This window comes from Amycolatopsis camponoti, from assembly GCF_902497555.1.
Classification (GTDB): domain Bacteria; phylum Actinomycetota; class Actinomycetes; order Mycobacteriales; family Pseudonocardiaceae; genus Amycolatopsis; species Amycolatopsis camponoti.
This window is the reverse complement of sequence record NZ_CABVGP010000003.1, coordinates 1236374-1289412: the sequence shown is the minus strand read 5'-3', so window position 1 is coordinate 1289412 and position 53039 is coordinate 1236374. Positions and strand designations below refer to the sequence as shown.

The window sequence follows — 53039 nt, the reverse complement described above, 5'->3', positions numbered from 1 at the left end:
CGCGCGTCGTCAGCTCGTCAGCACTGCACGAACAGCCCGGTGTAGGCCGTGCACTTCTTCGACGCCGTGTCGTTCGCCGCGACTGGGTCGGCCGGGGCGCTCGCCGCTCGCTGGGCCGTCGCCGTGAACGCGCCCCATGCGAAGACGCCGCCCTCCGAGGTGAACTTCGCCGTGGCCGACGCGCCCGGGGCCAGGGTGCCGATCGCGCAGTTCACGTTCGCGCCCGAGCGGGTGCAGCCGGTCGCCGATGTCACCGAGCGACCCGAGCCGGCGGTGGCCGTCACACGGACGCCCGTCGCGGTGGCGGGGCCGCTGTTCGACACCGTGATCACGTAGTCGACGCGGGCGACCAGGCCGACTCGCGGGGTAGCGGTCAGCGCGACCTTCACGTCGGCCTTGGGGGCGGCCGTGATCGTGATGGCGGGGCCGTCTTCGACGCCGAACGCGTAGTTGTCGCCGGCGAACTGGTGCTGCAGCGTGAACTGGCCGCCGGTGACGTCTTCCTTCACGCGGAGGGTGAACGTCACGGTGCGGCTCTCGCCCGCGCCGAGGTCGCCGACGCCGCCGCGGTAGCTGCTGAGGTACTGGTCGCAGCCGATCGTGCCGGCGCAGGAAACCAGGTCCACCAGGTCGGTGATCGACTTTTCCTTGGTGTAGACCGCCGCTTTCGCGCCGGTGACGGTGAAGTCCGTCGGGTTGTACAGCTGCTCGGTGACCGTGAACGTGTCGCCGGCGCGGACCGACGTGTCGCTGACGTCGATCGAACTGGGGGCGGGCGCCGCGGACGCGACGGCGGGGGCCGCGAAGAGGGCCGCTGCTGTCAGCGCGGCCAGCACGGCGGTTCTTCGACCGGTTCGCTCCATGGTCGTGATCTCCTGATTCCGGACGAGAGGGTGCCGCTCCAACCAGGTGGGGACGGTGATCGCAGCAGCTGACGAAGATCAGATCGCCGCACCCCGCCATTCGTTACCGGGTTCGCGGAACCGTGGCTGAACTGGGGTTTCCCACCGTTGCCCGGCCACCCGCGCGAACCGAAATTGTCAGACCCCTGTGGCACGCTCCGCACATGACCGAACACACGGCCCCAGTGGCCGCCCCGAGCCGGCTGACCGGCGACCGGATCGACCCGACGCCGATCGCCGACGAGCGCCAGGCGCTGACCGAAAGCCTCGACTACTACCGGCGCACCTTCGAGCTGAAGTGCGAAGGTCTGGACCCCGGCCGATTATCCGAACGCTCGGTACCACCGTCGACGTTGACGCTGCACGGCCTGCTGCGGCACCTCACCGGTGTCGAACGCTGGTGGTTCCGGATCCAGTTCGCGGGTGAGGACGTCCCGAACCTGTACTACTCCGACGACGACCCGGAGCAGGACTTCACGGCGCTGGACGGTGATGTCGGCGAGGCTTTTTCCTTGTGGCACGCCGAATGTGCGCGTTCCCGGGAGATCGTCGCGGCGAGTTCGCTGGAGCAGACGGGGACGCGGATCAGCACCGGCGAACCGTTCACGTTGCGGTGGCTGATGCTGCGGATGATCGGCGAGTACGCGCGCCACATCGGGCAGGCCGACCTGGTCCGCGAGCGGATCGACGGCGCCACCGGCGAATGACGGCTCAGGCTCGCGCCGCCGGGCGGCGAAGCCGGAAGAGGAGGTTGCCCGCGAACGGAATAACGACCCAGCACGCGTAGGCCCAGTGCGTGAAGAAAGCGACCGGGATCGAGACGGCGAAGGCGGCGATCATCGCGCCGAGGCCGCGGCAGACCTCGCCGAAGAGCTCCGGCGGGGTGTCCGCGCGGTGGAGGTGGTGCCGCTGGATCTGTGAGTTGCAGGAGCCCCGCCGCGCACGGTGGTGACGAAGGGGAACAGACGGTGGTGGGCGCGCCAGTGCACGGCGATGACGATGAAGCTGATCAGAAAGGAGACGTATTCGGATTGATGATGCCCGAGTGAACGCAGCAGTTCGGCGTTGGTGGCGCCCTCCGGCAGCGGCAGCTCGAGCGCGAGCAGGGTGATCGCGATGGCGACGACGGCATCCGAGAAGAAGGTGAGGCGCTCGGCGGCGATGCCCCGGGCTTCGGAGCCAACGGTGTCCTCATCGGACGTGGCGCTACTCATGGCGGGTGAGCCTGCCAGATCGCGGCTGCGGGAAGGCAGCCGACGTCGGAGGCGTGCGATGCTGGCGCGATGACCGTCGACCCCGATTCCGGACTCCTGTCCCCGGTCCGGGCCGGTACGCCGGCCGAAGCTTCGACCGGCGACGAGGCCTGGTTGCGCGCGATGCTCGACGCCGAGGCTGCGCTCGCGAGAGCGCAGGCGCGGCTCGGGACGGTGCCGGCCGGAGCCGCGGACGCGATCACGGAGGCCGCAGACACGGCGCGGATCGACGTCGTCGAGCTGGCGCGCGGGTCACGGGCGACGGCGAACCCGGTCGTCGGGCTGGTCAAGGCGCTGACGTCGGCCGTCGGCGCGATCGCGCCCGAGGCTGCCGAGTACGTGCACCGCGGGTCGACCAGCCAGGACATCCTCGACACGGCGATGATGCTGGTCGCGGAGCGGACGCTGCGACCGTTGGCCGCCGACCTGGACGCCACGGCCGAGGCGCTGGCCGAGCTGGCGCGCGAGCACCGGGACACGACGATGCCCGGCCGCACGCTGACGGCGCACGCGGTGCCGACGACGTTCGGGCTCAAGGCCGCGGGCTGGCGGCAGCTGGTGCTGGACGCGGCCGTCCGGGTCCGGCGCGTGCTGGACGGCGGGCTGCCGGTGTCACTGGGTGGCGCGGCCGGGACGCTGGCGGCGTACCTCGAATACGCCCGTCTGGCGGACGCGGCTTCGCTGGAGCAGACGGGGCACCCCGGGCAAGAGGGCGCGCGGGAGCGGGAGAGGGCCGGAGAGCGGGAGGGCGGGGGCGGGGGCGGGGGCGGGGGCGGGGGCGGGGGCCAGGATCTCGCCGACGCTGCCGCCGAGGCCGGGGACCTCAGCACTGCCGCTGAGCCCGGACATCCCGACGCTGCCGTCTTGGCCGGACGGCCCGGCACAAGCCCCGACGGCGACCGCAGTGAGGTGTCCAGCCACGGCACCGACTACGCGGAACGCCTGACCGCCGCGTTCGCCGAGGAGACGGGGCTGGCCGCTCCCTTGCTTCCGTGGCACTCGCTGCGGACACCCGTCGTCGACCTCGCGGGCGCGCTCGCGTTCACCGCGGGCGCGCTGGGGAAGCTGGCCGTCGATGTCGCGACGCTCAGCCGGACCGAGCTCGGTGAGGTCGTCGAGCCGGCCGCCGAGGGGCGGGGCGGCTCCACCGCGATGCCGCACAAGCGGAACCCGGTGCTCGCGACGCTGATCCGTTCGGCCGCGCTGCAGGTGCCGGTGCTGGCCGCGGGCGTCACGCAGTCGATGCTGACCGAGGACGAGCGGTCGGCCGGGGTGTGGCATGCCGAGTGGCAGCTGATCCGTGAATGCCTCCGGCTGACCGGCGGTGCCGCGCACACGGCTGTCGAGCTGGCGCGTGGGCTCACCGCGCGGCCTGGGCGGATGCGGGCGAACGTCGCGTCGACGCACGGGCTGATCGTGTCCGAGCGGCTCTCCGCCGTGCTCGCGCCGCTGCTCGGCAAAGCCAAGGCCAAGGAACTGCTCGGCGAGGCGTCTCAGCGGGCGGTGCGCGATGACCGGCCGTTGCGGGAGGTGCTGGACGAGCTGCCCGCGATCACCGACGTCCTCACCCCGGCGGCGCTGGACGCTCTTCTCGACCCGTCCGCGTACACCGGCGCCGCGGCGACGCTGGTCGACCGCGCCCTCGGCGAGCCACGACCGGGCGGTGCTTCGGAGTAACGCCTGGCCGGGCCACCCTCCGACCAGGTGTGGGACTCCGGCGAAAATTCTTTGAACCGCCTTCGCCGAGTGTCCGTGTAGTGGGTATCAAGCAGCCGCACCGAGCGGCGGGAAACCCAACGGACACAAGGAGAACTTCCATGCTTCGCACGCGCATCGCCGTCTCCGTCGCCGCGGCGGCAGCCGGGCTGGCAGTGCTCACCGCTTGCTCGGGTGCCGAAACTGCTCAGCCGGTCATCGCCCCCGCTGCAGCGGGGGGCACCGGCGGCGGTCAGATCGCCAACGGGCAGGTCGGCAACGCCGCCCCCGCGTCGAACGAGTCGAAACTGGTCGTCGCGGACGTCGCCAGTGTCGGCCAGGTGATCACCGACCAGAACGGCATGACCCTCTACCGCTTCGACAAGGACACGGCCAAGCCGCCGAAGTCCAATTGCGACGGTGATTGCGCCAAGGCCTGGCCGCCGGTGCTGTCCACCGGCGACGTGCAGGTGCAGGGCATCGACAAGAGCCTCGTCGGGAAGGTGACGCGCTCCGACGGCACCGAGCAGATCACCGTCGGCGGGTGGGCGCTCTACCGCTACGCCAAGGACACCAAGGCCGGCGACGCGACCGGCCAGGGCGTCGGCGGCGCCTGGTACGCCGCCAACGCCAAGGGTGGGAAGGCCGGACAGGCCGCCAGTGAGGCCGGCGTCGTCAAGTTGAGCGCCAGCAACATCGACGGCCTCGGTGAGGCGATCGTCGACCAGAACGGAATGACCCTCTACCTGTTCCAGAAGGACACCAAGAAGGCCAAGACCTCCGCCTGCAACGGCGACTGCGCCAAGACCTGGCCGCCGGTTCTCTCGAACGGCAAGGTCGAACTGCAGGGCATCGACTCGAAGCTCCTCGGCAGCATCAAGCGCTCCGACGGCACCGAGCAGGTCACCATCGGCGGCTGGCCGGTCTACACCTTCGCGAAGGACCTGAAGCCGGGCGACGCGAACGGCATGGGCGTCAACGGCACCTGGTTCGTCATCGAGCCCAACGGGTGCAAGGTCGGCACCACCCCCAGCTCCACCGCCAACCAGGCTCCGGCTGACAGTGGAACCGGGAGCAGCAGCAACTCCGGCTCGGGTGGCACCACCTACTGAGTCATCACGAACTTCTAGTGGGCGAGGCCCGGCGGACGCTCTTCACGAGCGACCTCCGGGCCTCGCTCGTCGTGGTGGCGGCGCAGGAACGAACGGCGCCGCGGCTGCTCGGCGTCCGAAGCCGAAGCCGGGATAGTGTCCGTGCGGTCGGTGTCCGTGACGCGGTCGGTGCGCTGCTCGACGACGGTCGGCTCGTCGGCCACCTCCTCCTCGGGGACGAGGATGGTGCGGCGGGCGGGCAGGACGGCGATCAGCAGACCGAGCGCGGCGACGCCGAGGTGCAGCCAGGTGTCGGCGCGGCCCATGTCCATCGGGTTGCCGGCGTTGGCGAACGGGTTGGTCGAGATGAGGCCGTCGATCATCAGGCCCCACACGAAGAGGGCGCCGTAGAAGATGAAGAGCAGCCAGCCGAACGTCCGGGCGCGGCCCGAGCCGAACGCCAGCAGCAGCCCGACGACGCCGGTTACGACGCGGACCAGGCTCATGAGCGGGTTCCCGGAGAACCTCCAGAATCCGGCGTCGTGGTGGCCGGCGAAGTTCCCGACGCCCGTCCTCGTGAACCCGATGATGCCGACGATGAGGAACGCGATCCCGGCCAGTCCGGCCAGCACCTGCGCCGGCTGCAGGCCGCGAACCCGGATGCGTGCGCCTTTCGCGTGATTCATGACTCCAGTCCTTCCCAGAGTGTGGTGACGATCGTCACCGCACACAGGTACCCCGCGAACACAGTGCGCGAAACGACGGCGCTTGCCCGCAGCGCCCCGGAGCGTTCCCGGATCCGAGTCGATCCGAGAGCTATCCCACAAACTCACCCGATCCGGGGAACGCCGGGGTGCGTTCCCGGCAATCCGGATCATGCGCAAGCTGAGCGGCATCTTCCTGGTGGGACTGTGCGTGGGGGCGATCGGCGCGGTGGCTGTCACGATCAGTCATGGTGCGGTTCAGCCGCCTAGGGCGATCGCCGTCACAGAAGTGGTGACAACGATGTCGGAATCGCCGTCCGTGCCCGGTTCGACGCCCACGCCGACGCCGTCACCCAAGCTGACGCCGAAGCCCGCGACCAAGCCCGAGTCCAAGGTGGACGCCGGCGAGCTGGACCGGATGGTGGCCGGGGGCGAAGTCAGCGCCGTCGTGGTCGACCGGCAGGCCGGGAAGACGCTCGTTTCGGTGCACGCGGACCGCGCTTACACGTCGGCGTCACTCGTGAAGCTGCTGATCGCCTTGGCCGTGCTCGATCGGGGCGGTCCCGCTCCGCAGGTGCAGAAGATGCTGTCGCGCAGCGACGACGACCTCGCGAGCCAGTTCTGGTCGGCCTACGGCGGGCCGTCGATCGTGACGGGGTGGGCCAAGAAGATCGGCCTCACCGGCACCCGCGCGCCCGCGGACCCGGGGCGGTGGGGCGACACGCTGATCACGGCGAAGGACGTCGCGCGGATCTACCAGTACGTCGCGGCGCACGCGCCCGGCACGATCCTCGCCGCGCTGCGGGCCGCGACCGAGCGGGGTTCGGACGGCTTCCGCCAGTACTTCGGCATCCCGGACGCCGCGGGCGACCGGCCGTGGGCGGTGAAGCAGGGCTGGTCCTGCTGCCGGCCGACGCGGATGCTGCACACCTCGGGCCTGGTCGGCGAGGACGGCCGCTACATCGTGGTGGTGCTGAGCGAGCACCCGGCTTCGGTCGACTACGCGACCGCCTCGAAGCGGGTGACGCAGGTGGTCTCGGCCCTGCTGGGGTGAGCAACCCCGCGGCGGACGGTGGGACGGGGTAGCGGGCGGGCTCGGCCTCCGGCACCGCAGACGGACCGCGGCGGGCTCAGCCCGGGGACCGGGGACCGGGGACCGGGGACCGGGGACCGGGGACGGACCGCAGCAGGCTCAGCCCGCGGCACCGAGGGCAGGGTCGCGGCGGGCTCGGCCCGCGGCAGGCTAAGCCCGGGGCACCGAGGACGGACCGCGGCGGGCAAGCCCGCGGCACCGAGGACAGGGTCGCGTCGGCTACGCCCGGGACACCGAGGACAGGGTCGAGGCGGCTACGCCCGGGACACCAAGAAGAGAGTCGCGGCGGCTAAGCCCGACTCACCGCAAGCGAGATCGCGACAGGTCCAACCCGGCCACGGCGGGTCGGGAATCCTTGGGGCGCTACTGATCCGTGTCCGCCAGCGCGCCGTGTGCGCCGGAGTGCGGCAGGGGCCACGGGAGCACCCCTCCGGTGGTCTCGACCTGTCGCCCCGCTGGGGCCGGGGCCAGGGTGTGCGCGCCGATCCAATTCAGGATGTCCGGGATCTGGGACTTGAACGTGTTCATGTTGTGGCCCGCGTCCGGGATGCGCCACGACGAAAACTGCAGCGGGGGCCGGGCTGCCGCGCGGATCTGGTCGATTGCGAAGCTCTCGTACTTCTCCTTGTCGCCCGAGATCGCCAGGATTTCGACCGGGGACGGGTGGAGCCGGACGTTCACGCGGACGTTGTTCGCGTCGTTGATGTCCTGGCGGCCGTGGAACAGGTCCTCGGTCTCCGCGTCGACCTGGGCCTTGTCGTAGCCGCTGACGCTGACCGCCTGGCCGTACCACTGCGGGTGGCGCGTCACCAGGTTCATCGCGCAGTAGCCGCCGGACGACCAGCCCGCCATCGTCCACGCGCGGCGGTCCGGCGAGACGCCGAGCTTCTGCTGGGCCCAGTCGCGCAGGTCGGCCGTGAGGTACGTGTCGTTCGCCGTTCCGTTGACCTCGTCGACGCATTCCGTGTCGTGGCCGACCTTCGGGACGCCCGTCGGGTCGGGGACGATCACCACCGTCGGCGGGAGCGCTTTCCGCGCGATCGCCGCGTCGAGCTGCTGGGGCATGCCGTAGACGGGGAAGACCTCGGGGCCGGACGGGTAGTTCGGGATCCACTCGATCGCCGGGAACCGCAGTTCCTTGTACGCCGCGTCGAAGTACTGCGGGGGCAGGTAGACCGTGACGTCGCGGGTCAGCTTGGTGCGCCGGCCCGTCACCTTCATGTGGACGACCGTTCCCTTGCCCTCGTGGGCGTGCGCCACGCCGGTGTCGCGCAGCTTCTCGAGGTCCTCGCCGTTCTGCGACGCTTCCGCGTCGGTGCCCTGGCCGGCGTACACACCGGTGCCGAGCAGCGATCCGACGGTCGGGAAGAACCCGCCGATCATGTTGCCCGCCATGCCGGTCGTGAGCACGAGCAGCACGACCGCGAGCAGTACCGTGGCGCTGCGCCACAGCCGCTTGCGCTTCCAGCGGTCCCAGAACCACGGGACCGCGATGATCGCGAGCAGCGTCAGCACGACCACCACGATCATGTTGACCGGCGAATCCAGCCGGATGCTGCTCAGGTTCATGGGATCGGTCCTTCCGGGCGGGCAGTGAATGCGCACCCGGAACCCCCCGGACTCGCGTATATATCACGTTTGAGCAGGCATGCACGTTGCGACCTTGTGAGTTGCGTCATAAGGCCGCAACGTGCGGCGTACTCAGCGTTTTCTCAGTTATTTCTCCAAAGCGCGGGTCAGGACGGTGATGGCCTGCGTGATCGCGGCCTCAGCCGCGTGCGTCTCGCGGAGCGCGTTGACCATCACGAAGTCGTGGATGATCCCCTGGTACCGCACGGCCGTGACGGGCACGCCGGCCTGACGCAGCTTCGCCGCGTACGCCTCGCCTTCGTCGCGGAGCACGTCCGCCTCGCCGGTGATCACGAGTGCCGGCGGGAGCCCGGCCAGCTCGTCGAGCGACGCGCGCAGCGGGGACGCGGTGATCTCCGCTCGCTGCGCGGGATCCGTCGTGTACTGGTCCCAGAACCACTTCATGCCTTCGCGGCCGAGGAAGTAGCCCTCGGCGAACTTCGTGTACGACTCGGTGTCGAAGTTCGCGTCGGTGACCGGGTAGAAGAGCACCTGCTGGCGGAAGGTGACGTCGCCGCGCTGCTTCGCGAGCAGCGTCAGGGCCGCCGTCATGTTCCCGCCGACGGAGTCGCCCGCGATCGCGATGCGCGAGGTGTCCAGCCCCTGCGAAGCGCCGTGCGAAGCGACCCACTTCGCCACGGCGTAGCTCTGCTCGATGGCGACCGGGTAGCGCGCCTCCGGTGAGCGGTCGTACTCGGGGAACACGACGGCCGCGCCGACGCCGGCGGCCAGCTCGCGCACCAGGCGCTGGTGGGTGTGGAAGTCGCCGAAGACCCAGCCGGCGCCGTGGATGTAGAGGATCACCGGAAGAGGGCCGGAAACGCCGGCCGGGCGCACGATCCGGGTCTCGACCTCGCCGGTCGGGCCGCCGGGGACCTTGAGCACCTCGACCGACGCGTCGGCCATGGCGACCTCGCCGTCCTGGACGCCGTCGACGGCCTTGCGTCCTTCCTCCGGCGGCAGCTGGAACAGGTACGGCGGCTGGTCGGTGGCCTCGGCGAAGGCCTGCGCGGCCGGCTCCAGGGCGAGGTTGTGCGGGTTGGCGGTCATGTCGTCCTCCTCGGTTCGAGCTGATGTCATCAAAGTAGCTCCCAACTGAGTTGTGCACAACTTAATGACGCTCAATGAGATACAGGGCACTTAAGTTGCCGCGCAGCGCACTCTCGGGGACCATGGAGAGTTACGAGAGAGGAGGACGCCATGGCGTCTCTGCGGCTGGACGACCAGCTCTGCTTCGGGCTGTACTCGGCGTCGCGCGCGGTGACGTCGCTGTATCGGGTCGTCCTGGAAGACCTCGACCTGACCTATCCCCAGTACCTCGTCATGCTGGCGCTCTGGGAGAAGGACCACCGCCTGGTGAAGGAGCTCGGCGCCGAACTGAACCTCGATTCGGGCACGCTTTCGCCGCTCCTCAAGCGGTTGCAGACCGCGGGCCTGGTGATCCGGAACCGGCAGGCCGACGACGAACGGTCGGTCCGCGTCAGCCTGAGCGAGACCGGACAGGCGCTGCGCGAGAAGGCGGCGGGCATCCCCGACGTGATCGGCGCGGCGATGAGCCTGGACGAAGCCGGGGTGGCCCGGATGCGGGCCGAGCTGGACCGGCTGACAGAGTCGGTGAACGCCTACCGGGAGGCCATGGCACCGGCATGATCAACCACGACGACGCGCTCAAGGCCGTCGAGAGCAGTCTCGACCGGCCGTCCGCCGCGCGGATCTACGACTACTTCATCGGCGGGAACACGAACTACGCGATCGACCGCGCGTTCGCCGAGAAGGTGCGTGCCCGGCTGCCACTCATGGGCGAGTACTGCCTGACGAGCCGCCAGTTCCTCGGCCGCGCGGTCCGCGAATGCGTGCGCGCCGGCATCCGGCAGTTCGTCGACATCGGCTCGGGCCTGCCGACCGCGGGCAACGTCCACGAGGTAGCCGACGAAGAGTGCGAAGAGCTCGACACGCGCGTGCTCTACATCGACAACGAACCGATCGCCCTCGCGCATTCGACGCTGCTGCTCGCCGACACCGCCGACCCGGAGCGCCACCACGCCATCGCCGCGGACTTCCTTCAGCCCGAGGACCTCTGGGACCGGGTGACGGCTTCGGACGTCATCGACGTGCGCGAGCCGGTCGCCCTGGTGATCAATGCCGTCATGCACTTCATCAAGGACGAGCAGCGCCCCGACGAGCTGCTCGCGTACTACCGCGACCGGCTGCCCGCCGGCTCCCTGCTGGTGCTCTCGCAGATGACCAACGAGAACCCGGTCAACGACGACGAGCGGCAGGCGCTGGTCGACCTGCTCGAGTACTACGAAACCACGACGAACCCGGGTTTCCTGCGCCCCATGGCGGAGTTCGAACGCTTCTTCGGCGGCTGGCCGATGCTCGAGCCGGGCCTGGTCTACGCGCCGGCGTGGCACCCGGACGAGCAGACGGTGTTCGCCGGCTCGCCGTCGGAGTCGCGGGTGATCGGCGGCGTCGCGCGCAAGCCTTGACCCACCTGGCTTGACGCACTCGCGCCGACACCCTGGTGAAGGAGCCGGCGACCGGGCAGCGCGCCGCTCCTGCTCTACCTGGCCGTGTCGCTCGGCGCGCAGCGGCTCGTCGTCCAGTCCCGGGCCACCCGGCTACGAGGCCTCGCGTAGGCCTTCGAGCACGTCGAGGACCGCGTCCTTGCCGAGCTCCACGGCCTTGCGCAGCACCTCCGGGTCGCGCTCCAGCACCGCCACGTCGGGCGATCCCACCGGCGGCCGGATGCTCAGGATCCGCGGGTCGGAGGCCAGGACGTCCTCGTCCTCGACGTCGCGCCGGAAGGTGTCGCGCCACGCGGGAATCGCGCCCGGGGCCTGGCGGCGCAGGAAGCGCGGCACCACGACGTCGTACGCCCGCGGCGGGGGCAGCGGCAGCTCGTCCGCGCGGCGCGTCCGCAGCACCAGGACGTCCGTGGCGCCCTGGTCCAACGCCGTCCGGTACGGGATCGGCTCGGCGACGCCGGCGTCGACGAACCGGCGGCCGGCCATCGGGATCGGCGGGCCGGCCAGCACCGGCATGCAGGACGACGCCGCGAGGGCGACCTTGACCGCGTCGACGTCGTCGAGAAAGGGGTGCAGGTCGGTCGACTCCCCCGTGTCCGCGTCGGTGGCCAGCGGGTGGAACGTCACCGGGTTGGCCAGGATCGCCGGGAAGTCCATCGGCTCCAGCACCGAATAGACCTGGTGGACGAGGTATTCGAGGTCGATCACCGCACGGCCGCGCAGGGTGTGCAGCGGGTTGATGATCCGGCGCATGACGACCGGGTTCCACCAGGTCCGCACGCCCGTCGACGAGCACCCGCTGAGCAGCCAGGCGCCGTTCAGCGCGCCGGCCGACGAGCCGTAGACGGCGTCGAACACGGGGACGGCGCCCAGTTCGTCCAGCGCCAGGGCCATGCCGCTCGAGTAGGTGCCGCGGCTGCTGCCGCCTTCGATGGCGAGCGCGAGGCGCCTGCCGTCGGTGCGTTCGCCCGGGACACTGCCCGTCGCCAGTCGTTCGGAGATCAGTTCGAGTACCGGGTGCACTCTCTCCATCCTCGTCGTTTCGCGCGAGTAGTCGACCCGATTTATCCCCCTCAAGGGGTGAAGTGATGCGCGCCTCGTTGCACTGCAACTCGTTGCATAGGACCCTCGGACGATGGCACTGGAGCACGCGATCCTCGTCTCGCTGTCCGAGCGCGCCGGCTCGGGCTACGAGCTCACGCGCCGGTTCGAGAAGTCGATCGGGCTGTTCTGGAGCGCCACCCACCAGCAGATCTACCGTGTGCTGAAGCGGATGGAAGAGGCCGGCTGGGTCGCGGTCGACGTCGTCGCGCAGTCGGGACGGCCGGACAAAAAGGTCTACACGGTCAGCGACAGCGGACGGGCCGAACTGGCCCGCTGGCTGGCCGAGCCCGATCCGGGCGCAGGGCCGGTCGAACTCGCCGTGAAGATCCGCGGCGCGACCTTCGGCGACCCCGGAGCCGTCGCCGAGGAGATCGTCCGGCACCGCTCGGCCCACGCCGGACGGCTCGACGTCTACCGCCAGATCGAGAAGCGCGACTTCCCCGCGCCGGCCGCGCTGACCGGCCGGCACCTGCACCAGTACCTGGTCCTGCGCGGCGGCATCCGCGTCGAAGAGGGCCAGGTCGAGTGGTTCGACGAAGTGCTCGCCGCCCTCCACCACGAGAAGGACTCCTGATGAGCCCGTACCCGAACCTGCTCTCACCCCTGGATCTCGGCTTCACGACGCTGCGCAACCGCGTCCTGATGGGGTCGATGCACACCGGTCTCGAGGACAAGGCCGCGCACTTCCCCGAGCTGGCCGAGTACTACGCCGAACGCGCCCGCGGCGGGGTCGGCCTGATCGTCACCGGCGGTTTCGCGCCGAACAAGACCGGCTGGCTGCTGCCGCTCGCCTCCAAGCTGACGACGTCCGCCGAAGCGCGGCAACACCGGCAGCTCACCGCGCCGGTGCACGAGGCCGGCGGGAAGATCGCGCTGCAGGTCCTGCACGCGGGCCGGTACGCCTACCACCCGCTGAGCGTGTCCGCGTCGAGCATCAAGGCGCCGATCAACCCGTTCCGGCCGCGCGCCCTCACCAATCACGGCGTCAAGCAGCAGATCAACGCCTTCGCGAACTGCGCCGCTCTCGCGCGCGAAGCGGGCTACGACGGCGTCGAGATCATGGGCTCCGAGGGCTACCTGATCAACCAGTTCCTGGCCGAGCGCACCAACAAGCGCACGGACGCCTGGGGCGGCACGCCGGAGAAACGCCGCCGGTTCGCCGTCGAGATCGTCAAGCGCATCAGGGAAAAGGCCGGCGACGACTTCATCATCATCTACCGGCTCTCCATGCTCGACCTCGTTCCGGGCGGCCAGCGCTGGGAAGACGTCGTCGCGCTCGCTCAAGAAGTCGAGTCGGCCGGCGCGACGATCATCAACACCGGCATCGGCTGGCACGAGGCCCGGGTGCCGACGATCGTGACGTCGGTGCCGCGCGCCGCGTTCACCTGGGTCACCGGGAAGCTCAAGCCACACGTCGGGATCCCGGTGGTCACGTCGAACCGGATCAACATGCCGCAGGTCGCCGAGGAGGCGCTGAGCAACGGCGACGCCGATCTCGTGTCGATGGCGCGGCCGTTCCTCGCCGACCCGGAGTGGATCCGCAAGGCCGAGACGGGCCGCGAGGACGAGATCAACACCTGCATCGCCTGCAACCAGGCGTGCCTCGACCACGCTTTCAAGCGCAAGCTCGTGTCCTGCATGGTCAACCCGCGCGCCGGTCACGAAACCACGCTGACCCTCGCCCCGACGCGGCGGTCGAAGCACGTCGCCGTCGTCGGCGCCGGTCCCGCCGGCCTGTCGACGGCGACCGCGCTGGCCGAACGCGGGCACAGCGTCGAGCTGTTCGAAGCCGACGACGAGATCGGCGGCCAGTTCGGCATCGCGCGGAAGATCCCCGGCAAGGAGGAGTTCGCCGAGACGATCCGCTACTACCGGCGGCGCGTCGCGGTGACCGGCGTGAAGCTGCACCTCGGCACCCGCGTGACCGCCGGCGACCTCACCGGCTTCGACGAGGTCGTGCTGGCCACCGGCGTCGCGCCGCGCGTGCCGTCGCTGCCCGGGATCGATCACCCGAAGGTGCTCTCCTACGTCGACGTCGTCCGCCACGGGAAGCCGGTCGGCGAGCGGGTCGCCGTGATCGGGGCCGGCGGGATCGGCGTCGACGTCAGCGAGTTCCTCACGCACACCGGTTCGCCGGCGCTCGACCTTGACGCGTGGATGGCCGAGTGGGGTGTCACCGATCCGGAACAGGCGGCGGGCGGGCTCACCGAACGCAGGCCCGAGCCGTCGCCGCGGCAGGTGTTCCTGCTGCAGCGCAAGAAGTCCGGGATCGGTTCCGGGCTCGGCAAGACGTCGGGCTGGGTGCACCGGGCGGCACTCAAGGCGAAGCGCGTCGAGCAGATCACCGGCGTGACGTACGAGCGGATCGACGACGACGGGCTGCACATCACCGTCGACGGCAAGCCGCGGCTGCTGGAAGTCGACACCGTCGTCGTCTGCGCCGGTCAGGAACCCGTGCGGGATCTCGCGGACGCACTGCGTGCCGCCGGGCTTCCCGTGCACCTCATCGGGGGTGCCGACGTCGCCGCGGAACTCGACGCGAAACGCGCGATCGACCAGGGAACGAGGCTCGCCGCGACGCTGTAGCCCCGGATGCGTCCGGCACACTCTCTTTTCGGGGGTCCGGGTGGCGGAGCCCCCGGCTCGGGGCGGAGCCCCGGTTGTTACTGGCAGGATGGGCCCCGTGCGAGACGTATGCGTGATCGGGCTCGGGCTGATCGGCGGTTCGCTGCTGCGCGCGGTGGCCGCCAGCGGCCGCACGGCGTTCGGCGCCGCGGTTTCCGAAGTGGACGCCGACGCGGCCAGCAGAGCGGGTTACGACGTCACGACGGACGTCGAAGCCGCCCTGCACCGCGCCGACTCCGAAGACGCGATGGTGGTGCTGGCCGCGCCGCTCACCGCGGTCGAGGACCTGCTGCGCCTGGTTTCCCAGCACGCGTCGCACTGCCTGCTCACCGACGTGACCAGCGTGAAAGCGCCGGTGCTGGACGCCGTCCGCCGTCGCGTGCCGTACACGCGGTTCGTCGGCGGGCACCCGATGGCGGGGACGTCGAACTCGGGCTGGCTGGCCGGCGACGCCGCGCTGTTCCAGGGGGCGGCGTGGGTGGTCGGCGTCGAGGACGACACCGACCTCGACGCCTGGTCCGAGGTCACCCGGCTCGTGCTGGACATCGGCGCGCACGTCGTCCCGCTGCCCGCCGAATCGCACGACGAAGCCGTCGCCCGGATCTCGCACCTGCCGCACCTGCTGGCGGCCATCCTCGCCACGATCGGCGCCGAGGGCGGGCCGCTGGCCATGTCGCTGGCGGCCGGGTCGTACCGCGACGGGACGCGTGTCGCGGGGTCGAACCCGCAGCTCGTGCGCGCGATGACCGAAGGCAACCGGGACGCGCTGCTGCCGATCGTCGACGAAGCCCTCGGCCGGCTCGGCGCCGCGCGCGGTTCGCTCGCGTCGACCGGCGGCCTGGCGGCGACGATCAACGCCGGGTACGAAGGCGCGCAAGCGCTTGCGGCCAGCCTGGACGCCGAGCGCGCGGGCGTCCGGATCAGCCTTTCGGCGCCGGACGCCCGGCAGGGTCTCATCGCGCTCGGCGAACGCGGCGGCCGGATCACCGGCCTCGCGGACGGGATCGCGACCGGCGAAGTCCAGTAACTACTGGGCCGGCGGGGCGTCCGGCTTGTCGTCGAACTTGTCGAGGAAGCTCTTCGCCTTCTCGATGCCGCTGTCGATCTGCTCGTCGTGCCCGGAGAACTTCGACTTCGCGAAGTCACCCGCCTTGTCGAGGCCGTCCTCGATCTTGTCGCCGTGCTCCCGCAGGGCCTCTTCGGCCTTGCCCTTCAACGCATCGAAGTCGATTCCCATGACGGTATTGAACAGCACTCCCGTCACGTACGCCTGTGGTAGGGCAGGAACCGCCGGACGAGCCGCAACGGCGTGCGTTCCACCAGGTCAGGACCGCGGACGGCGTCGAACGCCGACTCCAGCTGGTCGACCACCCCGCCCAGCTGCGGACGGTCGGGCAGCGGCATCGACCGCGGTTCGCGCTGCTCGCGGATCGCCGACGCCAGCTCACCCAGCGCGGCGGTGATCAGCTCGATGTCGCCGGGTTCCGGCGGCGCCACTCCGCGCCCGATCGTCACGCCGACCTCGGTGACGGCGTCCGCGACGCGTTCCTGCGCGGCGATGACCGGCCACCACGCCACCGCCTGGCGGCCGTTCGCGGACGGCTCGACGACGACCTGCTGGAACGCCGTCCGCAGGTCGGCGAGCGCCCGGTAGGCCCCGCGCCGAGCCCGGGACCGCGCCAGCCGCGCCTCCCCTTCCGACGCCTCGACCAAGGCATGGGACACGTACTTCGCGACGGCGTCCAGCCCGTCGGCCAGCCGGCCGCCGACCTGCGGACGACGGCTGCCCGGCCAGAGCAGGTAGCCGAAGACGAGCACGATCACGCAGCCCAGGACGGTGTCGACCAGCCGGGCCACCACGACGTCCCAGCTGCCGGTGTTCGCCAGGTCCATCTGCAGGATGATCAACGGCGTCACGAACGCGCTGAGGATGCCGTAGTTGCGCACCTTCCCGACCGCGACGCCGCCGGCGAAGATCGCGATCAGCGCGACCAGGAGCCAGCCTTGCCCGCCGACGCCGAGGACGATGGCGCCGACCCCGACGCCGACGACCGTGCCGATCCCGCGCAGCACCGCGCGGCCGAAGACCGACCCGAAGTCGGGCTTGAGCACGATCCCGACGGTCAGGGTGATCCAGTAGGACCGCTCGAACGGCACCAGCAGCCCGACGACCTCGGCGATCGCGACGCACAAAGTCAGCCGCAGCGCGGCGATCCACGTCAGCGGGCCGGACGCGAGCGAACCCGCCCACGTCCGCAACCGCCGGTACCAGGGTGTCGGCTCACGGCGCTTGCGGTCGTCACCCTTGCCGATCCGGACCAGGCCGGCGTACAGCGCGGCGAGCACCGGGTCGGTCTCGTCGTCCGGCATCGGGGGCGGTTCCGGCAGCGGCTGGCTGGCCAGGACCGTCGCCGACAGCGCGACGAAGTGGTCGATGACCTCCCGCGGCGTGCGGCGGCCGGCGTTGACCATCGCCACCGACGCCTCGACCGCGGGCGTCGTCGCCGAGAGCAGGTTGAGCAGGTGCCGGTAGGCGGCGTCGCGGCCGGACAGCCACGAGCGCGCGGTGAGCAGCTGGTCGTACGCGGTGTTCATGGCCGTGGTCAGCCGGTGGCGGGCCACGCGCGAGACGGCTTCGTCGGTCGCGGAGAGCATCGCGGCCAGCTCTACGTAGACGTGCGCGACGGCGGAGCGTTCGGGGCTGGTCGCCCGGAACGTCCAGCTGGCGAGCGCCACCGAGAGGCTCCACACCGCGCCGAGGCAGAAGAAGCCGAAGAGGACCTCGACGCGCACGCCGGTCGCGTGCTGGCCGGTGCCGAGCACGCAGAACACGAACATCTGCAGCCCGGCGACCGAGGCGTTGCTCCCGGCCGCGCTGATCAGCGCGGACACCGCCGCGACCAGGATCACCGCGGGCACCGACAGCGCGGGCGTGCCGCCGGTCAGCAGCCCGACGGCGTAGCCGGCCGTCGCCGCCAGCGTCGCGCCGCCGAGCCGGCGGGCGCGGTAGCGGTACGGGCCGGCCGACTCGGACAGCACGGCGGGCAGCGCGCCGGTCGAAATCAGCGCGCCGACGGCGATGTCCCCGGCCGCGTAGGCGACCGCGAGCGGCACGGCCAGCGCGATGACGGCGCGGGCGACCATGTTCCACGGCACCGGGACCGGCTTGCTGCGCAGGAGCTGGGTCAGCCAGTGCGGCGCGGCGATGTCGGGACGCGGCGTGCTCACGTCCCCATCTTGACCTACGCTGCGCGGAACGCTTAATTATCAATCTGTCAACAACGTGGGAGGTTCCGGTGGGCCGCAAGTTCTCTTTCGAGGTCAACCGCACGAGCACCGCGCCACCGGAGGCGTTGTTCGAGCGCGAAGCCGACGGACCGCGCTGGGCGGAGTGGGGAAAGCCACTCATCGTGCAGGCCCGCTGGAAGCGTCCGGGCCCCGGCGTCGGCGCCGTCCGCGAGGTCGGCCTCTGGCCGGTGCTGATCCGCGAAGAGACGGTCGAGTACGAGCCCGGCCGCAAGCACGTCTACACGTTCTTCGGCGCGAACCCGATCAAGGACTACCGCGCCGAGGTGGTCTGCACGCCCACCACCGACGGCGGGACGCACCTGCGCTGGACGGGCTCGTTCACCGAGCCGGTCAAGGGCAGCGGCCCGATCGTGGCGGCCGGACTCGAACGGGTGATCCGGCTGTTCTCCGGCAAGCTGGTCAAGGCGGCCGAAAAAGGACGCTGAGCTGGGTGGCTCCGGCCACACAAGATCAGTCGACGCAACTTAATGCCCCACCCCAACGTCACCCGTTCGTGTAGTTCTTCGCTACGCGGAAGGGGGATGCGGGATGAAGCGCGTCGCAGCCGTGGCCGTCGCCGCGGCACTGGCATGGACGACACTGACGGCCTGCTCGGCGCACGAGCCGGCCGAACCGGAGGCCGGCGCGAGCCAGCCGAACCCGGCACCCGGCGGCGGGCCGGGGGCGACGACGTCGGCGCCGTACCCGTTCGGCACGGTCCAGCAGAAGGCGCCGGCGATCGCGGACGGCCAGGTCCCGGTCGTCCGCCGGATCACCACCGACAAGCCGTACGTCTTCCTCACGATGGACGACGGCGCGGTCAAGGACCCCGACGCGCTGAAGCTGATGCAGCAGAACGGCACCCACCCGGTGCTGTTCCTGAACGAGAAGTACGTGAAGGGCCACGAGGCCTACTTCAAGCAGATCCTCGACGCCACCGGCGCGACGCTCGGCGACCACACGGTCGACCACCCGAACCTCAAGGGCAAGCCGTTCGAGTTCCAGCGCAAGGAGATCTGCGACGACGCGGACGACTTCCAGAAGAGCCTCGGCGTGCGGCCATCGCTGTTCCGGCCGCCGTTCGGCAACTACGACCAGACCACGCTGCGCGCGGCGGCCGCGTGCGGCATGCGCGTCGCGGTGCTGTGGACGGCCGCGGTCAACGACGGGCACGTCCAGTTCCAGGCCGGCGACAAGCTCAAACCCGGCGACATCGTGCTCATGCACTTCCGGAAGACCTTCAAAGAGGACTACACGGCGTTCGTCGAGCAGGCGAAGAAGGACGGACTGACGCCCGTCCCCCTCGCCGACTTCCTGGGTTAGAGCACCACGGTCGGCGTCACGACCGTCCGGCGGCACGTGACGTCACCGAGGTGCACGAGGATCTGCGTGGTCCCGCGCGGCACGTTGTCGAGCACGAACCGGCCGCCTTCGTCGGCGGTCGTGGACGACGTCCCGTGCTCGGCGACCCGCACCTCGACGCCGTACTGACCGGCCGGCACCAGCCAGCCGTCGATGCGGTGCAGCTTGCCCATCTTGGTCAGGTTGATCATCACCGTCAGGTCGCTGACGGTGAAGGTGATCGTCCCGGTGCCGCCGCCGCGGACACCGGCCAGGTCGTCCATCCGCTCCCACCTCGCGACCTCGACGTCGAGGTCTTCGAGCGCGAGCGCGAACTGGACCCGCTGCACCAGGTCACCCGGTGGCGGGTCCAGCTCGTCGAGGAAGCGGCCGATGCCGGCCAGGATCAGGTCATCGGAAAAGGCCTCGCCCGGCGTTCCGAGGTCGTTCATCGGCTTCCCCCTTCACTGGCGAGGAGATCGCGCATCTGGTCGAGGCAGCGCCCTCTGGTCGGTCCGACACTGCCGCGTGGCATCCGCAGTGCCTCGGCGACGAGCTGGTACTCCGCGCGACCCGCGAGCACGGTCAACCGGAGCAGGTCCTGACAGCGGTGGGGCAGCCGGACGAAGGCGCGCCAGACCCGGCGGTCGCGGTCGGCGCGGACGGCTTCGTCTTCGGGTGCCGGTTGGGTGCTCGGCATGGCTTCGGCGACTTCGTCGCTCAGCGGCACGGGCTGCATGCGGCGGCCGAAGGGGTGCGTGGCCTCGCGCCGGGTGGTCGTGATCAGCCACGCGGCGAGGGCTTTGGGGTCTCTGAGCTTCCCGAGCTGGCTGAAGAGGGCGAGCCACACGGTCTGGACGACGTCCTCGGCGATCGAGCGGTCGAGGCCGTTGGCCCGGGCGACGTGCCAGACGAGCGGCGTCAGCTCGGCGACGAGGCGGTCCATCGCGCGGCGGTCACCGTCCCGGGCGGCCTGCATGCACGCAGCGTGCAACTCGGCGCCGGTCAAGCCCTCCCAAGGCGGGTCTACCTCTGTGGTTTGCACGTCGGTCACGGTATCTGCCCCTCTTCGGAAAAGTCTTCGAGTCGGCTTCGGCAGTATCGCGGGTCCTTCGGGGGGAAGGAGCGTGCAGGTGGATCTCGGATACATCAAGGTCACTTACTTCGTCGGTCGCGCTTCCGGTCAATGACGACTGGGGGAGGCACCGGCCGGCGCGAGTGGACCCGCGCCGGCCGATACTCCCCTCCCTCAAGGGCCCGCTCCCCAACGGGCCCCGCCGGATGTCCCCTCCCCCGAAGGGCACCCGGCCGACGGTGTCCGGAAGCCCCCTCGGCTCCCGGCCACCGCGCATTTCCGAACTCGGCACCCCCTGCCGCGTTCCCCATTTCGTGCTCGGCTGCCCCACAGGACGCGGTGGCGGAACCGCCAGATACACGAACCGAGAACTTTTTTTGAAGATCGACGCAGTGCGGCTAGGTGATCACGGAGAGTGCGAGGGTCCGGGCCCAGCGGGCGTAGCCGGCCGGCCCCGGGTGGAAGTTGTCGGAGGCGAAAGCCGCGGGATCGAGCAGCGCGGGGTCCATCGGCAGGTGCCGGACGCCCGGGATCCGGGTGAGGGTCGCCGCGGCCGCGTCGAGAGCGGTCGAGCGCGCCGCGAGGACGTCCCGCAGCGGCCTCGGCAGCGCCGGGAAGCGGGACATCGGCGGCACGCCGGCCAGGAGGACGTCGACCGGGCCGAGGCGCCGCCGCAGCGTGACGACCAGTTCCAGCAGGTCACGGCGGTAGCCCGCGGCCGACCGGAGCTCGATGGTGTCGTTGACCCCCAGTGCGATCACGACCAGGTCGGCCGGGCGGACCAGCGGGACCAGCTCGGCGCGGACGGTCCGGGCGTTGGCCCCGGTCCGGCCGACGGCCTGCCAGCGGACCGCCCGGCCGTCGTGCGCCAGCTCGCGGGCCAGGCAGCCGGTGAGCGCTTCCTCGTGGTCCCGCGCGCCGACGCCGTCCACTGTGGACTCGCCGAGGACGGCCAACCGAAAGGGGGTCCCGGTCCCCGCCACGAGCCCTTCGGTGGGTCCGGCCGCGCCGGGGAGGCGCGGGGTCTTCCGCTTGACGTAGAGGGCCTGCGCGAGGATCACCATGCTTCGACGTTAGCCGTGGGCGATCGAGACCTTCGCCCTGATCAGCGTGGGGTCCGCCACGGCGTCGAGCAGGAACGCGGCGACGTCGGCGCGGCGGATGGTGAACGTGCGGACGTTCCCGTCGAGCCGGCTCACGACCTTGCCCGTGCGCGGGCCGTCGAGCAGCATCGGCGGGCGGACCACCGTCCAGTCCAGATCGGCCGCCGTGACCACGGCCTCCATCGCGAGCATGTCCGCCCAGCCGTGCTTGAGGAAGGTGTTGAGCAGCGGCTTCACGAGCGTGCGGGTGAAGAAGCCGTCTCCCTCGGTGTGCATGCCGCTGGCGCTGACGACCAGCAGGCGCTTCGCCCCGGCCCCGATCGCCGCGCGGGCGCCGTCGACGCAGACCGTCGTCGGCCCGCGGTCGCGGGAGCCCAGCGCGGACACCACGGCGTCGCGTCCCTCGATCGCGGCGGCGAGTTGGTCGTGGTCACCGAGTCCGGCGACCACGACGCGGGCCGGCAGCGTCAGCTTCGCGGGGTCGCGGACGACGGCCGTGACGTCCCAGCCGCGATCCAGCGCTTGCTTGACGACCTCGGTGCCGACTCCGCCGGTCGCACCCAGCACGGTGATCTTCATGGTGGTTCCTCCTCGGTTAGTGAACACTCACCAGGTAGGGTGAGTGTTCACTAACCACACTGAGAACGCACTCAGGAGCCGCCATGGGAAGCCGTGAGGAGATCGTCGCCGCGGCCGCGAAGGTGATGCGCGAGCAGGGCTACGCCCAGGCGACCACGAAGGTCATCGCGCGGACCGCGGGCTACTCGGAGGCCATGCTCTACAAGCACTTCCGCGACAAGACCGACCTGTTCCTCAGCGTGCTGGCCGACGAGCTGCCGGCGCTGGGCGCCACCCTGGCCGAGCTGACCGCCGACCCCGGGCGGGCGCCGCTGCGGGACAACCTCGCCCGCGTCGCCCGGCTCGCCCTGGCGTTCTACGCCGACAGCTTCCCGATCGCCATCTCGATGTTCTCGTCACGGGACCTGCTGCGTTCGCACCGGGAACGCGTGGGTGGCGCCGGACCGCGCATCCCGCTGAAGGGCGTCGAAGACTACCTGCGCGCCGAGGTCTCGCTGGGGCGCCTCGAAGCGGACACCGATGTCGAGGCGGCCGCTTCCCTGCTCCTCGGCGCGTGCTTCCAGCAGGCGTTCCTGGCCTCGTACGAAGAAACCGAGCCGGCCGACCTCGCCGGCCGGCTCGCGGACACCTTGCTCGCCGGGCTCTAGGCGTTCTTCTCCTCGCGGAGCTTGTGCCAGCGCTCGTACATGCCGTTGAGCTCTTCCAGCATGAACGACAGGAAGTCCCGCATCTCGGCGAGCCGCTTGCCGGACGGCGAGTCTTCGCCGAGGGCTTCGAGACCGTTCTCGGCCGCGTCGCGCCACATGATGATCATGCGGTCGCGCTTGAGGAACGTGGCGTACCAGAGGTCGTCGAAGAGGCGGTAGTGATCACGGCGCTCGCCGGGCTCGCGCTCCTTGGCGACCAGGCCGATCTGCTCGAGGTAGCGCACGGCGCCGGAGACGGCGGCCGGGCTGACCGACAGCTGCGCGGCCAGGTCGGCGGCAGTCAGGCGGCCTTCGTCGGTGGTCATCAACGCGGCGAAGACCCGCGCGGACATGCGCGGCATCCCGATCTGCGAAAGCACGAGACCCAGGCTCTCGACGTACCGGCGGACGGCGTCTTCATCTCGCTTCGTGTCAGGCGTCGTCATCGGCCCATCCTCCCGTATCGCCCCCAGCATGATCACTCGATCTAGACATTTTCTTAACTTCACAACTTAGTGAAATCAGTGTAGCTTCCGAATCATGGGAAACGCCATCGCGATCTCCGGCCTCCACAAGTCGTTCGGCCGGACGAAGGCCCTCGACGGCCTCGATCTGCAGGTACCTACTGGGGAAGTGCACGGTTTTCTCGGCCCGAACGGCGCCGGGAAGTCGACCACCGTCCGGGTCCTGCTCGGCTTGCTCCACGCGGACTCGGGGGACGTCCGGCTGCTCGGCGGCGACCCCTGGAAGGACGCCGCGAGCCTGCACCGCCGCCTGGCCTACGTGCCCGGCGACGTCAACCTCTGGCCCAACCTCTCCGGCGGCGAGGTGATCGACCTGCTCGGCCGCCTGCGCGGCGGGCTCGACGAGAAACGCCGCGCCGACCTCATCGAGCGGTTCGACCTGGACCCGAAGAAGAAAGGGCGGACGTACTCGAAGGGCAACCGGCAGAAGGTCGCCATCGTCGCGGCGCTCGCGTCGCGGGTCGACCTGCTGATCCTCGACGAGCCGACGTCCGGCCTCGACCCGCTGATGGAGGCGACGTTCCAGTACGCCATCCAGGAGGAGCGCGAGCAGGGCCGGACCGTGCTGCTCTCCAGCCACATCCTCGCCGAGGTCGAGGCCCTGTGCGACAAGGTCAGCATCATCCGCAACGGCGCCACGGTCGAATCCGGCACCCTGGCCGAGCTGCGCCACCTGACCCGGACGTCGATCACCGCCGAGCTCGCCGGGCCGCCGAACGGGCTCGCGAAGCTGGACAACATCCACGACCTCAAGGTCGACGGCAACCGCGTCCGGTTCGACGTCGAAACGCGCTCGCTCGACGAGGCCCTGCGCCGGCTGACCGAGGTCGGCGTCCGCAGCCTGGTCAGCCAGCCGCCGACCCTGGAAGAGCTGTTCCTGCGGCACTACACCACCGAAGCGAGCGCGAAATGACCGCGACGCTCTCCCGTGCCGGGGCCGAGGTCGCGCCCGCCCACGAACTGGCCGGCACCTGGCACCTCACCCGGCTCGCGCTGCGCCGCGACCGCGTCGTCCTGCCGATCTGGATCGTGCTGCTCAGCATCGTCCCGGCCAGCACGGTCAAGACGTTCGAGCAGTTCTACCCGACGGTGGCCGACCGGCAGGCGCTGCAGGCCGGCGCGAACACCAACCCGTCGTACGCGCTGCTCTACGGGCCGCCGTTCGACCTGACCACCGCCGGCGGCTTCATCTCCTGGCGCATGTGCGGGTTCCTGGCCCTGCTCACCGGGCTGATGGTGGTCTTCACGGTCACCCGCCACACCCGCGCCGAGGAGGACACGGGCCGCGCGGAGCTGCTCGCGTCCGCGGTCGTCGGCCGGTACGCGGCGCTGACGTCGGCCGTCCTGGTGGCCGGCGGGGCGAGCGTGCTGATCGGCCTGATCCAGTCCGGCAGCATGGTCGGCGCCGGCCTGCCCGCGGCGGGCTCACTCGCCTTCGGCGCGGCGGAAGCGTTGTCGGGCTTGGTGTTCACGGCCGTCGCGGCGGTCGCCGTCCAGCTCGCCGAGTACTCCCGCACAGCCAACGGGATCGGCACGGCCGTCGTCGGGGCCGCGTTCCTGCTGCGCGGCGCCGGGGACTCCACTGTGGACGCTCGCTGGCTCTCGTGGCTGTCGCCGATCGGCTGGGTGCAGCAGGTCCGCGCGTTCGCCGGGGAACGCTGGTGGGTGCTCCTGCTGCCGGTGGCCTTCGCGCTGGTCGTCGGCGCGGCCGGGTACTGGCTGCTCCCCCGCCGCGACGTCGGCGTCGGCATCCTGCCGCCGCGGCCGGGCCCGGCGCGGGCGGCGGCGAGCCTGCGGACGCCGTTCGCGCTGGCCTGGCGGCTGCACCGCGGCCCGCTGCTCGGCTGGACCGTGGGGATGGCCGTGGTGGGTGCGGTGTTCGGCTCGATCGCCAGCGGCATCGGCGGTCTGGTCGGTTCGAGCCCGCAGGCGCAGGAGATCATGGCGCGCCTCGGTGGCAGCGCCGCGCTCACGCAGGCGTTCCTCGCCGCGATGGCCGGGATGTTCGCGATGGTCGCGTCGTTGTACGGGATCCAGGCGGTGCTGCGCATGCGCGGCGAGGAGACGGCGATCCGGCTCGAGCCGGTGCTGGCCACGAGCGTCGGCAGGCTGCGCTGGGCGGCGGGACACCTGGTGTTCGCGTTCTTCGGCACGGCGTTGCTGCTGCTGGCGGGCGGGGTGTTCATGGGACTGGCCAACGGGTTGCGCACCGGCGACGTCGGCGGCTCGGTCGGCGACTCCCTCGCCGGGATGCTCGTCCAGCTGCCGGCCGCGTGGGTCGTGGTCGCGCTGGCGGTGACGATCTTCGGGCTGCTGCCGGGCTTTTCGGCGGCGGCGTGGGCGGTCGGCTCGCTGGCGCTGCTGCTGAGCCTGTTCGGCCCGGTCGTCAATCTGCCGCAGGCGGTGCTGGACGTGTCGCCGTTCCAGCACCCGCCGAAGATCCCCGGCCAGGAGCTCGTGGCGACCCCGCTCGTCTGGCTCACGGCGATCGCGGCTGCGGCCTTGGTCGCCGGCCTGGTGGGCTGGCGGCGCCGCGACGTCGGCTAGCGCGGCCTGATCTCCCGGTCGGCCCCGGCCACGAGCTGGGCCTGCGGTCCGCCTTGCCCGCAGGCGGGGCCGCCCGGGTGGCTGAAGACGGGCGTGACGGTGACGGTGTGCGGCTTGCCGTCGTCGAAGCGGACGGTGACCCGGACCGGCTCGGCCGGCAGGCCCGGGATGTCGGCGAAGCCCCGCAGGCCGCCGGTCGGGACCATCGAGGCCCCGCAGGAGCCGTCCGGGCCAGTCCCGGTGCAGGTGGTGGCGCCCGCGGCCGTCTCGGGGAAGAGGTCGGCCGGGCGCGTGACGCACTGGTCGCCCCAGCACGCTTCGAGCGTCGCGCGGGTGATGCCCGCGGGGTCCGGAACGGTCAGGCCGATGCCGACCGGGGTGCCGATGGCCGGGCACGCGGCCTCCGGTGTGGTGGTGCACCCGGCGGTGAGGAGCAGGAGAGCCGCGGTCCACGGAATCCTTCGCATGCCGTCTGGACGGAGTTCCGCGCGTGCGGGTTGCACGGGTCAGTCTCGCGACCCGCTGGTCAGCGGAAGAGCGGGCGAGGTGGAGGTCGGCGCGGTCGAGGCCGGCGTGGAGGTCACGGTCACTTCGACGACGCTGGTGGTGGTGCTCGGCGGCGAGGTCTCGACCGAGGTGACGGTGGCGGGCGGCGGCACGGAAGCGGTCACGGTGACCGGCACGGCGGGAACGGTGCTGGTCGGCGGAGTGACGACATCGACGGGCTTGGCGGCGGGCCGCCCCGCGACGAGCAGCGCGGCCACCAGCAACCCGGTGGCGAATCCCGCCAGCCCGGTCACCGCGGCGGAGCCCCAGGTAGGTCGGCCGTGCATCCGGGCACCCCCCTCGCCACGCGCAGCGCAGGTACGAGGACTAACTCGTGTTGATCTTAGCTGTTGTTACAGACCGTGCACCTTGAGTCTACTTGACTCAAGTTTGTTGAGTGTGCCATGTTGAGGTCATGGGGGCACTTCAGAACCGCGACTTCCGCCGCCTGTGGCTGGCCGACCTCGTGAGCCAGCTCGGCAGCCGGATCGACGTGCTGGCGGTTCCGCTGCTCGCGGCCACCGCGCTGGGCGCGTCCGTCTTCGAGGTCTCCCTGCTGCGGACGGCCGAGTCCCTCCCCTACCTGGCCTTGGGCCTCCAGGTCGGCGCGTGGTGCGACCGGATGCGCCACCGTCCGGTACTGATCGCCGCCGACGCCGGGCGCGCGGTGCTGCTCGGGTCGATCCCGGTGGCCGCGCTGTTCGGCGTGCTGGGCCTGGCGCACCTGCTGGCCGTCGTCCTCGGGGTCGGGCTGCTCGGCGTGTTCTTCGACATCGCGCACCAGACCTACGTCCCCCGCCTGGTGACGCGCGAGCAGCTGCCGGCGCACCGGTGTGTGGGCGCTGTTCTTAGCGGCGTTGCAGACCCGGGCCGACGCCGGCGGGCTGATCACTTGGGAGGTGAGCGTGGTTCCACGATCAACCGGGCGCACCAGCATGCCGCAGGCGCCCGCATCGAGGGCGACCTGCAGAAAGAACCGCCAGGCGGTATCGGCGAGCCCGAACCGGCCGACCACGCGCTGGGCCGGTCGCGGGGAGGCTGGACGACCAAGCTGCACCTGGCCACCGAGCAAGGCCAGAAACCATTGTCGTTGCTGGTGACCGCCGGTCAACCTGGTGATTCACCGCAGTTCGAGGCGGTGCTGGCCAGGGGCCGGGTCGCCCGGATCGGTGGTGGGCGAGCCCGGACCCGGCCGGATCGTGTCCTGGCGGACAAGGCCTGCAGTTCCCGCGCCAGCCGGGCCTGTCTGCGGCGGCGCGGGATCGCGTGCACGATTCCCCAGCCTTCTGCTCAAGTCCGGCATCGCCGCAACGGCGGCCGGGCCGTGGGCGGCCACCAGCATTCGACCCGGAGAGCTACAAGCAGCGGCACGCGGCCGAGTGCGGCATCAATCGGCTCGAACGCAACCGAGGCGTCGCCACGCGGTTCGACAAACTCACGGTTCGCTACGAAGCGACTGTGCACATCGCTGCGATCAACGAGTGGCTACGCCATTGAAAGAGGCTCTAGTTCCCGGCTGACGCGCGAAGCCCGTCGACGACCACGCGGACCAGGTGCTCACTGCCCGGCGCGTACCGCTCGACGGCCAAGCAGCCGACGATGAGCGCGCGCAGGTCGTCGCCGTCTATGTCCGTTCGGACGGCGCCCGCCGCCTGGGCGCGGCGAAGGAGTTCTCCATACGCGGTGCGGAAGTCGTCGCCCGCTCCGGCCTTGAAGGCGTGCCCGCTGGTCTCCGCCAGCGCGTCGCAGATGGCGCGGTTGAGCGATGCCTGCTTGATGACGCGGACGAAGTAGTCGAAGAAGGCTTCGCCGGGGTTGTCGGCCGTCGCGAGTGCGCGGGCCTCCTCCGCGAACTGCTCGATGCGTTCGAGCACGACAGCCTGGAAGAGCGCTTCCTTGCTGGGGAAGTGCCGGTAGACGGTGCCGGCCCCGACGCCCGCCAGCCGCGCGATGTCGTCGAGTGGCACCGCGAGCCCGTCGGCGGCGAACGCCTCTTCGGCGGCAGCCAGGACCTTGGCCCGGTTGCGCCGCGCGTCCGCGCGCATCTTCTCCATGTCTTCTCCTCGTTGACAACCGGAACGCACGCTCCGTATCGTCGTAAGCGGGTGCACCGTTCCGAATCAACGTCCAGTCTTCCAGGAGAATTCCGATGCCCAGCACCGTGTCCCCCGCGCGCTCCGTCTTCGACCGCTTCCTGGCCGCCTCCGTCGAGAACCGCTGGGACGACCTCGCCGACTGCTACGCCGAGGACGTGGTCCTCGAAATGCCGTTCACCTTGCCCGGGGTGCCGCGGCTGACCCGCGGCCGCGAGGAACTGCGCCGACGCTTCCGCCGCGCGGGCGGGGTCCGCCGCGTCACCAAGGCCGATCGCGTCGTCGTGCACGAGACGGCCGATCCCGCGGTGCTGGTCGCGGAGTTCGACCTGCACCAGGAAATGGCCGGGGAAAGCTTCGTGGCCACGTACGTGATGGTGCTGACGATCGAGAACGGCCTGATCACGCACACCCGCGACTACACCGACACCGCCGCCGCGGCCGAGCGCTTCAAGGCGTTGTCGCCTGCTGACTAGCCGGTGGGACGAACAGCCGCTCGAACGTGCTCACCGAGCGGTCCCACACCCCCGGCACCAGCAGGACCGCGAGCACCGCGAACACCGGGAAGATCAGCCGCTTCTCGACCTTCTTGCCCGTCTTGAAGCGCAGCACCTTGGGCGGGCGGATCTCGTACCAGGTCTCGCCGGCGATCGGAACCGGGAACAGGAAAGGACATCCGGCTTCGGTGAGCGCGTCACCGAGGCAGTGGGTCAGGCAGCCGGCCGCCACCGCGACGCCCAGCCAGCCCGTGATGGACTCCAGCTCACCCGCCCGGTCGGGCGGCGCCGTGAAGAACCACCAGGCCACCGCGGCGCCGCTCACCGGCAGCAGCCAGTCGCCCAGTGCGCCTTCCGCCAGCATCAACCCGAAGACCACCACGCCGACGACCGCCCACGGCCCGCCGGTCTCGGTGCCCCAGGACGTCAGCGCGCCGAGGCCCGCCGCGAACAGCACCGTGTGGGACATGTGCCGGTGCTTGCCCGTCACGTTCTCGTCGCGGGGCCCCTTGGTCAACGCGTAGAGCCCCGCGGAAACCCTTCGCAGCAGCCATGACAAAGCACCCGTCAGCCAACCGAGCAGACGGGACGCGCTCGCTCCGGGGTGGTCGAGGTCGGGAAGAAGGGCGAACCCCGCTGTCGTGGCCGCGAAAACCACCGCTTGGTGCACCGAACCAGCCCCGACCGCGGGCGCCAGGGCCAAGCCCGCGCACCAGCCGGTCAGGGCGTGCGTCCGCCCCATCATCGTGCCGCCCCCAGGTCCGCGAACGAAATCAGTCCGCGGAACCGTAGCGGGCGGTCAGGCTTGGGGGTCCTCCGACACGCTCAGGTGTTCGGCCACGCCGGTGAGCTCGATCACCCGGCTCACCGCGGGACTCGGGACGACCTCGAGTTCGACATCCTGCTCGCCGGCCTGGCGTTGTGCGCGCAGCACGACGTTCAGCGCGGAGGAATCGAAGAAGGTCACCCCGGTCAGATCGGCCACGACCCGCTGCGCGCTGTTGTCCGCGATCAGCCCGGCCAGGGCTTCCTGCAGCTGCGGACTGGTCAGCAGGTCGAGCTCGCCGGTGACCACCACCCGGGGCTCCGTCGCGTCGGTGTCCAGCGTGATGCCGAACCCGGGCGGGGTGGCGTTCTGGTCGGCTGCGGGCATGCAGTTTCTCCTCGTCAGGCGCTGCTCCTGCGCCGGGTACGCGCCTGCTGTCTCAAGCGGCAACCGTGTCACCGTGCCTTTCCAGAAGCTCGCGACGGCACGGTCAAGGCAACTCCGGGGCCAACCCTAACCCAGGAAGCGGCCGAGCCCGCCACGGCCGCCGTCCTTTCGCGCTGACTGCTCACGTTCGATCGAATCCTGCCTGGTCAGTGCGCACTCATCACCTTCCGGGCCGCCCGTCGTTGCCGCAGGAACAGCTGCCGCCGTTCGATCTCCCCGAGGCCACCCCAGATGCCGTACGGCTCCTGTACCGTCATCGCGTGCGTGCGGCACTGGGCCAGGACCGGGCAGGTCTGGCAGATGGCCTTGGCCCGCGATTCGCGCCGCTCCCGCGCCGAACCCCGTTCGTTGTCCGTGTGGAAGAACAGGCTGCTGTCCGCACCTCGGCACGAGCCATTCAGCTGCCATTCCCACTCTTCAGCAACCACGTTGGGCAGCCGGCTGACGTCAGCCATGTCGTCCCTGCCTTTCCCAGGATGAGCATGTCGATCGCTACATGCCCGCCGGTGGAGCGGATCAAACCCGGGTTTGGTTTGCTCACCCCACGGGCATCTCGCGACCGGGCGTGAAGAGGACACCGCCGAACCCTGGAGCGCGAGCCGGAGAAAGGAACAAACGTGGAGGACAACGCCCCGCTCGTCCCGGAAGGCGCGCAGGTCATCGAGGTGCGGACGGCCGCGATCCCGCACGTCGTGCCGACGCTGCGCACGATCGTGGCGGACATCGCCATGCGCCAGGACTTCGACCTCGACGCCGTCGAGGACCTCCGGATGGCGGTGGACGAAGCCTGCTCACTGCTGCTCCCCGCCAGCTCGGACGGCCGCCTCACCTGCGTCTTCTCGTGGAGCGGGCCGCGCATCGAGGTCTCGGTGTCGGTACTTTCGGACACCCCGGACCACGAAGACGACTCCGGCCTGTCGTGGCAGCTGCTGACCGCGCTCGCGACTTCGGCCCAGCGCACCGTGACGCCCGAGGACGGCCGCTACCTGTCCCGGGTCGACCTCGTCCGGGAGAGCCAGGCGGCGGACTCGTGAGCGATCCCGCCGGGAGCAGCGGGAGCGACCTCGACGTCGGCGCGCTGTTCACCCAGCTCGCCGCGCTGCCGGCGGGCTCCCCGGAACACGAGCGCGTCCGGGACACCCTGGTGCGCGGTCACCTGGAGCTCGCGCGCAACCTGGCGCGGAAGTTCCGCAACCGCGACGAGGCGATGGAGGACCTGGTCCAGATCGCCACGGTCGGGCTCATCCACGCCGTCGACCGGTTCGACCCCGAGCAGGGCACGGACTTCCTGGCGTTCGCCGTCCCCACCATCTCCGGGGAGCTGCGGCACCACTTCCGGGACAACAGCTGGTCGGTGCGGGTGCCGCGGCGGCTCAAGGAGCTGAACGCGAACATCTCCGCCGCGCGCGAGGAGCTCACTGTCCAGCTCTCGCGCGCGCCGAAGCCCAGTGAGATCGCCGGGCGCCTCGGCGTCCCGATCGAGGACGTCTACGAGGGCCTTCGCGCGGGTCAGGGCCGCTACGGCGCGTCGCTGGACCACCTGCTGGAGAACGCGGCGCACACGCGGTTCGGGGCGCCGGACGCCGAGCTGGGCCAGGCCGAGCTGCGGGAAGCGCTGCGTCCCATGCTGGACAGCCTGCCGGAGCGGGAGCGCAAGATCGTCGCGCTGCGGTTCGGGTCCGGGATGAGCCAGTCGGACATCGCGCGCCGCGTCGGGGTCTCCCAGATGCAGGTGTCGCGGTTGCTGGCCGCGACCTTGAAGAAGCTGCGTTCGGGCCTGGACGAATCCGAGCTGGCCGACGGCACCTGATTAGCCGCTGACCGGCTTGGGTACTTCGCGGACGGTACCGGAACTCACTGGGAGGGGGACCGATGACGGCGAACATCTCGCAGCGCACCGCGGTGCCGGTCGCGCCGCTGACGGTGCTGCTCCCGGACGACGTCACGGCTCCGGCCCGGGCGCGGTACGAGGTCCGCTCGATGCTGCTCGGCCTCGGCCTCGACGAGATCCAGCTGGACGACGTCCTGCTGGCCGTGTCCGAGCTGGTCACCAACGCCTTCGAGCACGGCGAGTGCCCGCAACGGCTCGAGCTGTCCTACTTCGAGGGCCAGCTCACGCTGCGGGTGCACGACTCCGGCAGCAAGGTCCCGGAGCTGCGGGCGCCGTCGCCGGCCGAGGCGCGCAGCCGCGGGCTGGTGCTGGTCCAGGCGCTGTCGGAGGACTGGGGCTTCGAGTGCTGCCCCGGCGGCAAGTTCGTCTGGGCCGTCTTCCGCATCCCCGGCGCCTGATCAGGGTTCCAGCAGCGCCCGCGCGGCGCCGGTGTCCCCGATCCGCTGCCGGAACGACTTGCGCTCCAGCGCCTCGACGATCGCTTCGAGGACACCGCGCAGCGGGTACGGCAGTTCGGCCTCCAGCGCCTCCGACGCTTCGGTCGTCGCCATCCACTCCGCCTCGATCAGCGGCAGGAGTTCGCGCGTCTTCTCGGTGAGAGACACGATGCGCTGCCGGGCGTCGGCACCCGGTTCGAGGGTGACGAGCCCGGCGCGGTTCATCTGCGCGACGGTCTGGCTGGCCGCCGAGTGCGTCACGCCCATCTCGGCGGCGAGGTCGCGGATAGCCAGCGGGCCGCGGGCGAGCAGCGCCCGGACCACCCCCGAGTACCGCGGGCGGTAGTCGGCGAGGCCGATGTCGGCGAGGAACCGCGCGACGTCACCCTCGAGGATTTCGAGGACGTGCCGCATCCGCGTCCCGAGTCCGTCCGGACCCGACGTCATGGCCATGACGGCCGATCATAGGCGCCGGCGGTGTGCTTGGATCGCGACATGGAGAACCGGAAGATCACCCGGCTGGGTCGCGAGGTGTCCGTCGTCGGGCTCGGCTGCTGGCAGCTCGGCGCCGACTGGGGTGCGGTCGACGAGAACGACGCGCTGGCGGTGCTGCACGCGGCGGCCGACGCCGGCGTCACCTTCTTCGACACCGCCGACGTCTACGGCGACGGGCGCAGCGAGCGCCTGGTCGGCCGGTTCCGGGCCGAGCGCGGAGACGTCTTCGTGGCGACCAAGATGGGCCGCCGCGTCGAGCAGGTGCCGGAGAACTACGTCCGCGCGAACTTCCGCGAGTGGAACGACCGGTCGCGCCGCAACCTCGGCGTCGAGACGCTCGACCTGGTCCAGCTGCACTGCCCGCCGTCGCCGGTGTACTCGTCCGACGCGGTGTACGACGCACTGGACGAGATGGTTTCCGAGGGGCGCATCAAGGCTTACGGCGTGAGCGTCGAGACGGTCTCGGAAGCCTTGACCGCGTTGGCGCGGCCTCAGGTGGCCTCGGTGCAGATCATCCTGAACTGCCTGCGGCTCAAGCCCTTGGAGCGCGTCCTGCCCGCGGCGGCGGAGGCGGGCGCGGGCATCATCGCGCGGGTGCCGCTGGCGTCGGGGCTGCTGTCCGGGCGGTACACGGCCTCGACGACGTTCGCCGCCGACGACCACCGGAACTTCAACCGCCACGGCGAGGCGTTCGACGTCGGTGAGACGTTCTCGGGCGTGCCGTACGACGTCGGGCTGGCGGCCGTCGAGCGGCTGCGGGGGCTGGTGCCGGAGGCGCAGACGCTGGCGCAGTTCGCGCTGCGGTGGATCATCGACCAGCCGGGCGTGAGCACGGTGATCCCGGGCGCGCGCAACGCCGAGCAGGCCACGGCGAACACGGCGGCGGCCGCGCTGCCGCCGTTGTCCCCGGAGGCCCTGGCGGGCGTCCGCGAAACGTACGACGAGCTGATCCGGCCGCTGGTGCACGATCGCTGGTAGTCCCGGCATGATGGGCCGATGATGACGCCCGAAGAGCTCCTGACGACCACCAGGACCGTCCGCAAGCGCCTGGACTTCGACCGGCCCGTGCCGCTCGACCTGGTGAAACACTGCTTGCAGGTGGCCCTGCAGGCGCCGAGCGGCTCGAACACCCAGCGCTGGCAGTGGCTGGTCGTCACCGACGCCGGACAGCGGACGGCGCTCGGGCAGATCTACAGCCGGGCGTGCCACGAGTACCTGGCCTCCCCCGCGGCCGCGGGAAAGCAGTTCGCGGACGACCCGGCGCGGGCGCCGGTGCAGCAGCGGGTCGGCAGCAGCGTCGAGTACCTGGCCGACCGGATGGGTGACGTCCCGGTGCTGGTGGTGCCGTGCCTGGAGACGGCGTCGGCCGAGCTGCCGGCGGGCAACCAGGCGGGGATGTGGGCGTCCCTGCTGCCGGCGGCGTGGAGCTTCATGCTGGCGGCCCGTTCGGTGACGCTGGGAACGGCGTGGACGACGCTGCACCTGAAGTACGAGCAGGAGGCGGCGGAGGTACTGGGGCTGCCGAAGAACGTCCACCAGGCGGCACTGATCCCGACGGCGTTCTACACGGGCGACACGTTCAAGCCGGCGGCGCGGCAGCCGCTGGAGGAGGTCCTGCACCTCGACCGCTGGTAACCGGTCGTGAGTGAGAAACAGGGTTCTAACCCTGTTTCTCACTCACGACCTGTGGCGGCCTCCTCGCCGGGGCGTTGGGGACGTCGGCGAGGAGACCGGGCTCAGCCCGTGTACGCCTTGAAGATGTTCGTGAACTCGTACAGGGACTGGGAAATCCCCGAGCACGTCGCGACCGCGCCGCCGCCGGGGCAGCCTCCGTTGTCGCGGCCCGCGGACCAGAAGCCGATGCTCGCCACGTGGTTCGCCTGCGCGAACGACAGCAGCTGACGCGCCGCCGCCTGGTCCGTCACCGGGCCCGTGTCGTTGCGGCCGATCATCGGGGTCAGGCCGAGCAGGGCCTTCACTTCGGCGTCGGACTTCGAGGGCCAGATCGTCTTCAGCTGGCCCAGGGTCGCGTTCGCCGCGGACACCAGCGCGTCGCCCCACGAACCGCTGTAGCCGAAGTCCATCAGCATCGGGTTGACCACGACGTTCAGCCCACGCGCCGCCGCGTCCTGCAGGATCGACACCGAGAACGGGTCCATCCCGTAGTCCTGGCCCTGGATCCGCATCGTGTAGCTGATGTGCGTGCCGCGCTGCTGCTGAAGCCGCAGCAGGGCCTGGTTCACCGTGGCCGTCGGGATCGACGCCTCGACGTCGACGTCCAGGTTGTTGCTGCCCACCGCGTCCAGCGTCTTCACGTACGCGTTGTAGAGCGCGTCCACCGAGCCGCAGACGTTCTCCAGGTACGGGCCGAGCGCTCCCCCGGAAGCCACCGTGACGCCGCCGCCGAGAGACCGCAACGCGGTGACGTCGTTGATGATCCGCGAGTCCAGCAGCGGGACCGTGCCGCCCCACTGCGGGTCGCAGCCGAGGCTGCTGCCCAAGGCGAAGGCGAGCGTGAAGTTCTTCTGGCCCGTCGCGTTCGCCACCGAGACCAGCGACGGCGTCGCCATCGTGATGTCGATGTACGGCGACACGCGTGCGCTCCCGCCCGTCGGTGGCGGCGTGGTGGTCGTGGTCGGAGGCGTGGTGGGCGTCGTGGTCGGCGACGTACCTCCGGCGCACGGCTGGCCGTTCAGCTTGCAGTTCGCGGGCAGGCCGCCGCCGCTGACCAGGAAGCCGAAGCTGGTCGACGCGCCCGCGGCGACCGAGCCGTTGTACTCGCGGTTGGCGAACGAATGGTGCGTGCCGGAGGGCGTGTCGAGCGCGTCCCAATAGGACCCGAGCGATGTGCCGGAAGGCAGGTCGAACTCCAGCTTCCAGCTCGTCAGCGCGGACGTGCCCGCGCTGATCGTGTACTTGGCCTGGTAGCCGGAGCCCCAGTCGGAGTCCTTGGCGAACGCCGCCGACGGCGCGGTGGCCGCCGTCGCCGGCGAGACGACCAGCACCGTCGCCGCCGAAAGGAGCGTCGCGGCGAGAGCGAGCTTGGCTTTCATGGCGGACCCCTTCAGCGCACGGTCAGCGTGAGCCGCTGGATGCCCCAGGCGTCGGCCTGCGAGCCGGGGAGCCAGACGTCGACGATGTCGTCCTTGATCCAGCTGCCGATGTCCGCCGCGTAGCACTCGCCGTAGCCCGGCACGGAGAACCGGGTGCCCCACGGGATGATCCGCGCGTCGACCGCGCAGAAGCCCGAGCCGGCGCTGTAGCCGAGCGCGGTCTGGGCGACGTCGTTGTAGGACGTGACGCGGTAGTTCAGCGTGGTGCCGGCCGGGATGCGGTACGGCGCCAGCCGGCTGGCGCCGTCGAGGCGGTACGCGGTGGAGATCTGCCCGAGCGAGCCGGGCGAGTTGTCCTCGGCCGTCATCGCGTAGAGCTGGTAGTTCGCGTCCTGGCAGGGGCTCGCGTCGGTGACGGTGAGCGTCGGCTGGCCCCAGTCGCTGATCCACTGGAGGGCTTGGCCGTTGCGGAACGCGCGATAGGCCTTCGCACCGGCGACGCGGGCGAACGTGAAGGTGACCTTGCCGTCGGCACCGAGGCCGCCGGCGACGGAACCGGGCGCGGGCAGGCGGTTGCCGACGTTCACGGCGCCGACGAGCGTGCCGGGACCGTGGCCGCCGGTGACCGGCCGGTCCGGGATCGTGCCTTGGTAGAAGTGCTGGCACGCGGGGAGCGCGGCGGCCGACGCGGCGGGGGCGACGAGCACACTTCCGGCGGCGAAGGCGGCCAGCGCGAGGATCCGGGCGAAGCGCATGACGGAGAGACCTCCATGGTGGGGACCAGGGTGGAGGTGACGCAGGTGGGGAGGTGCGGGTTCGCCGCGCACCTGACGTTAAGTGGCCTGGACCACACAGTCAATAGGTCTAGACCTTTAAGTTTCCGCTACCCCCGGACGGCTCAGAGGTACCCGACCAGGAGGTCGGCGATCTGCGCGGGGTGGCTCAGCGGCGCGCAGTGCGGGCCGTCGACCTCGTCGGGCTCGATGCCCAGCCGTTCGCGCGCCACGCGACGCTGGAAGTGCGGCGTGAAGAACCGGTCGTCGCGGCACAGCACCACGCGGGTCGGGACGTCCGGGTGGGCCGGCAGCGGCCACGGGTCCTCGCCCTCCCGGCTCACCTGGTCGCGGCCGTGCGCCATGCCATCCGACGCGAGCGCCGGATCGACACCGTTGAAGAACGTCTCGACGTCGCTCAAGCCCGAAGGCGCCGAGAACCCCGTGTTCCCCCACCACTGCCCCGGCGGCTCCGCGGGCGCCGGGATCATCCCGGCCAGGTAGACGAGCAGCCGCGCGCGCACCTTCGACGCGACCAGCGGTGCCGTGAACCCGCCGTACGAGTGGCCGACGACGGCGACGTCCGAAGCATCGCCCAGCGCGGCCAGCACCGTGTCGACGAAGTCCGGGAGCCCGGCCGAGCTGTCGGTGATCGGCAGGTCCGGCGCGACGAAGTCGTGGCCGCGGGCCACCAGCTCCGGGCCGAGCCGGTGGAAGTCCCACCCGCTGCCGCCGCCCCCGTGGATCAGCGCGAAGGTCGTCATGCCGGCCAGCTCAGCAGCGGCGCAGCATGTCCGTCAAGGCGGTTTTCTCCCCTTCGGTGACGGTCAGGCCGTAGAAGTGCTTCACCACGATCCAGTCGGTCGCGTAGGTGCACCAGAACGCGACGAGCGGCGGTTTCCACTGGTCGGGCGCCTTGTCGCTCTTCTGCTGGTTGAGGTTGTCGGTGACGGCGAACAGCTGCGGCCGGGTGAGGTCGTTGGCGAACTGCTGGCGCTTCTCGGTCGTCCACGCCTTGGCGCCGCTGGCCCAGGCCTGCCCGAGCGGGACCATGTGGTCGATGTCGAGGTCGGTCGCCTTGGTCCAGGTCTCGTCGTCGTAGACGCTGGTCCACGTCCCGGACGTCACCTTGCAGTCCTTGTCCGTCTGCACGTCCTTGCCCGCGCGCTTGAGGACGACCTCGCGGGTGTCACAGCTCGACCCCTGGCTGGACCAGTGCGGGAACTTCTCGCGCGAGTAGCCGTCCATGGACGTCCGGGCGGCGATGGTCAGCTCGCCGAGCTGCTTCTGCGCGTCGGCCGCGCTGACCGGAACCGGTGCCGGGGACGCCGACGGCGGCGGGGTCGCACCGGAGCTTCTGCTCGTGGCCCAGTACCCGAAGAGGGCGATCGCCAGGATCGCGACTACCAGCAGAGATCGTTGGGTCACGCTGAGCCGAAAGCCGCGGGCCGCCACTATTTTCTCCTCCCGAATTCACCTGAGCGCGGCGTAGTCTCACCCCTGCCGGCCTGGGAAAACCGCGCCGACACGACGACCTGGCGCGAATGTGATCTCGCCCACCCACGGCGGATGTGTCACACCGAGCCGTCCAACTGCGACTACCGGAGCAGGACCCATCCGGAGGGAGCAGCCGATGCCCGGCCGGCTCAAAAAGTTCGACGAGTTCTTCCAGCGCAAAGCCGCCGAGGGCGGCAACGTCGTCGCCATGGCCCGCATGGGTTCGGCGATGCGGGAGCGCGGGGACCTCGCCGAGGCCGAAACGTGGTTCCGCAAGGCCGCCATGGGCGGCGACCGCGTCTCGATGACCTCGCTCGCCCACCTGCTGGCCGAACGCGGCGTGCTCGACGAAGCCGAGCGCTGGTACCACGAGGCCGCCCTGGCCGGCGAGCCGCACGGGATGCTGAACCTCGCCAAGTCGTACGAGCGGCGCGGCAAGCGCGAAGACGCCCAGCACTGGTACGCCGAGGCGGCCGGCACCGGCGACCTGCCCTCGATCGCCGCGCTCGGGCACATGCTGCGCGAGCAGGGCAGGCTCGAAGAGGCCGAATCGTGGCTGCGCCAGGCCGCCGACGCCGGGATCACCGCCGCGATGATCGACCTGGGTGTCCTGCTGCGCGACCGCGGCCAGGCCGCCGAAGCTTCCCGCTGGTGGCGCTCGGCCGTGCTGGCCGGCGACCTCGCCGCCACCTGCCAGCTGGGCCGGCAGGCCGAGCGGCTCGGCCGGCCCGGCGACGCCGAAAACTGGTACCGCCAGGGCGCGACCGGCGGGCACGGCGAGGCGATCGTCCGGCTCGGGCTGCTGCTGCACCGCCGCGGCGACCTCGAAGAAGCCGAGAACTGGTACCTCGACGCCGCCGAGCGCGGCGACCCCGCGGCGATGACCAACCTCGGCGTGCTCGCCCGCAACCGCGGCGACGAGGGCGAGGCCGCCGCCTGGTACCGCAAGGCGGCCGAGCACGGCAGCGTCCCGGCGCTCACCAACCTCGGGCACCTCGCCGAACACCGGGACGACCTGGCGGAGGCCGAGCGGTGGTTTCGCCGGGCGGCCGAGACGGGCGACGTCCAGGGCATGCTCAGCCTGGCCCGGATGCTGCGGTCCCGCGGGTCCGGCCATGAGGCGGAACAGTGGCTCGCCCGGGCGGAGCACCTGCAGGACGACCGCGAGCACCACGTCTGAGGGGCTGATCAGACCCGGTTGGCGGAGCGGAGACCCCCTTCGATCTATTGTGTGATCCAACTCACAGCTCTAATCTGGGGTGCGCTCCCACCACCGAGCAGTCGCCCCCGAGGAAGTGCCGCGATGTCGTGGTCACCGAATCACCCGGACTCCGTCGACGCCCTCTTCGAGCGCCGCAAGGCGCCCGTGCTCGCCCTGGCCGACGACGCGCGCGAGGTCGCCGAGGCGTGTCACGACATGGCCCGCCGCTTCCACCGCGGCGGCAAGCTCGTGGTGTTCGGCAACGGCGGCCCCAGCACCGACGCCCAGCACGTGGCGGTCGAGTTCGTCCACCCGGTGATCGTGGGCAAGCGCGCGCTGCCGGCCCTCTCGCTGACCGCCGACGTCGCGACGGTCACCGGCGTCGCCAACCGCGTCGGCCTCGAGGACGTCTTCGCCCACCAGCTGCGGATCATCGGCGAACCCGCCGACATCGCGCTGGGCATCTCCACCGACGGCGACTGCGCCAACGTCCGCCGCGCCCTCGAAACGGCCCGCGACCTCGGGATGCTCACCGTCGCTCTGACAGGTGGCAACGGCGGCGCGATCGCCGCGACCACTGGGCTGCACCACGTCTTCATCGCCCGCTCGACCGACCCGCGGATCGTCAAGGAGGTGCACGTGACCACCTACCACGTGCTGTGGGAGCTGGTGCACGTCTTCTTCGAGCAACCCGGTCTGCTGGCTCCGGAGGTGGCGTCGTGAACGCCCGTGACGCCGACAGACAAGCCGGCCCCGTCTGTCACGACGGGGTGTGCATCACCTGCTCCGACACCGCGGTCGAGGTGACCGTGGTCGAGCTCCTCGAGCACGAGCTCGCTGTCGTGGACACCGGGTCCACCCGGGAAGAGGTCAGTGTCGCGCTGGTCGAGGCCGGCGTCGGCGACCGCATCCTGGTGCACGCCGGGGAAGCCATCGCACGCTTGGAGAAGTCTTAGCCGCGGGAGAACCGGCATGACGCGGGAACACCCCGTCACCGACGGTCTCGAGGCGCTGTACCCGTTCCTGTACTCGGGTGAGAGCGATCTCGACGCCGTCCTCGACCAGGTCGAGCAGTCCACTGTGGACAAGGTGCACGAGATCGTCGCCCTGCGCGGTGACGTGCTCGCGGCCGACCGCGACCGCCTGTTCGCGTGCGCGCAGGACCTCGCGCGCGCGTTCCGCGGTGGCGGCCGGCTGCTCGCCTTCGGCAACGGCGGCAGCTCGACCGACGCCCAGGACCTCGCCAGCCTGTTCCTCAGCCCGGCGGGCGACGCGAAACCGTTGCCCGCCTTCGGGTTGACGAACGACATCGCGGTGGTGACGGCCCTGTCCAACGACATCGGGTTCGACGTCGTCTTCGCCCGCCAGATCGGTGCTTTCGGGCGTCCCGGCGACATCGCGGTGGGCCTGTCCACCAGCGGGAACTCCGCGAACCTGGTGCGTGCCTTCGACGAAGCCGCCCGGCGCGGCCTGGTGACCGTCGGCATCGCCGGCTACGACGGCGGGAAGATGGCCGAGCTGGACAGCATCGACCACCTCTTCGTCGTCCCGTCCCCTTCCGTGCACCGCATCCAGGAAGCCCAGACGACCCTTTACCACGCGCTGTGGGAGCTGACCCTCGGCGCGCTCGACGACCTCGCCAAGGGTGATCAGCCGTGACGCATGCCGCAGAACAAACCGAAGAGCAGCCCATCCACATCCTCTGGATCAACGCCGGACTGTCGTGCGACGGCGACTCCGTCGCACTGACGGCGGCCACGCAACCGAGCATCGAGGAAATCGTCCTCGGGGCTTTGCCCGGCTTGCCCAAGATCGCGGTCCACTGGCCGTTGATCGACTTCGAATGCGGCCCCGACAAGGGGGCCGACACGTTCATCGAGTGGTTCTACAAAGCCGACCGCGGTGAGCTGGAGCCGTTCGTGCTGGTCGTCGAGGGCTCGATCCCGAACGAGGCGATCAAGGAAGAGGGCTACTGGTGCGGGTTCGGGAACAACCCCGAGACCGGCCAGCCGATGACGACCAGCGAGTGGCTGGACCGCCTGACGCCCAAGGCGCTGGCCGTCATGGCCGTCGGGACCTGCGCCACCTACGGCGGCATCCACGCGATGGAGGGCAACCCGACCGGTGCCATGGGTGTGCCCGACTACCTGGGCTGGGACTGGAAGTCCGGCGCCGGCATCCCGATCGTCTGCGTGCCCGGCTGCCCGACCCACCCGGACAACCTGTCCGAGACCATCACCTACCTGCTCTACCAGGCCGCCGGGCAGGCGCCGATGATCCCGCTCGACGACCACCTGCGGCCGCAGTGGCTCTTCGGCGCGACCGTGCACGAGGGCTGCGACCGCGGCGGCTACTACGAGCAGGGCGAGTTCGCCACCGAGTACGGCTCCCCGAAGTGCCTGGTGAAGCTGGGCTGCTGGGGCCCGGTCGTCAAGTGCAACGTGCCGAAACGCGGCTGGATCAACGGCGTCGGCGGCTGCCCGAACGTCGGCGGGATCTGCATCGGCTGCACCATGCCGGGCTTCCCGGACAAGTTCATGCCGTTCATGGACGAGCCGCCGGGCGCGCAGGTGTCGTCGCTGGCCAGCGGCGCGTACGGGTCGGTGATCCGGCGGCTGCGGAAGATCACCGAGCGCAAGCTCGACAAAGAGCCCAAGTGGCGGCACACGGGCAAGAAGCTCGACACCGGCTACCAGGCGGAGGTGCGGTCATGACCGAGATGAAGGACAAGACCGACCTCGTCGAGATGGCGTGGGACCCGATCACCCGGATCGTCGGCAGCCTCGGGATCTACACGAAGATCGACTGGGCGGCCAAGCGCGTCGTCGAGTGCCACAGCACGTCGTCGGTCTTCCGCGGCTACAGCATCTTCATGAAGGGCAAGGACCCGCGCGACGCGCACTTCATCACCAGCCGGATCTGCGGGATCTGCGGCGACAACCACGCGACGTGCTCGGTGTACGCCCAGAACATGGCCTACGGCGTCCGCCCGCCGCACCTCGGCGAGTGGATCATCAACCTCGGCGAGGCCGCCGAGTACATGTTCGACCACAACATCTTCCAGGAGAACCTGGTCGGGGTCGACTACTGCGAGAAGATGGTCGCCGAGACCAACCCCGGCGTCCTCGAGCTGGCCAACCGCACCGAGGCACCGCACGCGGGCGACCACGGCTACCGCACCATCGGCGACATCATGCGCTCGCTGAACCCGCTGGAAGGCGAGTTCTACCGCGAGGCCCTGCAGGTCTCCCGCAGCACGCGCGAGATGTTCTGCCTGATGGAAGGCCGGCACGTCCACCCGTCCACTTTGTACCCCGGCGGCGTCGGCACCGTGGCGACCGTGCAGCTGTTCACCGACTACCTGACCCGGCTGATGCGCTACGTCGAGTTCATGAAGCGCTGCCTCCCGATGCACGACGACCTCTTCGACTTCTTCTACGAAGCCCTGCCCGGCTACGAAGAGGTCGGGCGGCGGCGGATCCTGCTCGGCTGCTGGGGCAGTCTCAACGACCCCGAGTACTGCGACTTCACCTACGAGAACATGGAGTCCTGGGGCCGCAAGATGTTCGTGACGCCGGGCGTGGTCGTCGACGGCAAGCTCGTCACGACCAGCCTGGTCGACATCAACCTCGGCATCCGGATCCTGCTCGGCAGCTCGTTCTACGAGGACTGGGCCGACCAGCCGATGTTCGTCACGCAGGATCCGCTGGGCAACCCGGTCGACCAGCGCCACCCGTGGAACCAGCACACCATCCCGCGCCCGGCGAAGCGCGACTTCGACGGCAAGTACTCGTGGACGATGTCGCCGCGCTGGTTCGACGGCAAGGACCACCTGGCCCTGGACACCGGCGGCGGCCCGATCGCCCGGCTGTGGGTGACGGCGCTGGCCGGACTCGTCGACACGCCGTACCTGAAGTCGACCGGCCACAGCGTCAAGATCTCCTTGCCGCGCACGGCGACCAAGCCCGAAGTCGAGTTCGAGTGGAAGATCCCGAAGTGGAGCAACGCGCTCGAGCGCAACCGCGCGCGGACGTACTTCCAGGCGTACGCGGCCGCGCTGGCCCTGCACTTCGCCGACCAGGCCCTCGGTGAGGTCCGCAAGGGCAACACCAAGACGTGGGAGCCGTTCAAGGTCCCGGACGAAGGCGTGAGCTGCGGCTTCACCGAAGCGGTCCGCGGCGTGCTCTCGCACCACATGGTGATCAAGGGCGGCAAGATCGCGAACTACCACCCGTACCCACCGACGCCGTGGAACGGCAGCGTGCGCGACAGCTTCGGCACGCCGGGGCCGTACGAGGACGCCGTGCAGAACACACCGATCTTCGAGGAGAACACGCAGGAGAACTTCAAGGGCATCGACATCATGCGCGCGGTCCGCAGCTTCGACCCGTGCCTGCCCTGCGGCGTCCACATGTACACCGGCAAGGGCAAGGTCGTCGAACGGCTGCACACCCCGCACGCGTTCGGCGGGGAGCTCGGCTGATGACGGAAGTCGACCGGGTCGGCGAGCGCATCGAGCAGCTCCTGGGCGAGTTCGGCGGAACGGACGCCGAGCTCGCCGAGGACCTCGTCCACACACTGCTCGAGTTCTACGGCGCCGGACTGGCCCGGATCATCGAAATCGTCGGCTCGGACCGGGCGCTGCTGGACCGGCTCGTCGAAGACGACCACATCCGCGGCCTGCTCGTGCTGCACGACCTGCACCCCCGGTCGACGCACGAGCGGGTCACCGAGGCGCTCGACAAGGTCCGGCCGTACCTGGGTTCGCACGCCGGCGACGTCGAGTTCGTCGGGATCGAGGACGGTGTCCTGCGGCTGCGGCTGCGGGGCACCTGCGACGGCTGCCCGTCGTCGACGGTCACCGCGAAGTACGCCATCGAGCGCGTGGTCCGGGAAGCGGCGCCGGAGATCTCCGACGTCGTCGTCGACGGGGTCGTGCCGGAAGAAACCGGCCCGGGCGGGCGGCCGCTGCTGCCGCTGGTCCCGTGTCCCGTGGAGGTCCCGTGACGGGCGGCCTGCGCAGGTTCCGCACTCCCGTCCAGCGCGCCGCGCCGGGCGAGAAGTGCGAGATGTGCGCGGAACCGATCACCGCGGAGCACGGGCACGTCATCGACCTCGAATCCCGGACGATCCTCTGCACCTGCCGGGGCTGCTACCTGCTCTTCACCCACCGCGGAGCGGGCGGGAAGCGGCACCGGGCGGTGCCGGACCGCTTCCGCCACGCGCCGCGGTTCGGGCCGGGGACGGCGCTGTGGGAGTCGGCCGGGATCCCCGTGAAGACGGCGTTCCTGTTCCGCAACTCGGTGCAGGACCGCCCGGTCGCGTTCTACCCGAGCCCGGCGGGCGCGACGGAGTCGCTGCTGGAGCTCGGCACGTGGGAGGAGCTGCTGGCGGGCACCCCCGCGTTCGCCGACGTCGCCGACGACGTCGAAGCCCTGCTGCTGAACCAGCTCGACCTGGGTTTCGAGTGCTTCCTGGTGCCGATCGACGTCTGCTACGAGCTGGTCGGGCTGGTCCGGACGACCTGGCGGGGCTTCGACGGCGGCACCGAAGCGCACGAGGCCATCGACGGGTTCTTCGCGCGCCTGCGGGAGCGCAGCGAGGTCGTGGCCGATGGCTGAGCTGACCTTCGACTGCATCGACGTCCGGCCGCTGAAGTACGCCGCGTCGCCGACGCTCGCGTTCAAGCTGCGGATCTCCGAGCTGACCGGGCAGCCCGTCCACGCGATGGTGCTGCGCGTCCAGATCCGCATCGAGCCGCAGCGGCGCCGGTACGCCGACGACGAGTCGGAGCTGCTCACCCACCTCTTCGGCGACCGGTCCCGGTGGGGCGAGACGCTGAAGCCGTTCCAGTTCACGACGATCTCGGTGACCGTGCCGGGGTTCACCGGCGCCACCGAGGTCGACGCCGAGGTGCCGTGCACCTACGACCTCGAAGTCGCGGCCGGCAAGTACTTCCACGCGCTGTCCGACGGCGTCGTGCCGATGGTGCTGCTGTTCAGCGGGACCGTGTTCGGCAAGGGCGGGCCGGGGTTCTGGGTCGAGCAGGTGCCGTGGCACACGCAGGCCGAGTGCCGGATGCCGGTGAGCGTCTGGGACGAGCTGATGTCCCGCTACTTCCCGAACGTCGCGTGGATCAAGCTGCCGCGCGAGACCGTGGACGCGCTGCTCAAGTACAAGGCGCAGCACGCGATCCCGACCTGGGAAGCCGCCGTCGAGCAGCTGCTGGCCGGTGGGCCGTGAACGTTCTCGACCAGGCCCGCGCGGTCGGTGACGCCGTGCTCTACGAGGGCTACCTCCTCTACCCGTACCGCGCGTCGGCCGGGAAGAACAAGGTGCGCTGGCAGTGGGGTGTGCTGATGCCGCCGTCGTACGCGTCGGCGGAGATCGGCGAGCACGCCTCGGCCCGCGTCGAGTGCGTCCTCGAACCCCTCGCGCACACGATCCTGCACGTCAAGCTGCGGTTCCTGCAGACCCGGACGCAGGACACCACCTGGGACGAAGCCGTCGAGCACGAGATCGACTTCGAGCTGCCGCTCGCGGAACTCCCGGCCGAAGCGCCGTTCACCGTGCCGGGCGACGGGCAGCGGACGCACGAGCTGTCCGGCATCCTCACCGTCCGGCTCGACCCGCTCGACGGCCCCTTCGGTGGCACCCGGCTGCGGCTCGACCTGCACAACACGACGTCGTGGCCCTCCGACGGCGTCCGCGCACACGCCTTGCGGCACGCGCTGCTCGCCGCCCACCTCGTGCTCAGCGTCGGCACCGGGCACTTCCTGTCGATGCTGGACCCGCCGGAGTGGGCCAAGCCGGCGGTCGAAGCCTGCCGGCAGGAGCGGCTGTGGCCGGTGCTGATCGGCGACACCTCGCGCAGCACGGTGGTGCTCGCGTCGCCGATCATCCTCTACGACGACCCGGCGATCGCGCCGGAAAGCCCGGGTGACCTCTTCGACGGCACCGAGATCGACGAAATCCTCACCCTGCGCACGATGACGCTGACCGACGAGGAGAAACGCGAGGCCCGGGCCACCGACCCGCGCGCGGCGGCCATCGTCGACCGCGTCGACACGATGCCGCCCGAGCTGCTCGACCGCCTGCACGGCGCGATCCGCTCCGTGCGCCCGGTCGAGCCCTCGGTGACCGTCGCCGGGGTGCGCGTCGCCGAAGGGTCGCGGGTGCGCCTGCGGCCGAACCTGCGGGGCGCCGACGCGCAGGACATGTTCCTCACCGGCAAGACCGCCACCGTCCGGACCGTGCTGACCGATGTGGACGGTGTCACGTACGTCGCCGTCACCCTCGACGACGACCCCGGCGCCGACCTGCAGCACGCGCACGGCCGGTACCGGTACTTCTCCCCCGACGAGATCGAACCCCTGGAGGTCGCGGAATGAGGCCACGAGTCCTGGTCGCCGGCATCGGCAACATCTTCCTCGGCGACGACGGGTTCGGCGTCGAGGTCATCAAGGAGCTGGAAGGGACCGACCTGCCGCCCTGGGTGCAGATCGCCGACTACGGCATCGCCGGCATGCACCTCGCCTACGACCTGATGGGCGGCTACGACACGACCATCCTGCTCGACGCGACCCCGCACGGCCGCCCGCCCGGGACGCTCTCGCTGATCGAGGCCGACACCGAGGACCTGGCCGCCACGGCGTCGATCGACGCGCACGGCATGCGGCCGGACGCGGTGTTCCGGCTGCTCAGGTTGCTCGGCGGCGACGCCGGGCGGGTCCTGCTCGTCGGCTGCGAACCGGCTTGCCTCGACGAAGGGATCGGCCTGTCGCCCCAGGTGGCGGCGGCCATCCCGGCCGCGGTCCGCGCCGTCACCGAACTGGCCTGGGGCACCAGCCCGCAGCTGCAACCCACGGAGGTCTGAGCCATGTGCCTAGGGATCCCGGGCGAGATCATCGAACTCAGCGAGGAGCGCCCGGACCTCGCGAAAGTCTCGGTCAGCGGCGTCAAGCGGCTCATCAACATCGGCCTGCTCGACGACGACCCGCCGAAGCCGGGCGACTGGATCCTCATCCACGTCGGCTTCGCACTGTCCAAAATAGACGAGCAGGAGGCCGCGGCCGCCCTGGAGTTCCTCGAAAGCATCGGCAAGGCCTACGAGGACGAAATGGCCGCCCTGCTCGAATCCCGGATCGACTAGAGGAGTCGTCATGCGTTTCGTCGACGAGTTCCGCGACGCGGAGAAGGCGCGGGCACTGTCCGCGAAGATCACGTCGCTGTGCGAGCCGGGCCGCCACTACAAGTTCATGGAGGTCTGCGGCGGGCACACGCACACCATCTACAAGCACGGCCTCGAGGACTACCTGCCCGAGAGCATCATGCTGGTGCACGGCCCGGGCTGCCCGGTGTGCGTGATCCCGATGGGCCGCATCGACGACGCCATCCACATCGCCCGGCAGCCCGGCGTGCTCATGACGTCGTTCGGCGACATGATGCGCGTGCCCGGCTCCGGCGGGAACTTCTTCGACTCCAACGCCGAGGGCACGAACATCCGGATGGTGTACTCGCCGCTCGACTCGCTGAAGATCGCGCGGCAGAACCCGGACCTGCGCGTCGTGTTCATGGCGATCGGGTTCGAGACGACGACGCCGTCCACCGCGATGACGCTGCTGCGCGCGGCCGCCGAGGGCATCGAGAACTTCTCGGTGTTCGGCAACCACGTCACGATCATCCCGGCCATCAAGGCCATCCTCGACTCCCCCGACCTGCGGCTCGACGGCTTCATCGGCCCGGGTCACGTCTCGACGGTGATCGGCTGCCGGCCGTACGAGTTCATCGCGCGCGACTACGGCAAGCCCGTGGTCGTCGCCGGGTTCGAGCCCCTGGACATCCTGCAGTCGATCTACATGCTGATGCTGCAGCTCTCGTCCGGACGTTCGGAAGTCGAGAACCAGTACTCGCGCGTGGTGCCGTGGGACGGGAACCTCGTCGCGTTGAAGGCCATCAACGAGGTGATGCAGCTGCGGCCGTACTTCGAGTGGCGCGGCCTCGGGTTCATCACGCACTCGGCGATGGCGATCCGCGAGAAGTACGCCGCGTTCGACGCCGAGCGGATCTTCGAAATCCCCGGCCTGCGCGTCGCCGATCCCAAGGCGTGCCAGTGCGGCGAGGTGCTCAAGGGCGTGCTGAAGCCGTGGGAGTGCAAGGTGTTCGGCACCGCGTGCACCCCGGAGACGCCGATCGGGACGTGCATGGTCTCGCCCGAAGGCGCCTGCGCGGCCTACTACAACTTCGGCCGGTTCAGCCGTCAGCGCGTCCGGGAGGCGAGCCGCGCATGACCACCACCGAACGCGAGCAGCAGGTCCTCGACCGCATCGAGCGCGCCCGGCGCCGGCGCGCGAAGGTGCGTGAAGAGCGCATCACGCTGTCGCACGGCGCGGGCGGCAAGTCGACGCACACGCTGATCGAGGCCGTGTTCCTCGACGCGTTCCGCAACCCGCTGCTGGAACCCCTCGAGGACTCGGCGTCGTTGACGATCGGGGACGCTCGCCTGGCCCTGACGACGGACTCCTACGTCGTCTCGCCGCTGTTCTTCCCCGGCGGGAACATCGGTGACCTGGCGGTCAACGGCACGGTGAACGACCTCGCCGTGTCCGGCGCGCGGCCGCTCTACCTGACCGCCGGGTTCATCCTCGAGGAGGGCTTTCCCGTCGAGGACCTGCTGAAGATCGTCGACTCGATGAAGTCCGCGGCGCTCGCGGCGGACGTCCAGATCGTCACCGGCGACACCAAGGTCGTCCAGCGCGGCAAGGCCGACGGCGTGTACGTCAACACGGCCGGGGTCGGGGTGCTCACCCGCACGGGCCTCGGCGTGGCCACCGTGAAGCCCGGAGACGCCGTCCTCGTCTCCGGGCCGATCGGTGACCACGGCGTCACGATCATGCTGGCCCGCGGCGAGCTGGACATCGACGCCGACCTCGAGTCCGACACCGCACCCGTGCACGAACTGGTCGCCGGGCTGCTGGCCGCGGTCCCCGGCGTGCGGGCGATGCGCGACGCGACCCGCGGCGGCGTCGCGACGATCCTCAACGAGATCGCGAAGGCGGCGGAGGTCGCCGTGGTCGTCGACGAGAAGGCCGTCCCGGTGCGCGACGAGGTCCGCGGCGCGTCGGAGCTGCTGGGCATCGACCCGCTGTACGTCGCGTGCGAAGGCCGGATCGTGGTCGTCGTCGACGGCGCCCAGACCGACGCTGCCCTGGCCGCGTTGCGCTCGCACCCGCTCGGCGCGGACGCCGCGGTGATCGGGCGGATCGCCGACGACCCGCCGGGGATCGTGCTGCTGAACACCGCGTTCGGCGGTACCCGGATCGTGGACCTGCTGGTCGGGGACCCGCTGCCGAGGATCTGCTGAATGCACGAAATGGCGGTCACGCAGTCGGTCGTCGACGCGATCGTCGCCCGCCTCGGCGAGGCGGCGGTGTCGTGCGTCCGGCTGGAGATCGGCCGGCTGTCCGGGGTGGTGCCGGACAGCGTCCGGTTCTGCTTCGACGTCCTGTGCACGGGAACCTCGCTGGAAGGTGCCCGGCTGGACATCGCCGAGCCGTCCGGGCGGGCGCGCTGCCGCGAGTGCGGTGCCGAGTTCACCCTCGACGACTTCATCCTGCTGTGCCCCTGCGGCAGCGCCGACGTCGCGGTGCTGGCGGGGCGCGAACTGCGCATCACCTCGGTGGAGGTCAGCCATGTGTGACACCTGCGGCTGCTCGGATTCGGACGTCCGGATCACCGACCACGCCCACACCGTGGTCATGGAGCAGGACATCCTCGCGAAGAACGACGAACTCGCGTCGCACAACCGCGCGCACCTGCGGTCTTCCGGCGTCTTCGCGATCAACCTGATGAGCTCGCCCGGCGCCGGGAAGACGACGTTGCTGGAACGGACGATCCGCGCGTCGGACACGCCGTGCGCGGTGATCGAGGGCGACCAGGAGACGCTGCTCGACGCCGAGCGCATCAAGGCGACCGGCGCGCCGGTCGTGCAGATCAACACTGGTGCCGGCTGCCACCTGGACGCGTCGATGCTGCACCGCGCCCTGCATTCGCTCTCGCCGGCTCAGGGTTCGACGTTGTTCATCGAGAACGTCGGCAACCTGGTCTGCCCGGCGCTGTTCGACCTCGGCGAGGCGGCGCGCGTCGTGGTCCTGTCGGTGACCGAGGGGCCCGGGAAGCCGCTGAAGTACCCGCACATGTTCGCCGCGACCGACCTGGTGCTGCTGAACAAGGTCGACCTGCTGCCGTACGTCGACTTCGACGTCGCCGAGTTCGAGCGGGACACGCGAAGAGTCAACCCCTCGGCGGCGATCCTCCAGGTCAGCGCGACGCGCGGCGACGGCCTCAGCGAGTGGTACGACTGGCTACGGCGACCTGCCCGAAGCTGATCCCGCCGTCGTTCGTCGGCACGTTCCGGTGGGTCAGGACGCGGAAACCGGCGCGTTCCAGGGTTTCCACGGTCCGGTCGAGCAGCAGGACGTTCTGGAACACCCCGCCGGAGAGCGCGACCGTGGTGCTGTGCTCGCGGAAGCGGTCGCAGGTCCGCGCGATCGCGTCGGCGACCCCGTTGTGGAACCGGGCGGCCCTCTTGGCTCTGCTGCTGGTGTCCTCCAGGAGCGCGGCGATGAGGTCTTCGCCGTGGACCACTTCGTCGATCCGCGCGCGGTAGGCGGATTTCTCCGCCGGGTCGGCCAGCTGCTCCAGCTCGATCGCGGCCTGACCCTCGTAGGTGATGGTGTCCCGGACGCCGAGCAGCGCGGCGGCGGCGTCGAAGAGGCGACCGGCGCTGGACGTCAGGGGTGAGTTGAGGCCGCTGCGCTTGAGCTTGACGATGTCTTCGCGCGCCGGACGGCCCAGTTCGTCCACATAGGACGCGGCCATCCGCCAGGGCTGGCGGATGGCCTGGACGCCGCCGGGCATCGCGACCGGCCGGAGGTGGCTGAGCCGCTGGTAGCTCGTCAGGTCGGCGAGGAGGAACTCGCCGCCCCAGACGGTGCCGTCGGGGCCGAAGCCGGTGCCGTCGAAGGCGACGCCGAGGACCGGGCGGTCCTCGCCGTTGTCGGCGAGGCACGCGGCGATGTGGGCGTGGTGGTGCTGGACGCCGAGCAGGTCGACGTCCTGCTCCAGCGCGTACTTCGTGGACAGGTACTCGGGGTGCAGGTCGTGCGCGACGACCACGGGATCGATGGCGAAGAGGTGCTTGAAGTGCTCGATGCCCTCGGTGAACGACTTGAGCGTCTCGTAGTTCTCGAGGTCGCCGATGTGGTGCGAGACGAACGCGTGGCGGCCCTTCGCGAGGCAGAAGGTGTTCTTCAGCTCGGCGCCGCAGCCGAGGAGGTGCCGGCCGGTGGCCCGGTTCAGGGTGACGGGCTCGGGCGCGTAACCCCGCGAACGCCGTTGGAGCTGCTCTCGCTTTCGGACGATGCGCACCACGGAGTCGTCGGTCCGGACGTGGATGGGCCGGTCGTGGGTGAGGAACGCGTCGGCGATGCCCTTCAGACGGCTCAGGTCCTCGTCGCGGTGGACGATGGGCTCGTCGGAGACGTTCGCGCTGGTCAGCACGATCGGACCGGTCCGCTCCAGCAGGAGGTGGTGGAGCGGGGTGTAGGGCAGCATGAGCCCGATCCGCCGGTTCCCCGGCGCGACGGCTTCGGCGAGTCCTCCTCGGGCGGGCAGCAGCACGATAGGCCGTCGCCGGCTGCTGAGCGCTTCTTCGGCCGCTTCGCTCACGTCGGCCAGTTCCCGGGCCTGCGCCAGCTCGGCGACCATGACGGCGAACGGCTTGTCTTCGCGATGCTTCCTCGCCCGCAGTTTCGCCGCGGCCTCTTCGTGCCGCGCACCGACGGCGAGGTGGTAGCCGCCGAGGCCCTTCACCGCGACGATCGCGCCTCGGTTCAGCGCTTCGGCGGCGCTCGCGATCGGCTCCCCGCCCCCGGGCTCGAACCGCAGCGCGGGCCCGCAGGCCGGGCAGCAGACGGGCTGGGCGTGGAACCGCCGGTCCGCCGGGTCCTCGTACTCCTGCTTGCACGCGGCGCACATCGCGAAGGCCGCCATCGTCGTGAGCGGCCGGTCGTAGGGGACGCCCTGGACGATGGTGAACCGCGGCCCGCAGTTCGTGCAGTTGACGAAGGGGTACCCGAACCGCCGGTCACCGGGGTCGCGCAGCTCCCGCAGGCAGTCCGCGCAGGTGGCGGAATCGGCGGAGATCAGCGTGTCGGCGGCACCACCGGGACTCCCGCTGGCGACGATGACGAAGCCGACGTCCCCGATCGGGTGAATTTCGCGAGTCTCCACGCGCTCGACAACGGCCAGCGGCGGCGCTTCGGCCGTCAACGCGGCGACGAAAGCTCCGACCCGATCCGGCGTGCCTTCGGCCTCGGCGAAGACGCCGTGGACGTCGTTCCCGACCAGTCCGGAGACGCCGATCCGCAGCGCCAGGCCGTGAACGAAGGGCCGGAAGCCGACGCCCTGCACGACCCCGCCGACCCTGACCGCCAAGCGCACGCGCCGGTCCACGCACCGAGTGTCCGCCCCCGGCCACGTGCCGTCCAGCGGACAGTGGCCGGATGTGGACGAT

At 70.6% G+C, this 53039-nt stretch carries 63 protein-coding genes; 37 read left to right on the top strand and 26 right to left on the bottom strand.

Annotation, left to right across the window (positions count from 1 at the left end):
* Positions 1-17: 17 nt before the first annotated feature.
* A complete protein-coding gene (locus AA23TX_RS42650; protein ID WP_196425839.1) occupies positions 18-863 on the bottom strand; it encodes a COG1361 family protein in 846 nt (281 codons plus the stop codon).
* A gap of 203 nt (positions 864-1066) precedes the next feature.
* Here AA23TX_RS42650 and AA23TX_RS42645 point away from each other — a divergent pair, with 203 nt between their 5' ends.
* Positions 1067-1609: a DinB family protein gene (locus AA23TX_RS42645; RefSeq protein ID WP_155548606.1), complete on the top strand. Its 543-nt coding sequence runs from the start codon at positions 1067-1069 to the stop codon at positions 1607-1609.
* Positions 1610-1613: 4 nt separating this feature from the next.
* Here AA23TX_RS42645 and AA23TX_RS50860 read toward each other — a convergent pair whose 3' ends face one another.
* Entirely contained in the window at positions 1614-1742 is a 129-nt protein-coding gene (locus AA23TX_RS50860; protein ID WP_277875471.1) for a hypothetical protein, read from the bottom strand.
* Complete coding sequence (locus AA23TX_RS42640; RefSeq protein WP_230863056.1) at positions 1739-2116, bottom strand: TMEM175 family protein; 378 nt, start codon at positions 2114-2116, stop codon at positions 1739-1741. The genes AA23TX_RS50860 and AA23TX_RS42640 overlap by 4 nt, the downstream gene beginning before the upstream one ends.
* A gap of 69 nt (positions 2117-2185) precedes the next feature.
* Between AA23TX_RS42640 and AA23TX_RS42635 the strand changes: the two genes are divergently transcribed.
* Complete coding sequence (locus tag AA23TX_RS42635) at positions 2186-3832, top strand: lyase family protein (RefSeq protein WP_196425838.1); 1647 nt, start codon at positions 2186-2188, stop codon at positions 3830-3832.
* Positions 3833-3972: 140 nt separating this feature from the next.
* Entirely contained in the window at positions 3973-4962 is a 990-nt protein-coding gene (locus AA23TX_RS42630; RefSeq protein WP_155548604.1) for an SCO0930 family lipoprotein, read from the top strand.
* A gap of 14 nt (positions 4963-4976) precedes the next feature.
* On the opposite strand, the gene AA23TX_RS42625 is transcribed toward AA23TX_RS42630, so the two are convergent.
* Positions 4977-5627, bottom strand: coding sequence for a DUF4383 domain-containing protein (locus tag AA23TX_RS42625; protein ID WP_155548603.1), 651 nt, complete (start codon positions 5625-5627; stop codon positions 4977-4979).
* Between the two features lie 319 nt (positions 5628-5946).
* On the opposite strand from AA23TX_RS42625, the gene AA23TX_RS42620 reads away from it, so the two are divergent.
* The gene (locus AA23TX_RS42620) at positions 5947-6699 is read left to right on the top strand and encodes a serine hydrolase (RefSeq protein WP_338422545.1); all 753 of its coding nucleotides are present in this window, start codon (positions 5947-5949) and stop codon (positions 6697-6699) included.
* A 402-nt stretch (positions 6700-7101) separates the two neighbouring features.
* Here the strand turns inward: AA23TX_RS42620 and AA23TX_RS42615 are convergent, their stop codons facing one another.
* Both AA23TX_RS42615 and AA23TX_RS42610 read right to left on the bottom strand, forming a co-directional pair.
* Positions 7102-8307, bottom strand: a complete 1206-nt coding sequence (locus AA23TX_RS42615; protein WP_155548601.1) for an alpha/beta hydrolase — start codon at positions 8305-8307, stop codon at positions 7102-7104.
* A gap of 147 nt (positions 8308-8454) precedes the next feature.
* Positions 8455-9417: an alpha/beta hydrolase gene (locus AA23TX_RS42610; protein ID WP_155548600.1), complete on the bottom strand. Its 963-nt coding sequence runs from the start codon at positions 9415-9417 to the stop codon at positions 8455-8457.
* A gap of 150 nt (positions 9418-9567) precedes the next feature.
* Between AA23TX_RS42610 and AA23TX_RS42605 the strand changes: the two genes are divergently transcribed.
* Positions 9568-10017, top strand: a complete 450-nt coding sequence (locus AA23TX_RS42605; RefSeq protein ID WP_155548599.1) for a MarR family winged helix-turn-helix transcriptional regulator — start codon at positions 9568-9570, stop codon at positions 10015-10017.
* The gene (locus AA23TX_RS42600) at positions 10014-10856 is read left to right on the top strand and encodes an SAM-dependent methyltransferase (RefSeq protein ID WP_155548598.1); all 843 of its coding nucleotides are present in this window, start codon (positions 10014-10016) and stop codon (positions 10854-10856) included. The genes AA23TX_RS42605 and AA23TX_RS42600 overlap by 4 nt, the downstream gene beginning before the upstream one ends.
* Before the next feature lie 132 nt (positions 10857-10988).
* Here the strand turns inward: AA23TX_RS42600 and AA23TX_RS42595 are convergent, their stop codons facing one another.
* Complete coding sequence (locus tag AA23TX_RS42595; RefSeq protein ID WP_230863055.1) at positions 10989-11927, bottom strand: patatin-like phospholipase family protein; 939 nt, start codon at positions 11925-11927, stop codon at positions 10989-10991.
* A gap of 103 nt (positions 11928-12030) precedes the next feature.
* On the opposite strand from AA23TX_RS42595, the gene AA23TX_RS42590 reads away from it, so the two are divergent.
* From AA23TX_RS42590 to AA23TX_RS42580, 3 genes are all read left to right on the top strand, one after another.
* Positions 12031-12573 carry a PadR family transcriptional regulator gene (locus AA23TX_RS42590; RefSeq protein ID WP_155548596.1) on the top strand — a complete coding sequence of 181 codons (543 nt, stop codon included), beginning with the start codon at positions 12031-12033 and terminating at the stop codon, positions 12571-12573.
* Entirely contained in the window at positions 12573-14585 is a 2013-nt protein-coding gene (locus AA23TX_RS42585; RefSeq protein WP_155548595.1) for an NADPH-dependent 2,4-dienoyl-CoA reductase, read from the top strand. Before AA23TX_RS42590 ends, AA23TX_RS42585 begins: the two co-directional genes overlap by 1 nt.
* A 112-nt stretch (positions 14586-14697) precedes the next feature.
* Positions 14698-15651: a prephenate dehydrogenase gene (locus tag AA23TX_RS42580; protein WP_155549434.1), complete on the top strand. Its 954-nt coding sequence runs from the start codon at positions 14698-14700 to the stop codon at positions 15649-15651.
* On the opposite strand, the gene AA23TX_RS42575 is transcribed toward AA23TX_RS42580, so the two are convergent.
* Both AA23TX_RS42575 and AA23TX_RS42570 read right to left on the bottom strand, forming a co-directional pair.
* On the bottom strand, positions 15652-15861 hold the full coding sequence (locus tag AA23TX_RS42575) for an antitoxin (protein ID WP_155548594.1): 210 nt from the start codon (positions 15859-15861) through the stop codon (positions 15652-15654).
* Between the two features lie 23 nt (positions 15862-15884).
* Positions 15885-17852, bottom strand: a complete 1968-nt coding sequence (locus AA23TX_RS42570) for an FUSC family protein (protein WP_155548593.1) — start codon at positions 17850-17852, stop codon at positions 15885-15887.
* A gap of 68 nt (positions 17853-17920) precedes the next feature.
* On the opposite strand from AA23TX_RS42570, the gene AA23TX_RS42565 reads away from it, so the two are divergent.
* Entirely contained in the window at positions 17921-18358 is a 438-nt protein-coding gene (locus AA23TX_RS42565) for an SRPBCC family protein (RefSeq protein ID WP_155548592.1), read from the top strand.
* Positions 18359-18461: 103 nt separating this feature from the next.
* On the top strand, positions 18462-19235 hold the full coding sequence (locus AA23TX_RS42560) for a polysaccharide deacetylase family protein (RefSeq protein WP_439328803.1): 774 nt from the start codon (positions 18462-18464) through the stop codon (positions 19233-19235).
* On the opposite strand, the gene AA23TX_RS42555 is transcribed toward AA23TX_RS42560, so the two are convergent.
* From AA23TX_RS42555 to AA23TX_RS42540, 4 genes are all read right to left on the bottom strand, one after another.
* Positions 19232-19705 (bottom strand): carboxypeptidase regulatory-like domain-containing protein, encoded by a 474-nt coding sequence (locus AA23TX_RS42555; protein ID WP_155548591.1) that lies wholly within the window; start codon positions 19703-19705, stop codon positions 19232-19234. The two genes, AA23TX_RS42560 and AA23TX_RS42555, sit on opposite strands and share 4 nt — an antisense overlap.
* Positions 19702-20307: an RNA polymerase sigma factor gene (locus tag AA23TX_RS42550; RefSeq protein ID WP_155548590.1), complete on the bottom strand. Its 606-nt coding sequence runs from the start codon at positions 20305-20307 to the stop codon at positions 19702-19704. The genes AA23TX_RS42555 and AA23TX_RS42550 overlap by 4 nt, the downstream gene beginning before the upstream one ends.
* Positions 20308-20726: 419 nt before the next feature.
* Positions 20727-21392 (bottom strand): SGNH/GDSL hydrolase family protein, encoded by a 666-nt coding sequence (locus AA23TX_RS42545; RefSeq protein WP_155548589.1) that lies wholly within the window; start codon positions 21390-21392, stop codon positions 20727-20729.
* 9 nt (positions 21393-21401) lie between these two features.
* Positions 21402-22010 carry an NAD(P)-dependent oxidoreductase gene (locus AA23TX_RS42540; protein ID WP_155548588.1) on the bottom strand — a complete coding sequence of 203 codons (609 nt, stop codon included), beginning with the start codon at positions 22008-22010 and terminating at the stop codon, positions 21402-21404.
* A gap of 83 nt (positions 22011-22093) precedes the next feature.
* Here AA23TX_RS42540 and AA23TX_RS42535 point away from each other — a divergent pair, with 83 nt between their 5' ends.
* Positions 22094-22657, top strand: coding sequence for a TetR/AcrR family transcriptional regulator (locus tag AA23TX_RS42535; RefSeq protein WP_155548587.1), 564 nt, complete (start codon positions 22094-22096; stop codon positions 22655-22657).
* Here the strand turns inward: AA23TX_RS42535 and AA23TX_RS42530 are convergent.
* Entirely contained in the window at positions 22654-23142 is a 489-nt protein-coding gene (locus AA23TX_RS42530) for a GbsR/MarR family transcriptional regulator (RefSeq protein WP_155548586.1), read from the bottom strand. The two genes, AA23TX_RS42535 and AA23TX_RS42530, sit on opposite strands and share 4 nt — an antisense overlap.
* 94 nt (positions 23143-23236) lie before the next feature.
* On the opposite strand from AA23TX_RS42530, the gene AA23TX_RS42525 reads away from it, so the two are divergent.
* Positions 23237-24133: an ABC transporter ATP-binding protein gene (locus AA23TX_RS42525; protein ID WP_155548585.1), complete on the top strand. Its 897-nt coding sequence runs from the start codon at positions 23237-23239 to the stop codon at positions 24131-24133.
* On the top strand, positions 24130-25767 hold the full coding sequence (locus AA23TX_RS42520) for an ABC transporter permease (protein ID WP_155548584.1): 1638 nt from the start codon (positions 24130-24132) through the stop codon (positions 25765-25767). Before AA23TX_RS42525 ends, AA23TX_RS42520 begins: the two co-directional genes overlap by 4 nt.
* Here AA23TX_RS42520 and AA23TX_RS42515 read toward each other — a convergent pair.
* Both AA23TX_RS42515 and AA23TX_RS42510 read right to left on the bottom strand, forming a co-directional pair.
* Positions 25764-26234 carry a hypothetical protein gene (locus tag AA23TX_RS42515; RefSeq protein WP_155548583.1) on the bottom strand — a complete coding sequence of 157 codons (471 nt, stop codon included), beginning with the start codon at positions 26232-26234 and terminating at the stop codon, positions 25764-25766. The two genes, AA23TX_RS42520 and AA23TX_RS42515, sit on opposite strands and share 4 nt — an antisense overlap.
* A 39-nt stretch (positions 26235-26273) precedes the next feature.
* The gene (locus AA23TX_RS42510) at positions 26274-26600 is read right to left on the bottom strand and encodes a hypothetical protein (RefSeq protein WP_155548582.1); all 327 of its coding nucleotides are present in this window, start codon (positions 26598-26600) and stop codon (positions 26274-26276) included.
* A 128-nt stretch (positions 26601-26728) separates the two neighbouring features.
* On the opposite strand from AA23TX_RS42510, the gene AA23TX_RS50585 reads away from it, so the two are divergent.
* Positions 26729-27916 (top strand): MFS transporter, encoded by a 1188-nt coding sequence (locus AA23TX_RS50585; protein WP_230863054.1) that lies wholly within the window; start codon positions 26729-26731, stop codon positions 27914-27916.
* Here AA23TX_RS50585 and AA23TX_RS42495 read toward each other — a convergent pair.
* On the bottom strand, positions 27819-28367 hold the full coding sequence (locus AA23TX_RS42495) for a TetR/AcrR family transcriptional regulator (RefSeq protein WP_155548581.1): 549 nt from the start codon (positions 28365-28367) through the stop codon (positions 27819-27821). The two genes, AA23TX_RS50585 and AA23TX_RS42495, sit on opposite strands and share 98 nt — an antisense overlap.
* Before the next feature lie 95 nt (positions 28368-28462).
* Between AA23TX_RS42495 and AA23TX_RS42490 the strand changes: the two genes are divergently transcribed.
* Positions 28463-28882: a nuclear transport factor 2 family protein gene (locus AA23TX_RS42490; RefSeq protein WP_155548580.1), complete on the top strand. Its 420-nt coding sequence runs from the start codon at positions 28463-28465 to the stop codon at positions 28880-28882.
* Here the strand turns inward: AA23TX_RS42490 and AA23TX_RS42485 are convergent.
* From AA23TX_RS42485 to AA23TX_RS42475, 3 genes are all read right to left on the bottom strand, one after another.
* A complete protein-coding gene (locus tag AA23TX_RS42485; RefSeq protein WP_155549432.1) occupies positions 28857-29645 on the bottom strand; it encodes a metal-dependent hydrolase in 789 nt (262 codons plus the stop codon). The two genes, AA23TX_RS42490 and AA23TX_RS42485, sit on opposite strands and share 26 nt — an antisense overlap.
* Before the next feature lie 57 nt (positions 29646-29702).
* Entirely contained in the window at positions 29703-30056 is a 354-nt protein-coding gene (locus AA23TX_RS42480; RefSeq protein WP_155548579.1) for an STAS domain-containing protein, read from the bottom strand.
* Between the two features lie 206 nt (positions 30057-30262).
* Positions 30263-30571 (bottom strand): WhiB family transcriptional regulator, encoded by a 309-nt coding sequence (locus tag AA23TX_RS42475; protein WP_155548578.1) that lies wholly within the window; start codon positions 30569-30571, stop codon positions 30263-30265.
* Between the two features lie 162 nt (positions 30572-30733).
* Here AA23TX_RS42475 and AA23TX_RS42470 point away from each other — a divergent pair, with 162 nt between their 5' ends.
* The 3 genes from AA23TX_RS42470 to AA23TX_RS42460 all read left to right on the top strand — a co-directional run bounded on the left by AA23TX_RS42470 (position 30734) and on the right by AA23TX_RS42460 (position 32405).
* Positions 30734-31150, top strand: a complete 417-nt coding sequence (locus AA23TX_RS42470; RefSeq protein ID WP_155548577.1) for an ATP-binding protein — start codon at positions 30734-30736, stop codon at positions 31148-31150.
* The gene (locus tag AA23TX_RS42465) at positions 31147-31926 is read left to right on the top strand and encodes a SigB/SigF/SigG family RNA polymerase sigma factor (protein ID WP_155548576.1); all 780 of its coding nucleotides are present in this window, start codon (positions 31147-31149) and stop codon (positions 31924-31926) included. The genes AA23TX_RS42470 and AA23TX_RS42465 overlap by 4 nt, the downstream gene beginning before the upstream one ends.
* 62 nt (positions 31927-31988) lie before the next feature.
* Entirely contained in the window at positions 31989-32405 is a 417-nt protein-coding gene (locus AA23TX_RS42460; protein WP_155548575.1) for an ATP-binding protein, read from the top strand.
* On the opposite strand, the gene AA23TX_RS42455 is transcribed toward AA23TX_RS42460, so the two are convergent.
* Positions 32406-32897: a MarR family winged helix-turn-helix transcriptional regulator gene (locus tag AA23TX_RS42455; protein ID WP_155548574.1), complete on the bottom strand. Its 492-nt coding sequence runs from the start codon at positions 32895-32897 to the stop codon at positions 32406-32408.
* A 42-nt stretch (positions 32898-32939) separates the two neighbouring features.
* Here AA23TX_RS42455 and AA23TX_RS42450 point away from each other — a divergent pair, with 42 nt between their 5' ends.
* Complete coding sequence (locus AA23TX_RS42450; protein WP_155548573.1) at positions 32940-33917, top strand: aldo/keto reductase; 978 nt, start codon at positions 32940-32942, stop codon at positions 33915-33917.
* Positions 33918-33935: 18 nt separating this feature from the next.
* Positions 33936-34574, top strand: a complete 639-nt coding sequence (locus AA23TX_RS42445; protein WP_155548572.1) for a nitroreductase family protein — start codon at positions 33936-33938, stop codon at positions 34572-34574.
* A gap of 101 nt (positions 34575-34675) precedes the next feature.
* On the opposite strand, the gene AA23TX_RS42440 is transcribed toward AA23TX_RS42445, so the two are convergent.
* From AA23TX_RS42440 to AA23TX_RS42425, 4 genes are all read right to left on the bottom strand, one after another.
* On the bottom strand, positions 34676-35992 hold the full coding sequence (locus AA23TX_RS42440; protein ID WP_155548571.1) for a cellulose binding domain-containing protein: 1317 nt from the start codon (positions 35990-35992) through the stop codon (positions 34676-34678).
* A gap of 11 nt (positions 35993-36003) precedes the next feature.
* Positions 36004-36747, bottom strand: a complete 744-nt coding sequence (locus AA23TX_RS42435) for a 3D domain-containing protein (RefSeq protein WP_155548570.1) — start codon at positions 36745-36747, stop codon at positions 36004-36006.
* 143 nt (positions 36748-36890) lie between these two features.
* Positions 36891-37529, bottom strand: a complete 639-nt coding sequence (locus AA23TX_RS42430) for an alpha/beta fold hydrolase (protein WP_155548569.1) — start codon at positions 37527-37529, stop codon at positions 36891-36893.
* A 10-nt stretch (positions 37530-37539) separates the two neighbouring features.
* Positions 37540-38220, bottom strand: a complete 681-nt coding sequence (locus AA23TX_RS42425; RefSeq protein WP_155548568.1) for an HNH endonuclease family protein — start codon at positions 38218-38220, stop codon at positions 37540-37542.
* A 178-nt stretch (positions 38221-38398) separates the two neighbouring features.
* Here AA23TX_RS42425 and AA23TX_RS42420 point away from each other — a divergent pair, with 178 nt between their 5' ends.
* The 16 genes from AA23TX_RS42420 to hypB all read left to right on the top strand — a co-directional run bounded on the left by AA23TX_RS42420 (position 38399) and on the right by hypB (position 50850).
* Positions 38399-39442, top strand: a complete 1044-nt coding sequence (locus AA23TX_RS42420) for a tetratricopeptide repeat protein (RefSeq protein ID WP_155548567.1) — start codon at positions 38399-38401, stop codon at positions 39440-39442.
* Between the two features lie 123 nt (positions 39443-39565).
* A complete protein-coding gene (locus AA23TX_RS42415) occupies positions 39566-40186 on the top strand; it encodes a D-sedoheptulose-7-phosphate isomerase (RefSeq protein WP_155548566.1) in 621 nt (206 codons plus the stop codon).
* Complete coding sequence (locus AA23TX_RS42410) at positions 40183-40419, top strand: HypC/HybG/HupF family hydrogenase formation chaperone (protein WP_230863053.1); 237 nt, start codon at positions 40183-40185, stop codon at positions 40417-40419. The genes AA23TX_RS42415 and AA23TX_RS42410 overlap by 4 nt, the downstream gene beginning before the upstream one ends.
* A 16-nt stretch (positions 40420-40435) precedes the next feature.
* Positions 40436-41122, top strand: coding sequence for a D-sedoheptulose-7-phosphate isomerase (locus AA23TX_RS42405; RefSeq protein ID WP_155548565.1), 687 nt, complete (start codon positions 40436-40438; stop codon positions 41120-41122).
* Positions 41119-42177: an NADH-quinone oxidoreductase subunit B family protein gene (locus AA23TX_RS42400; RefSeq protein WP_155548564.1), complete on the top strand. Its 1059-nt coding sequence runs from the start codon at positions 41119-41121 to the stop codon at positions 42175-42177. The genes AA23TX_RS42405 and AA23TX_RS42400 overlap by 4 nt, the downstream gene beginning before the upstream one ends.
* Positions 42174-43946: a nickel-dependent hydrogenase large subunit gene (locus AA23TX_RS42395; RefSeq protein WP_155548563.1), complete on the top strand. Its 1773-nt coding sequence runs from the start codon at positions 42174-42176 to the stop codon at positions 43944-43946. Before AA23TX_RS42400 ends, AA23TX_RS42395 begins: the two co-directional genes overlap by 4 nt.
* Positions 43946-44470: a NifU family protein gene (locus tag AA23TX_RS42390; protein WP_155548562.1), complete on the top strand. Its 525-nt coding sequence runs from the start codon at positions 43946-43948 to the stop codon at positions 44468-44470. The genes AA23TX_RS42395 and AA23TX_RS42390 overlap by 1 nt, the downstream gene beginning before the upstream one ends.
* A complete protein-coding gene (locus tag AA23TX_RS42385) occupies positions 44467-45084 on the top strand; it encodes a DUF5947 family protein (protein ID WP_196425837.1) in 618 nt (205 codons plus the stop codon). The genes AA23TX_RS42390 and AA23TX_RS42385 overlap by 4 nt, the downstream gene beginning before the upstream one ends.
* Positions 45077-45706: a DUF6084 family protein gene (locus AA23TX_RS42380; RefSeq protein WP_155548561.1), complete on the top strand. Its 630-nt coding sequence runs from the start codon at positions 45077-45079 to the stop codon at positions 45704-45706. The genes AA23TX_RS42385 and AA23TX_RS42380 overlap by 8 nt, the downstream gene beginning before the upstream one ends.
* On the top strand, positions 45703-46854 hold the full coding sequence (locus AA23TX_RS42375) for a hypothetical protein (RefSeq protein WP_155548560.1): 1152 nt from the start codon (positions 45703-45705) through the stop codon (positions 46852-46854). The genes AA23TX_RS42380 and AA23TX_RS42375 overlap by 4 nt, the downstream gene beginning before the upstream one ends.
* Positions 46851-47339 carry a hydrogenase maturation protease gene (locus tag AA23TX_RS42370; protein WP_155548559.1) on the top strand — a complete coding sequence of 163 codons (489 nt, stop codon included), beginning with the start codon at positions 46851-46853 and terminating at the stop codon, positions 47337-47339. The genes AA23TX_RS42375 and AA23TX_RS42370 overlap by 4 nt, the downstream gene beginning before the upstream one ends.
* 3 nt (positions 47340-47342) lie before the next feature.
* A complete protein-coding gene (locus AA23TX_RS42365) occupies positions 47343-47615 on the top strand; it encodes a HypC/HybG/HupF family hydrogenase formation chaperone (protein WP_155548558.1) in 273 nt (90 codons plus the stop codon).
* Positions 47616-47625: 10 nt separating this feature from the next.
* Positions 47626-48753, top strand: coding sequence for a hydrogenase formation protein HypD (hypD, locus tag AA23TX_RS42360; RefSeq protein WP_155548557.1), 1128 nt, complete (start codon positions 47626-47628; stop codon positions 48751-48753).
* Positions 48750-49826: a hydrogenase expression/formation protein HypE gene (hypE, locus tag AA23TX_RS42355; protein ID WP_155548556.1), complete on the top strand. Its 1077-nt coding sequence runs from the start codon at positions 48750-48752 to the stop codon at positions 49824-49826. The genes hypD and hypE overlap by 4 nt, the downstream gene beginning before the upstream one ends.
* The gene (locus tag AA23TX_RS42350) at positions 49827-50162 is read left to right on the top strand and encodes a hydrogenase maturation nickel metallochaperone HypA/HybF (RefSeq protein ID WP_155548555.1); all 336 of its coding nucleotides are present in this window, start codon (positions 49827-49829) and stop codon (positions 50160-50162) included. It abuts the gene before it with no gap.
* Entirely contained in the window at positions 50155-50850 is a 696-nt protein-coding gene (hypB, locus tag AA23TX_RS42345) for a hydrogenase nickel incorporation protein HypB (RefSeq protein WP_155548554.1), read from the top strand. Before AA23TX_RS42350 ends, hypB begins: the two co-directional genes overlap by 8 nt.
* On the opposite strand, the gene hypF is transcribed toward hypB, so the two are convergent.
* Entirely contained in the window at positions 50807-52966 is a 2160-nt protein-coding gene (gene hypF / locus AA23TX_RS42340; protein WP_155549429.1) for a carbamoyltransferase HypF, read from the bottom strand. The genes hypB and hypF overlap by 44 nt on opposite strands.
* Positions 52967-53039 lie beyond the last annotated feature (73 nt).

Excerpts from the sequence above, each read along its gene's own strand:
- AA23TX_RS42650 (WP_196425839.1), bottom strand. The coding sequence starts at position 863 with ATGGAGCGAACCGGTCGAAGAACCGCCGTGCTGGCCGCGCTGACAGCA.
- AA23TX_RS42645 (WP_155548606.1), top strand. The coding sequence starts at position 1,067 with ATGACCGAACACACGGCCCCAGTGGCCGCCCCGAGCCGGCTGACCGGC.
- AA23TX_RS50860 (WP_277875471.1), bottom strand. The coding sequence starts at position 1,742 with ATGATCGCCGCCTTCGCCGTCTCGATCCCGGTCGCTTTCTTCACGCAC.
- AA23TX_RS42640 (WP_230863056.1), bottom strand. The coding sequence starts at position 2,116 with ATGAGTAGCGCCACGTCCGATGAGGACACCGTTGGCTCCGAAGCCCGG.
- AA23TX_RS42635 (WP_196425838.1), top strand. The coding sequence starts at position 2,186 with ATGACCGTCGACCCCGATTCCGGACTCCTGTCCCCGGTCCGGGCCGGT.
- AA23TX_RS42630 (WP_155548604.1), top strand. The coding sequence starts at position 3,973 with ATGCTTCGCACGCGCATCGCCGTCTCCGTCGCCGCGGCGGCAGCCGGG.
- AA23TX_RS42625 (WP_155548603.1), bottom strand. The coding sequence starts at position 5,627 with ATGAATCACGCGAAAGGCGCACGCATCCGGGTTCGCGGCCTGCAGCCG.
- AA23TX_RS42620 (WP_338422545.1), top strand. The coding sequence starts at position 5,947 with ATGTCGGAATCGCCGTCCGTGCCCGGTTCGACGCCCACGCCGACGCCG.
- AA23TX_RS42615 (WP_155548601.1), bottom strand. The coding sequence starts at position 8,307 with ATGAACCTGAGCAGCATCCGGCTGGATTCGCCGGTCAACATGATCGTG.
- AA23TX_RS42610 (WP_155548600.1), bottom strand. The coding sequence starts at position 9,417 with ATGACCGCCAACCCGCACAACCTCGCCCTGGAGCCGGCCGCGCAGGCC.
- AA23TX_RS42605 (WP_155548599.1), top strand. The coding sequence starts at position 9,568 with ATGGCGTCTCTGCGGCTGGACGACCAGCTCTGCTTCGGGCTGTACTCG.
- AA23TX_RS42600 (WP_155548598.1), top strand. The coding sequence starts at position 10,014 with ATGATCAACCACGACGACGCGCTCAAGGCCGTCGAGAGCAGTCTCGAC.
- AA23TX_RS42595 (WP_230863055.1), bottom strand. The coding sequence starts at position 11,927 with ATGGAGAGAGTGCACCCGGTACTCGAACTGATCTCCGAACGACTGGCG.
- AA23TX_RS42590 (WP_155548596.1), top strand. The coding sequence starts at position 12,031 with ATGGCACTGGAGCACGCGATCCTCGTCTCGCTGTCCGAGCGCGCCGGC.
- AA23TX_RS42585 (WP_155548595.1), top strand. The coding sequence starts at position 12,573 with ATGAGCCCGTACCCGAACCTGCTCTCACCCCTGGATCTCGGCTTCACG.
- AA23TX_RS42575 (WP_155548594.1), bottom strand. The coding sequence starts at position 15,861 with ATGGGAATCGACTTCGATGCGTTGAAGGGCAAGGCCGAAGAGGCCCTG.
- AA23TX_RS42560 (WP_439328803.1), top strand. The coding sequence starts at position 18,462 with ATGAAGCGCGTCGCAGCCGTGGCCGTCGCCGCGGCACTGGCATGGACG.
- AA23TX_RS42555 (WP_155548591.1), bottom strand. The coding sequence starts at position 19,705 with ATGAACGACCTCGGAACGCCGGGCGAGGCCTTTTCCGATGACCTGATC.
- AA23TX_RS42545 (WP_155548589.1), bottom strand. The coding sequence starts at position 21,392 with ATGGTGATCCTCGCGCAGGCCCTCTACGTCAAGCGGAAGACCCCGCGC.
- AA23TX_RS42540 (WP_155548588.1), bottom strand. The coding sequence starts at position 22,010 with ATGAAGATCACCGTGCTGGGTGCGACCGGCGGAGTCGGCACCGAGGTC.
- AA23TX_RS42535 (WP_155548587.1), top strand. The coding sequence starts at position 22,094 with ATGGGAAGCCGTGAGGAGATCGTCGCCGCGGCCGCGAAGGTGATGCGC.
- AA23TX_RS42530 (WP_155548586.1), bottom strand. The coding sequence starts at position 23,142 with ATGACGACGCCTGACACGAAGCGAGATGAAGACGCCGTCCGCCGGTAC.
- AA23TX_RS42525 (WP_155548585.1), top strand. The coding sequence starts at position 23,237 with ATGGGAAACGCCATCGCGATCTCCGGCCTCCACAAGTCGTTCGGCCGG.
- AA23TX_RS42520 (WP_155548584.1), top strand. The coding sequence starts at position 24,130 with ATGACCGCGACGCTCTCCCGTGCCGGGGCCGAGGTCGCGCCCGCCCAC.
- AA23TX_RS42515 (WP_155548583.1), bottom strand. The coding sequence starts at position 26,234 with ATGCGAAGGATTCCGTGGACCGCGGCTCTCCTGCTCCTCACCGCCGGG.
- AA23TX_RS42510 (WP_155548582.1), bottom strand. The coding sequence starts at position 26,600 with ATGCACGGCCGACCTACCTGGGGCTCCGCCGCGGTGACCGGGCTGGCG.
- AA23TX_RS50585 (WP_230863054.1), top strand. The coding sequence starts at position 26,729 with ATGGGGGCACTTCAGAACCGCGACTTCCGCCGCCTGTGGCTGGCCGAC.
- AA23TX_RS42495 (WP_155548581.1), bottom strand. The coding sequence starts at position 28,367 with ATGGAGAAGATGCGCGCGGACGCGCGGCGCAACCGGGCCAAGGTCCTG.
- AA23TX_RS42490 (WP_155548580.1), top strand. The coding sequence starts at position 28,463 with ATGCCCAGCACCGTGTCCCCCGCGCGCTCCGTCTTCGACCGCTTCCTG.
- AA23TX_RS42485 (WP_155549432.1), bottom strand. The coding sequence starts at position 29,645 with ATGGGGCGGACGCACGCCCTGACCGGCTGGTGCGCGGGCTTGGCCCTG.
- AA23TX_RS42480 (WP_155548579.1), bottom strand. The coding sequence starts at position 30,056 with ATGCCCGCAGCCGACCAGAACGCCACCCCGCCCGGGTTCGGCATCACG.
- AA23TX_RS42475 (WP_155548578.1), bottom strand. The coding sequence starts at position 30,571 with ATGGCTGACGTCAGCCGGCTGCCCAACGTGGTTGCTGAAGAGTGGGAA.
- AA23TX_RS42460 (WP_155548575.1), top strand. The coding sequence starts at position 31,989 with ATGACGGCGAACATCTCGCAGCGCACCGCGGTGCCGGTCGCGCCGCTG.
- AA23TX_RS42455 (WP_155548574.1), bottom strand. The coding sequence starts at position 32,897 with ATGGCCATGACGTCGGGTCCGGACGGACTCGGGACGCGGATGCGGCAC.
- AA23TX_RS42450 (WP_155548573.1), top strand. The coding sequence starts at position 32,940 with ATGGAGAACCGGAAGATCACCCGGCTGGGTCGCGAGGTGTCCGTCGTC.
- AA23TX_RS42445 (WP_155548572.1), top strand. The coding sequence starts at position 33,936 with ATGATGACGCCCGAAGAGCTCCTGACGACCACCAGGACCGTCCGCAAG.
- AA23TX_RS42440 (WP_155548571.1), bottom strand. The coding sequence starts at position 35,992 with ATGAAAGCCAAGCTCGCTCTCGCCGCGACGCTCCTTTCGGCGGCGACG.
- AA23TX_RS42435 (WP_155548570.1), bottom strand. The coding sequence starts at position 36,747 with ATGCGCTTCGCCCGGATCCTCGCGCTGGCCGCCTTCGCCGCCGGAAGT.
- AA23TX_RS42430 (WP_155548569.1), bottom strand. The coding sequence starts at position 37,529 with ATGACGACCTTCGCGCTGATCCACGGGGGCGGCGGCAGCGGGTGGGAC.
- AA23TX_RS42420 (WP_155548567.1), top strand. The coding sequence starts at position 38,399 with ATGCCCGGCCGGCTCAAAAAGTTCGACGAGTTCTTCCAGCGCAAAGCC.
- AA23TX_RS42415 (WP_155548566.1), top strand. The coding sequence starts at position 39,566 with ATGTCGTGGTCACCGAATCACCCGGACTCCGTCGACGCCCTCTTCGAG.
- AA23TX_RS42405 (WP_155548565.1), top strand. The coding sequence starts at position 40,436 with ATGACGCGGGAACACCCCGTCACCGACGGTCTCGAGGCGCTGTACCCG.
- AA23TX_RS42395 (WP_155548563.1), top strand. The coding sequence starts at position 42,174 with ATGACCGAGATGAAGGACAAGACCGACCTCGTCGAGATGGCGTGGGAC.
- AA23TX_RS42390 (WP_155548562.1), top strand. The coding sequence starts at position 43,946 with ATGACGGAAGTCGACCGGGTCGGCGAGCGCATCGAGCAGCTCCTGGGC.
- AA23TX_RS42380 (WP_155548561.1), top strand. The coding sequence starts at position 45,077 with ATGGCTGAGCTGACCTTCGACTGCATCGACGTCCGGCCGCTGAAGTAC.
- AA23TX_RS42370 (WP_155548559.1), top strand. The coding sequence starts at position 46,851 with ATGAGGCCACGAGTCCTGGTCGCCGGCATCGGCAACATCTTCCTCGGC.
- AA23TX_RS42365 (WP_155548558.1), top strand. The coding sequence starts at position 47,343 with ATGTGCCTAGGGATCCCGGGCGAGATCATCGAACTCAGCGAGGAGCGC.
- hypD (WP_155548557.1), top strand. The coding sequence starts at position 47,626 with ATGCGTTTCGTCGACGAGTTCCGCGACGCGGAGAAGGCGCGGGCACTG.
- hypE (WP_155548556.1), top strand. The coding sequence starts at position 48,750 with ATGACCACCACCGAACGCGAGCAGCAGGTCCTCGACCGCATCGAGCGC.
- AA23TX_RS42350 (WP_155548555.1), top strand. The coding sequence starts at position 49,827 with ATGCACGAAATGGCGGTCACGCAGTCGGTCGTCGACGCGATCGTCGCC.
- hypB (WP_155548554.1), top strand. The coding sequence starts at position 50,155 with ATGTGTGACACCTGCGGCTGCTCGGATTCGGACGTCCGGATCACCGAC.